This window comes from Psychrobacter sp. PSi21, from assembly GCF_054960615.1.
In genome coordinates this window covers 115,343-173,013 of record NZ_JBHNYR010000006.1, presented here as the reverse complement: position 1 = coordinate 173,013, position 57,671 = coordinate 115,343, and the positions used below count along the sequence as shown (strand labels likewise).

The following is a 57,671-nucleotide window of genomic DNA, read 5'->3' as shown; positions in this document are numbered from 1 at the left end:
GTATAACTTTATGTCAGCATGATTAGGGCTAGTCATGCGTGGACGACAATCTAGTATGGATAACAAGGCAGATTCTACGTGATATCAGCACCGCTTATTGAATATTTGAAAAAAGGGATTTTTACCGTCCTTGGGGTAATACTGGCAGTTTATCTGTTTGTCATTTTGCTGACCTATACGGGTAATGATCCCAGCTGGTCACACATCAGCAGTGATATGACTACCATCAACAATATGGGCGGAGCCATGGGTGCGTGGCTGTCTGATTTGCTGTATCGCTTTTTTGGCTTTGGCGCGTGGTGGCTTTTGGTTTACTTGGTTTATGAGTCGGTACTGATTTGGTGGGAGACCAAGCCGACTTTTTGGCTGCTGCGACTCATTGCTTATGTGTTTTTGATATTAAGCGCTAGTGCGCTGTTTGCGCAGCTGACTGCGTTATGGCAGCACATCGCTGACCCTGCGACCACGCCACTTGAAGGGGTTGCAGGCGGTATTATTGGCCTTGAGCTACAGGTTCGGTTGGCGCAGTTGTTGACCCAGTGGGGCAGTGTGCTGTTTTTAACGTTTTTTGTGATCATTACCGCCACCTTTGCCTTTAATATTCATTGGCTGGCGCTTTATGACCGCATCACTGATTTGTCATGGCTGGGTTCAGGGCTACAATCTAATGATGATATCGATGAAGGCGATACCCCAGCCGCGAAGGAGGTAAGCAGTAAAGCTGCCACCAAGAAGAAAAAAGGCAGCAAAGCACCATCAAATCAACCTGATAGCGACCAACAACAGTTGCCATTAGCGCTACAGCCTGCTGGTGAAACAGCCGCGACTGTGGACACCAGTGCTCGTTTTGGTAATGCCTTGACCGATTTTTTAAGTAAATCAGGCTTGAAAGCGAGCACCAAGTCAACCGTTGCCGCTGAGGAAGAGGCCACTGCAGCGGCCAGTTATTCCGCTGAAAGTATGGCAGCGTCAGAACCTGTTACCCCTCAAAAAACCACCAGCACGGTAGCCAAGCCTGCCCCAGTGCCTGTCCAAAAAGTAGAGCCAAGCTTTGCATGGAATGATGCGAGTACTGTTGATGATTTGCTGGCCAGCGAGCACCATCCTGATACGCATAGCCCAGCCCCAGTCATACCTGCTGCAAGCAAGGCGGCCAATACCGACTTTATCAATGAAGTGCTTCGTCATAATGATGCCAATGATACGCCTGTCTACGATACAGAAAGTCAAGACAAGGTAGCTCAAAACAAGGCAGCTCAGGACGTCGCAGGTAGTGCTGATATCAACGAGCTGGCTGACGCATGGCTGGCAGAAAATCACAGTGTGGCCGAAGCGCATGCCGCTGACAGTATCCTGCCTGTATCTACCGCATCAGATGAAGCGATAATTGACACCGACGACACCGAACGTCAGTCACCGGTTGCAAAGAAATCACGTGTCAACATAGAAGCGTACGACACTAAAGTGTCTGATGCTGCGCCTGTTGATGCAACCGAGGGAGCAGAGACACCAGTCGCCAGTACCCGCCCAGCACGGCGCATTACTTTGCCACCTGAGATACCTGAAGTAGCTGAGTCACCTACAGATGACATGCCCAGTATGACGCCGACCAATACGCCGCCGACCGATCCAAAGGCCGTACCAAGGGCAGCAGCCAATAGCCATCAGGTAGAGAGTATCAAACCTGAGCACGGCGACACGGCGACTGACACGCGTAAAAAACCAACCATGAGTTTTGCAGTGCCAGAAGGTGATGCCAGCAATCATATTGCCGATATGATGCCAGAAGATGATGCACCGATCATGCCTGATATCCATGATGATGCGGCCTTTAGCAGTCGCTCACGGTCCATGCAAACCGCCGCCTATCGTGCCAAGTTAACCCCCATTCCTGAGCTGTCTATTTTGGACACGCCTGATCCTGATCGTAAACCAAGCTATACCGTTGCTGAGCTTGAGCAGTTGTCTGACCTGCTTGAGATTAAATTACAAGAGTTCAATGTCAAAGCACAGGTGGTCAATGCCATCCCCGGCCCTGTGGTTACCCGCTTTGAGGTAGAGCTGGCAGCAGGCGTGAAGGCCAGCAAAGTCACGGGCATCTCGCGAGATTTGGCGCGCTCTTTATCCATGGCCTCATTGCGCGTGGTCGAGGTCATCCCCGGCAAGCCTTATATTGGTATCGAAGTTCCCAATAAAAAGCGCGAAATGGTGCGCTTGATTGAGCTGTTAAACACGGATACCTACAAAGATCCCAAAGCCCAAATCAGCATGGCGATGGGCAAAGATATCGGCGGCAAACCTATCATCACCGACCTTGCGCGTGCGCCGCACATGTTGGTTGCAGGGACGACAGGGTCAGGTAAATCCGTACTGGTGAACGCCATGCTGCTGTCAATGCTGCTCAAATATACGCCCAATGAGCTGCGTTTGATCCTGATTGATCCAAAACAATTGGAGCTGGCCAATTACAATGATATTCCGCATCTATTGACCCCAGTGGTGACTGACATGACCGAAGCCGCCAGCAGCTTGTCATGGTGTGTGGCAGAGATGGAGCGCCGTTATCAGTTGATGAGCTTGCTTAAAGTGCGTAAGCTCAATGAGTTTAATAAAAAAGTGCGCGCCGCTGAAAAAGCAGGCAAGCCAATGATAGATCCGCTGTGGCGACCCAATGACAGCGTCAGTATCGACCAAGCACCAAAGCTAAAAACCTTACCCATGATCGTCATTGTCGCCGACGAGTTTGCCGATATGATCATGCAGGTCGGTAAGCAGGCCGAGGAATTAATCACCCGTTTGGCGCAAAAATCGCGTGCAGCAGGTATTCATTTGATGCTCGCCACTCAGCGTCCGTCTGTTGATGTGATTACGGGTTTGATCAAAGCCAATATTCCAGTGCGTGCGGCGTTACGGGTTAACTCAAAAGTAGACTCGCGCACCATCTTGGATAGCGGCGGTGCTGAGGACATGCTGGGTAACGGCGATATGTTGTTCTTAGGGCCGGGTCAAATCGAGCCTGACCGCGTCCACGGCGCGTATGTCAGTGATGAAGAGGTGAACCGCGTCTGTGATGCGTGGCGTGAGCGCGGCGCGCCTGATTATATTGATAACATGGCGGGCAATTTTGAGCTGACCAGCCCTGGCGGTAGTACAGCCAATGCGTCTGGTGAAGATGACGATCTATATAATGATGCGGTCGCCTTTATCATGGAGACGCGCAAAGTATCGGCTTCTAGTATCCAGCGCAAGTTTAGCATTGGTTACAACCGTGCTGCGCGTATCGTCGATTCGATGGAAGAGGCGGGACTGGTCAGTTCAATGGGTAAAAGCGGCAAGCGTGAATTGCTGGTATAGCAGAATGTAATCTCAAAAAAAGCGAGCGCAAATGGTGTCTCGCTTTTTTTATGCCTGTCGTTTGTATATCGTCATGTTGTCATGCTGATTTTATACACTGCACAGCATGATGCCGCGTCACAAAAATAGTGCAAAACAAACGCAGTACCGCTTGATCATTTATGGAAAAATAATAACAGTGATAACCACAATAAACACGATTCGCTCAGGCGCTGATATGGCGTCTAGGGTCAAAAATACGTTACTGCCCTGATACCAACCCTCTGGGTTCGCCCAACCGCTGTGGATACGCAACTATGTTTAAAGAATATACCCAATACGATGCGCTTGGCTTGGCGGCGCTGGTCAACGCCAAAGCAGTCAGTGCCAAAGAATTGCTTGATGCTGCCATTGCTACTGCTAATCGCGTCAATCCAAAACTCAACGCCATCATCCACCGTTTTGATGAGCGTGCTTATGCAGCAGCGCAAGCAGAGCTGCCCCATGCTGCATTCACTGGCGTGCCGTATTTGCTCAAAGACTTGTCTTTTAGCTTTGCTGGCGAGCCACTGACCATGGGTAGCCGCAGTATTCATATCATCAGCGAGTTTGACAGTGAGATCGTCAAACGGATGAAAGCCACTGGCGTCAATACCTTTGGCAAAACCAATACCCCTGAGCTGGGCTTGATCATTACCACCGAGCCAAAAGCCTATGGCGCGGCGCACAATCCTTTTAAGCATGGTTACAGCACTGGTGGCTCATCAGGGGGCAGCGCGGCGGCAGTGACCAGTGGTATCGTACCGATGGCGGGCTCTGGCGATGGCGGCGGCTCCATTCGTTTTCCTGCGGCATGGTGCGGCGTGTTTGGCCTCAAACCCAGTCGCGGCCGCAATCCATTAGGGCCACTGATGGGCGAAGGGTGGGATGGAGCAGTGGCTGACCATGTGATCACGCGCAGCGTGCGTGATAGTGCGGCGATGCTCGATGCCACCAGCGGTGCTGAACTGGGCGCGCCTTATGTGATTGCGCCACCTAAAGGCACGTTTTTGGAAGCGGCGCTGCGTGCGCCGAGACCACTGACCATCGCGCTACACAAGCAGCCATTGGTTGCCAATACGGTAGTAGATAAAGAGGTACTGGCGGTCTTAGAGCAGACCGCCAAACGGTTGGAATCGATGGGGCATCGAGTGGTTCTGGCGGAGCCTGTGATTGATATTGAGCGTTTTTGGCGAGACTTTTTGACCATCGTGTGCGCGCATACCGCCTTTACCATCAAAAATATTGAGGAGTGTTATGGGGCGGCGCATGTCAAAAACCTTGAACCGCAAACTTATAATATGGCGATGCTGGGACGTTCATTGTCAGCGCCTGATTTGATCAAGGCCAAACAGGGCTGGCATGAGAGTCAGTATCAGACAGGTAAGCTGCTTTGCGATTACGATATGATTTTGTGCCCAACCGTGCCCACGCCTGCCGTCAAGCATGGCGTGCTGCCGCCAAATGTATTTGAAGAAAGTGCCATGTACGGTGTGGGCTTGTTAAACAAAGGCATCAATGTCGGTAAGCATATCTTTGGTTCAGGTATGATTGAAAAGCTCAGCCACCCTGTGTTTAGCAAAATGGCATTTACCATGCTGGGCAATGTCACGGGTTTGCCTGCGATGTCAGTGCCCATGGGCATTAGCAAAAAGGGTTTGCCTATCGGTATGCAACTGATCGGGCGTATGAATGATGAGGAGACACTGTTTAGCCTCGCAGGCGAGATCGAGCGCGCGGGATGGTTTACCCCGCCTGCTTTTTTGGTTGACGCGTAGGCTCAAACAGAAAATGTTATAAAAACAACGTTACCTTGATAAAACGGCGCGGATAAAACGGCGCGATCAATCAAAGCGGTAAATATCCATCCCTAAGCTGTGGTGTGCCATGCTTTCATGCACCACAGAGACGCGCTGACCTGTGCCAAGCGCAAAAAACAGCGGCAAGAGGTGCTCGTCGCTGGGATGAACGTCACGAAATTTGGGATACTGCTGCCAGTCTAACGCGGCAGGAACATCGGTTTTGAGGTGTTGTAGCAGCCAGTGTTTAAAGTCTCGGGCGACCGCATCGATACTTTCTGCTTGCCAACGTAATGCCCGTAGGTTGTGGGTGATGCTGCCTGAGCCAATGACTAAGATTTGCTCATGACGCAGCGCCGCCAGCTGCGCGCCCAACTGATAGCAGGCGTTGCTGTCATAATGACGTGGCAAGGACACTTGCACGATCGGAATGTCAGCTTGCGGGTACATGTGAGTGAGCGGTGCCCATACGCCGTGGTCGCTGGCGCGTAAGGGATTGATACTACAGGTAATATCGCGCGCAGTCAGCTGCTGTGCTAAGGATTCTGCAAGCGGGGTATGTCCTGCGGCAGGGTATTGCAACCGATACAGCTCAGGGTCAAAACCTGAAAAATCATGCCACGTTTTGGGCTTGGGGTTACTACTGATTTCCAGCTTGGCTGATAGCCAGTGCGCCGACATGATGACGATCGCGCGCGGTGTTGGCAGGTTGTGCCCAATACGCGACAGGGCGCTGGTGGTGGCCGACTGTTCGGTCGCCAGTGTGGGTGCGCCGTGCGAGATAAACAGTGCAGGCAAAGTCGCGGCATTTTTTAAGGCGGCAGGCGACTCGCTCCATGCCGCTGCCCCTGTTATCGGTGCAGCAGTACGGGTGCGCGCAGGCGGGCGCGTCGAGGGAGTATCGCTATGAGCGTGATTTGAGTAGGTCATCTGTCGTTTATTAGGGCGCGCGCGGGTTTTTCAATCCATTCGTGATGAATTGCCAAGCGACAAATTGTTAAGCATAAAATAAGCGTGCCAATACGTTGTCATGATATTTTTATGATGATGCGGTAGATAGTAATAGAGCAATGACGCTTAATTACCCCGATGATAAGGGTGGTTATTGTTAATACTCATCGCGCGATACAGTTGCTCCATCAGTACCACGCGCACCAACGGATGTGGCAGGGTCAAGGCGGACAGTGACCACTTGACATCGGCTTTGGCCAGCACTTCTTGTGATACGCCATCCGCACCGCCAATCACCAAGGCAATGTCATCGCCTTGCTGCATGGCGTCTGCCAGTTTGTCTGCGAGGGATTCGGTAGACATCATTTTGCCTTTGACATCCAGCACCCACAGCTGCTCACGCGCGGCAGTCGCATGTGCGGCCAATATGGTTTGGCCTTCTTGCTCACGGTACTGTGCCAGATTGGCATCTGAGGGATTTTTGGCACGTTTGGCTGCTGCCAGCTCCACCAGCTCGGTACTGAGCATGGGTTGGATGCGTTTATAATACTCTTTAAATCCACTCTCTACCCAGCTGGGCATCTTGTTACCAACGGTCAATAGCCGTGCTTTCATACCATATGTCCTCTATATTGCGCTTGTCTGTACCAGAGACCAAACGTACGCAGACGCTACAAATGGGCGTATTTTACTTGATTTTGCGATGGCTGTTTTGAGATTTTACGGTTTCAGTTGTCATTTGATAACGGTACCAGTGTGTCACACAGCTCATCGCTACGGCTGGTATTGTCCTGTTTTTTCATAATGGTCAGCTTGGCATCGGATTCAAAAATAATGGCTTCGACCTCATCCAAGTTGTGAACGCCATCAGCACGCATGGCACACTCCATTTCTTGACGGGTCAGGCGCTCAGCACGCATGGCATCGGGTAAAAATTGCCCTTGATAAAATACAATACGCGGATCAGATAAGATCACGGTACTAAACTGCGGTGAAATTGAGGCGTATTTGGTGACCAAAAACTGCAGCACATACAAGGTAACAATCGAAGCACCACCTTCGATAAAAGGAATGTTTTTGAGTAAGATGGTACTGGCACCCAGCGAGCCGATCATTACCGTGACCACCCAGTCAAAGTTGTTCAGCTGAGAGGTAGAGCGTTTGCCTGATATTTTGGTGATGCTGACGATGAGCACATAGACCATAAATGTCGTGAGTACAATGCGTCCAAGCTTATCGATGTTGTCAAAAAAGATGGTGTCCATAGTTATTCCTTGCGCTCGTCGCGATAAAAAGTAATCAACATCTGTCATCGTAACGGATTATCAGCGGCAGCGTCGCAACAGTTTGTAATATCTTGACCAAGACAAACACAGTGGTCATGACAAACAGGCTTGGGCCACAGGTTACTTGGGGGTGAGTAATCGGTTCATCGCCCAAATTGCCACGCGCGCACTGATGGCGCTGAGCAGTAACATCATGACCAGCGCCGCAACCAGCGGTAAGGGCTGCTGCATGGTCATTTCAAATAAGACCTCGCGACTGGCAGCATCAAACAGCCAGAGCCATAATCCCAAAAAGTATAGAAGCGTTAGTAGCCAAACGGCAATGGTGCCGCCAATACTGACACGGTTGATTTCAGTACTGCTCAGCGCTCGCTGATGATGTTTTACAAATTTGTGTACCGCGATATACGCGCCAACCACGACAGACAAGACAGTGACCAGTTGCGGGTTTAAGGGCAACTGAGCCTGTACCAGCATAAACAGCACACTGGCAAGCACGTAGCCGATCGCAAAAAAGCCCGCATAGCGTGTGAGGGACTTTTGCTTATGCAGTGTCGTAGCAGATGCTGGGCTGGCTTGGGGTTTGAAAGAATAACGAGACATAACAACCTTAGGTAAAAATACAGAAGATAAAAGAGCGGCGAGATAGAGGGTGCTGTTTGGGTGGTCTACTGGTAATCTTGCCGCAAGCCACATGTTATTGCTGCGCGGTCCAATCCAGCATCGCATCCAGCACTGGCCGTGCTGTATAGGGGTTCAACGCCTGATCGGTATTGATCATACCGACGACTGTATAGTCCTGACCTGATTGTCCTTTGACGTAGCCTGCCATCGAGGTCACGTTACTCAGTGTGCCTGTTTTTATCCACGCGCGGCCAATGGCTGCTGACTCAGGTAATCTCTGGCTATGGGTAGCAATGGTTCCACTCACGCCTGCCACCCCAAGCGAGTCTACATACGCCTCAAAGTCTGGCTGGCTATAGGCATAACCGAGTAGCTCGCTGAGGTTGGCGGCACTAATGGTGCAGTCGCGGCACAGCCCTGAGCCATTGGTTAGGTGCGGCGGCGGAGTGGTCAAATGTGTCTGCCACCATTGGTTGATGCGCTGTAGTGCCGCAGGGTAGTCGGTATGCAGCGGCTGATAGTGATATAAGCTGGTGGCGTTTTGCGCGGCATATTTAGCAGGCATAGTGACGGCCTCGCTGCTGTCATAAGCACCGATGGATAATGCCACTTGCTCCGTCATGACGTTATTGGAAAAATGATTGATATCATAAATCTGCTGGGTCAGGTTATGCGATGGATAGCTGGCAATGGGTAGCGCTGATATCGGTAGCGCATTCAGGCCTTGTTTGTTGGGTTTGGCAGTCACCTGATATGGCGTCTCTTGAGTGATAACCGTGCCGCTTAACGTGTTGCCCAGTTGTTGCCATTTATCGGCCAATACGCGTGCGGCAAAATCTTTGGCATCAGGATAGGCGACATAAAAGAGATGCTCGCCGCAACTGGCTGGCAGGTTGGCACCAAGGGTCAGCTTATTCGACTGCCACTGGGGTGCAATACTGTAACGCGCTGAGCTGCATCTGGCATCGCGCGTGCCAATCTTGCTGGGCAGCTCATAATCGGCCAAATTGGGCGCATAGGTCAGCGCCGCGGTTTGGTTTTGTACAGGCCAGCTATGAATGGCCATGCTGCTAAAATTAACCAAAAACCCATCGGGACTGGCGTTGTAAGGCCGCAGCGGTGCGTTGTCAAAGGCGGCAGGATCTTTGCTCACCGACTCAAAAATACTACTATCTACGATGATGTCACCATCAATATGGCGAATGCCCGCTTGCTGCACTTGGTACAGCAGTTGCTGTAAGCGATTGTGCGTCATCTTTGGGTCACCGCTGCCTTGAATGATCAAATCGCCATGCAGCTGATCGCCAATAATCATACCTGTATGATACGCGCGCGTGTGCCATACAAAATCTGCACCCAAGGTATCTAATGCAATAAAGGTCGGTACCAGCTTCATGGTACTGGCAGGCGTGCGCGCTATATCAGGATGATGGCTGAGTAAGGGCGCGGCTTTGTGCGTGCTAGTAGCGTGGGGATCAGCAGTGGGGTCTGCTGGCGGCTGAGTAGCAGCCGTTTGCGGTTGCGCGACAGATAACTCATCAGGCGCGCCCTCAAGACTTTGGTAAGTATAAGCGTCATCGGTAAGCCGATGCAGCTCGCGCTCTTGTTCGGCCACTTCTTGTTTGATGACAGGGGCGACGCTCGCCGTATCTGTATCAGTATTGCTTGGGACACTATCATCAGTGGTTACTGCCTCACTGCGATCCAATACAGGCACGGACGCTGGCAAACGGCTGATGTGCTGATCACCGACAGGCGTCACCAAAATACTGATATCTGCTGGGGTTAAGTTTGCGCGGGTAAGGGCGCTTTGTATGCTATCAGGTAGGGCAGCATGCGCGCTAGGGGCGACCATTGGCAGCATCATCACACTGCTGGCGAGCAATAATGAGGTCAATCGTGACAGACGGTGTGAGGCGTGGGCAGAAGCGAAAAGAGGCATACTGGGTCTAATATGAGAGAATAAAAACCGCCTATCATACCATGACTCCATACAGGTGCGCAGTGACCATGGTGTACTTATCAGGCTCAAGTGGCGGTGTTTAGCGCATGTGCAAAAATGCCATGGCCGTCGTCAAGGCGTCTTGATACGCATCGTGCGCGCCCAGATCAGGGATGCCATAGTGCGCTAAAATATGAGTCAGCTGCTGCGACTGACTGAGTACGCCCTCGGTGCGGTTACCCATGCGCCGACTATACAGCGCGCGGATGTCGATCGCCGTGTTGGGCAGTGGAGTACCCATATAGCGCTTAACCAAAGGGTTTAAAAATGCCGTATCAATTTGCGGGCAGAATCCAACGATTGGTCGATTGTTTATAAACGGTAGCAACAATGCCAGCATATCATCATAATGCATACCGTGTTCGACATCCGCCGTACGCAGGCCATGGATGACGATGGTGTCACGATCAGGCATCACAGGTGGCTTGCAAATCAAATGCAGACCGCTACGGGTATCAATATGATTGCCATTAATATGAATGGCCGCGACCGAGAGCAAGTGATGCTGCTTGGGATTGAGGCCTGTCATTTCACAATCAATGGCTACCCAGCGCTCAGCATCAGGCGGCACAAACATCGATGCCAGTGCTGGACGCGTCAGTTTGCGCTGTTGCCACTGCGCCCACAGCTGGCGCGTCATACTCATGGTTGCATCCTCATCGGTTACGCTATCTCAAGCTGATAATGCTGGCGCAGCTGCGCCTTAAAGCTTTTGACCACTGCCAGACACTCTTTGAGCACATCGCGCTCAAGCGCCGATAAGGTGGTGGGATCCACTTGCCGTGCATGCTTGTCTTCGGTAATAAGCGCGACTGCCAAACGCTGCGCCATAAAAAAGGCCAAGGCTTCATAGAGGGTTTCAGCGCGCTCTGCGGTTAATGCCTGTACTTGTACCAATGCTTTGAGTCGGCCTTTGGTGCTGGACACATGCAGGATATCGTGCTCTAGTGCTAGAGCGCGGATACCATGTACCAGCGGAAAAATCCCTGCCTTTTTTAAGTCAATATCAGGATGGCTGGATTTGCCCAGTAGCGGCGCGAACTTTTGCCACCATTGATTGATCTCGCCAAACTGTAGTGCGGCGCGCGCAAACTGGCGTACAAACATGGGGTCGGCTTGGCGATGCGCGTACTGCAAATGCTCGCGTAACTGTGTCAGCAGCGTCTCGTCACCGCACACGTATTCACCATCGAGTAGCGCGGACAAATAGATGCTGTGCATCGGATCGGTATTGCGAAACCACATACTGATTTGCGTCTTAAAGTCACTAATGGACAGCCGCCATAGGGGATTGCTCATCATGATATTGCCATCGCAAAGGGGATAGCCGAGCGTCGCCAAATGCTGGTTAAAGGTATGGGCGTACTGCGCCAGCTCAGGATGTGAAAAGCCATCTTGGATAATCAAGGCGTTATCTTGATCGGTGCGCATGATCTGCTCGCCGCGCCCCTCCGAGCCCATGACGATGACGCAGGTGTGCGCCAGTACCGTGTCGGGGACGATCAGTTGCCAAAGCTTGGTAAATACTTGCACGTTGAGCGTTTGTACCATACGGCTAACGATGCTGATTTTGACCCCGTTTTGCTGCTGAGTACGGATATAGCGACCGATCAGATCTACCGCCTTATGCAAGCTGCCGATATCGACCGCCTGCTCAATCTCGGTACTGATCAGCTGTGAGTGATGACCAATGTGCGCAAGCAAGTTGCTTTGACCCAAAATCCCCATCACTTGCCCTTGACGATCCAAAACAGGCAGCCGGTGGACGCGGTAGCGAGTCATGGCAAGGAGTGCATCACCAATGTCATGCTCAGCATCGATAGTGCGCAACGTAAAACAGGTATAGGCATGGCACGGGGTGGTATGTGGGTCTTGTGCCTCACTGATGGCGCGGCAAATGTCCGTATCAGTCAAAATGCCCAGTAAACTGTTGCCTCGATGTGATGGGCGCGTGTGGTTGGTGGCGGCAGTATTGTTAACGGGGTCGATAGGCGCTGCGATTGTGGCAGCTTGGCGTACCAATACATGTTTGATGCCTGCCTCGGTCATGATTTTGGCCGCTTGATACAGCGTGCTGTCGGCATCGATGGTTTGGACGGGCAGCAACTGAATATCTGTCACAGGTTGCAGCATGATTTGCTGTACTTCTTGCTGCGCGGCATCATTGGCGGCCGCAGTCGTGCGGCCTCTATGATGTCGATTGCGCCGCAGCGCTTTGAGACGCTCGGGCAGCTTATCAGACAGCAGCTCACGTACCAGATGGTTTTGTGCGCTGAGCCGATCGATCGCTGTACCTTCTACTTGCAACAGCAAGGTGTCTTCACGGGCGATATAGTGATAAGTGGGCGGGATGTCTGTTTTTTTATCTACCCCTTCAGGCTGGCGACGACTGTCAAACCAATCGTTGCCATTAGATGATTCTGCATGACTGCTACCAGTATAGGCGGCGACAAACTCAGTATCCAAAGCGGTGTCTGCGTCAGTATCTGTAGCCAATGTAGTGGTAGCTACTCGCTGCTCGATACGGCCTTTGATCACCACAAAAAAATCGCACAACTCAGCGGCAGGCAAGGATTCGCCTGTAGCGAGATAGCGCACTTGGGTATGTTTTCTAAGGCTCAGGCGTTCGGCTACGCTAAGAACATCAAACGGGGGCTGGGTAAAATCAAGCTGGGGCATGGCATCATCCTTGATGGCCTATTTTGCAGTAGAAACGTTACTATAGCACTATTGATGCAAAAAACCTCTAATAACCATTATATTAATGTGGTTATTAGAGGTTTGGATATTGTATAGGTATTAGGACTATTAGCAGCTGCTTATGCCGCTAATAGTTTGCGGATACGATTGATGGCCTCGCGGCTTTCCTCAACACTGGCGACCAGCGCAATACGCACATAGCCTGCGCCTGGATTGTACCCATCGACCTCACGTGACAAGTAACGGCCTGCAAGTGCGTGAATATTGGCCTGTTCATAGAGCGCTTTGACAAACTGCTCATCATCATGATCGAACTGAGCAGGTGCTTTTATCCAAAAATAAAACCCAGCATCAGGCATGCGCAGCTCAAGCAGCTCGCCCAGCTCCGCCATCCATAAGGCGAACTTTTCTTTATACAGAGCGCGGTTGACTGCCACATGTGCTTCATCTTGCCAAGCGGCAATCGAGGCCAACTGATGCGGTATCGGCATGGCGCAGCCTTGATAAGTGCGATACTGCAAATACGGCTTGAGTAAGGCGGCGTCACCTGCGATAAAGCCTGAGCGCAATCCTGGTAAGTTTGAGCGTTTGGATAGCGAGTGGAACACCACACAATTTTTAAAATGGTTGCGACCAAGGGCGGCGCAGGCTTGTAGTAGCCCGATAGGCGCTTCATCAAAATACAGCTCGCTGTAGCACTCATCGCTGGCAATCACAAAACCGTATCGATCAGAGAGACGAATCAGCTGCTCCCAGTCTTCCATGGTCATTACTGATCCTGTCGGGTTGTTTGGGCTACAAACGAAGAGCAGCTGAGTGTTTTCCCAGACCTTGGCAGGTACAGTGCTATAGTCTCCTTTAAACCCGTTGTCGGCGCTGCAGGGCACAAAATACGGTGTCGCCTCTGCCAAGATGGCCGCGCCTTCATAAATTTGGTAAAACGGATTGGGCATGACGACCACTGGCTGCGCCTGCTCATCACCATGATCGACGACCGCTTGTACGAAGCTAAAGATCGCCTCACGCGTGCCCATCACTGGCAATACTTCACGTTCAGCACTGACGTGCTGCAAAAAAAAGCGCCGCTCAAGCCAATGGGCAATGGCTTGACGCAGCTCAAAGGTGCCATTAGTGGTGGGATAACGACTTATTTTGTCCAAGTTTTCGTGTATTACGTCCAGTACAAAAGCAGGCGGCGTGTGTTTTGGTTCGCCAATACCCAGCTTAATTGTAGAGTATTCGGGGGCTGGCGTGCTGTTGGCAAGCAGTGCTGACATCTTTGCAAAGGGGTAGGGATGCAGTTGATCCAAGTTGTGATTCATAAGTGTGGTAACTATAATAAGTAGATGATAATAAAGTGATAACGAAAAAATACAAACCAGAAGTGTAGCATTTCTCTTATTTTTTGTCTTTTCTTCTCATACCTGACAGTACCCTCTTTCTCAGTTTCTAAGCCATGATGTGATTGGCACTTTCCGATACAAGTCTGCCTTTTCTCATGTGACACATGACCGTTATTAACCATACTAAGAGCTGTCTGCTACTGCTTGTGCGCTTGCCTTGAGGTGACGTCAAAGAAGTCGTTTGCTTTATCAATCATAGCGTTTAAACCATAATAATAACAGTAATAACTGCCATGTTGATACTAGCACGTTATTGCAGGGATATTAGAGATGCCTATTTTTTCTGATGATAATGACAAGCGCACTGCATTTTATGAGCAGCTGCAGCACCGTGAGGAATACTGGTGGCAAGCACGACAACAGTTGACCACGCTTGAAGAGCAGTCTTTGTTTTGGTTTGGTGATAATAGCTTTATCATGTGGCTGCTGTGGCAGTTGGTCAGCTATGTCATTGTCGCTATTGTTCTGATGCTGATTGATCGTTTTTTGGGTGTCCAGTTGTCACTGTGGCACTATTTGGTAATCTTTGGGGCACAAACCTTGATCTTTATCGGTTTGCTGTTTAATAAGGGCCGCTTTGCCAACCGCATTCAACAAAAAATCGATGATGCGATTGTGGCTAGTGAAGAGGCGCTGCAGGAGATGTATATTTTGGCAGCGGACAGTATTTTTCCAGATGTTCATGCCCATGCGCCTATCTCGTTACAAGACATTTATCACCGCTATCACGCACAGCTGCGCCTCTCCAGTTTGCAGTGTTTGTTGCAAAAAGAAGTTGATGCAGGGCGGCTACTACTTGGTCAAAACCAAGTTGAGGTACAAGCCCTACCACCCGAGTTGGCAGATGATGATCTGGTTCCATATGCCAACCATATGATTTATAAAAGCGCGGTGTTCTAGCCGCGCCCGTTACTTCTCTCATACTTTTAGGTATAGTTGCCCTCATTACGCGCTTGCAAACTGGCAGTCAGTGCCGTTTTTAGCGTTTCAAGTTTGGCCTCAGAGAGTGGCTGATCATGTTGGTCACTGATATAAAACATATCTTCTGCACGCTCGCCAAGCGTGGTGATGCGCGCCGCATGCACCTCGATACTTTGCTGCAAAAATATCTGTCCCACCCGTGCCAGTAGTCCCGGCTGATCAAGCGTTTGCAGATTTAGAATGTGCTGGTTTGAGGCATCATTAAACTCAAAGCTGATTTGGGTTGGTACATCAAAATGTCTGAGCTGACGCGGAATGCGTTTGTACGTCACTTTGGGTGATGCTGGGTTTTTGAAAGCATCAATCAAGCGCGCTTTGAGCTCTTCTTGAGAGTCTGTGTCCTCAAGCAGCGTGCCGCTGCGATCGAGCAAGACATAAGAGTCTAACGCAAAGTCGCGGGTCGCGGTGATGATACGCGCATCCAGTACATCCAAATTCATCTGGTCAAACACGGCCATGGTAACGGCAAACAGATTGGCCTGATCTTGGGTATAGACGAAAACCTGCACCGCATCCAGCGCCAGCTCGCGATGCTCACGCAGCACCACCAGCGGCGGGCTGTCGGCGTTTGAGGCACGGCCAATCGGTGGATGGTTCAAAATCGCTTCGGTATGCCATAAGATATCTTCAGTAATCTCGCGTAAAAAATACTCATCGCCCAAGTCGTCCCACAGCATCAGTACCTCTTCGCGGTTCATGTGCTGGTTGTCGACGTTATCAAGCATCTCAAGCGCTTGTTTGCGGGTGGCACTGATCATATCTTGGCGGTTGGTGGGCGCGTCGATATCGGCGCGCAAGATGCGCCGCGTTTGTGAATACAGCTGTTTCATCAAGGTGGCGCGCCAACTGTTCCATAGCTGCGGGTTGGTCGCGTTCATATCGGCCACTGTCAGTACATACAGATGATTTAGGTGGGTGACGTTGCCCACCAAGTCAGCAAAATAGGTCACCACCTCAGGGTCTGAGATGTCTTTCTTCTGCGCCGTCATCGACATCAGCAAGTGATAGCGTGTCAGCCAGCCGACCAAGTTGGCATCCGCGCGGCTCATACCATGGGTCAAACAAAACTCGATGGCCTCAGTTTCGCCAAGCTCGCTGTGATTGCCGCCGCGGCCTTTGGCAATATCATGGAACATCGCAGCCAATACCAAAATCTCTTTGCGCTCAATACGCTGAAAAATGGCGCTGACCAGCGGAAAATCTTGATAAAAACGATGATCGGTAAAACGGTGCAAAATCCGAATCAAAAACAGCGTATGCGCATCGACCGTATAACGGTGAAACAAATCATACTGCATCAGCCCAGTGACCTGTGCAAACGCAGGAATATAGTTACCGAGCACGCCATAGCGGTTCATCGCACGTAGGCGGTGGAACAAGTAGTTTTGTTCTTTGAGGTTGGCCAAAAACAGCGCTTGATGCTCAGGGTTGTCACGATAGGTCTGATCGATACCGCGAGCAGCAATCTTCAGCGCGCGTAAGGTGCGTGTGCGAATGTTTTTGATGCCATGCTGACCCATCAGCAAGAACATCTCTAAGATGGCATCAGGATGCTGCGCAAAGACGCGGTGATGCGCCATGGCAATTTGATCGCCAATTTGATTAAAATGCGCGTTTAGCGTGTGTTTTTTGGGCTTTTCGCCATCGGGCAGTTGCGGCTCAATGATGGTCTCATAGTAGTGATTGATGAGCATCTCAGAGAGGGTCGATATTTTCATTGCGCAGCGATAATAGTCACACATAAAGCGCTCGACCGCTGCATTTGGCTCGTCATCAGGTTGAGGCTCATAGCCCATACGCTGAGCAATCTCGCGTTGGTAGTCAAACAGTAGTTTATTTTCATTGCGCCCTGTCAGTTCATGCAAGTAATGGCGAATCTGCCACAAATACGCTTCGGCAAAGTTGAGCTCATCAAACTCTTTTTCGGTCAAAAAGTCTTGTTGTACCAAGTCATAGAGCTTACCCACGCGAAAATAGCGCTTGGTGACCCAGCCGATGATATGAATGTCACGTAGGCCACCAGGGGCAGTTTTGATGTTTGGCTCAAGATTGTACTCGGTCGCATTGTGTTGTAGATAGCGCGCCCGTGCTTCTTCGATTTTGACATCATAAAACGAGCGCTGTGACCATAACTGATTGACCACATCGCAAGGGGTGTCTGTCAGCGCTTCATTACCCGTCAAGAGCCGCGCCTCTAATAGTGCACTGGCGACCGTATGATCCTGCGCCGCCTCTAAGCAGTCATCAATACTGCGTACCGATAGCGCAGGCTCAAGACCCACATCCCACAGCATCGCCACCAGCTTATCAATCTTATCGCTGGCATCGGCATCAATCTCATCAGGAGACAGTAGCAAAATATCAACATCAGAATACAGCGACAGCTCACCGCGTCCATAGCCGCCAGTGGCAAACAAAGCAAGCTCAGTCTGATCAAGCTCAAACCAGTTAAACAGCGCCGTCAGCAAACCATCAATAGCGCAGGCACGTGCCGTGACCAGCTGGCGGATACTGACCCCGCGATCAAGCGCACGGCTGATGTCGTCGTTGATCTGCGCCAGCCACTCAGGGATGCCCAGCAGCAGTTGATCAGTGGACTCGCTATCAGAGGTCGCCGTACCGACCAACTCTCGAGACAGCGTTTTGGCAAACAGCGGTAGCGGCGTGATATAGATAGAGGCGACATCGCAAGTGAACATGAGGGGTATCCAATATAAAAGAAAAAAGTGGGAGGCGCAGCGCCAGCATACCAGCTTATGGCCCCGTTATAACATCATAAAATCAATCAGGTCACTGGCGCAAGTGCCAGCACCCAAAAGTCAACGGCCAGTAAAAAAACCGCAAAAAAAAGACCGCCTAGGCGATCTCTTTATCAGACTATTGTGTCAAAAAACTCAAGTCTTCTTCAGGGCGCGTGGTAAAGACTTCACAGCCATTGTCCGTGACCACCATCGTATGCTCCCACTGTGCCGAAAGCTTGCGGTCTTTAGTAATGGCGGTCCACTCATCAGGCAAGATTTTGGTCTGCCATGTGCCTTGGTTGATCATCGGCTCAATGGTAAAGGTCATGCCCGTTTTTAGCTCAAAGCCAGTGCCTTTTTTGCCATAATGCATCACCTGCGGCTCATGATGGAACTCATCGCTGATACCGTGACCGCAAAACTCGCGCACGATACTAAAGCGCTCAGGCTCGACCACTTCTTGAATGGCGGCACCGATATCACCAAGACGCGCACCATCTTTGACCACACGCATACCAGCATAGAGCGCATCTTGTGCCACTTTGCAGATGCGCTGCGCCATGATAGAGCCGTTGCCGACGATCCACATTTTTGAGGTATCGCCATAGTAGCCATCTTTGATCACGGTCACATCAATATTGATGATGTCGCCATCTTTGAGTAGCTTGCTGTCGGTTGGGATACCGTGGCAGACCACATGGTTGACTGAGGTACAAATAGACTTGGGAAAGCCATTGTAGTTGAGCGGAGCGGGGATGGCTTGTTGCTCATTGACGATATAGTCGTGGGCAATTTGGTTCAGCGCTTCGGTGCTGACGCCAACTTTGACGTATTCATCAAGCATCACCAACACGTCGCTGGCAAGTTTGCCTGCAATACGCATTTTTTCTATGGCTTCTGGAGACTGGACTAGGGATTTTTTTTTCATCATCATCGTACTTATCGTTATGGTGTTAATGTGCGCCAATTATAGCATAAATGTGCGCCACGCGGTTTGGCTGTGCTTATCAGTGACATTGAAACCGTTGATGTTACTATGCCATTTGGCGCACGACGAAAGACAGAGACAAAATAACGCTACAAACCACGCCCAATCAACCTACCTCACGCCGTTATAATAAATAACTTATAACCACATACAGTGGGCAAGCGGCGGCTGCGTTCATGTAAATGACTACCTTGTGCATTGAAGACATGCCCTAAATCGTAGCAGGCACCCACCGCGCCCTGATTTTGTTTCACTGCACCAGTGTATGACATCACAATATAGGAGCTTATATGAAAACCACCACCACATTACTGCTGGCAACCAGCTTGAGTGCAGGCATTTTGATGACAGGCTGCCAGACCACACATCGTATCAGTGCCCCTACGAATCACTCTGTCAGGGCTGCTGCTCTACAGGCATACAACTGGCAACTGGTGGACGCCAAATACCAAAGCGGCGAGCAGATTGCGCCGCTGTTCTTTGATGCTACCAAACCACTGATACTAAATTTTATGACCGATCGCGTTGTCCTAAGAAATGTCTGTAATAACATCAACGCCAGCTATCAAGTAAAAGATAGCAAGGTGCAGCTTGGCAATATCACCAGCACCGAAATGGCATGCCCAACGCCGCAAGCAAAATTTGACACTGCCGCCGCGGCCACGATAGATGGGATGTATAGCGTCAGTACCAATGCCAACAAAGTACCGATTTTGACCATTACAGGTACCGACCGCATTGCTCACTTTAAGGCAGTGGCCAAATAAAATGTCTTAAAATACACCGTAAATTGCTGCACTATAAAAACGCTTCACAATATGTTGTGAAGCGTTTTTTATGCCTCGGCGCATATCAGCTATTGGGGCGATGGTCTGTTTATCACAGATAGGGCAGCAAAGCGGTTGCTATCCTTTAATTTTATATCACTATATAAGTATGGTTAGACTACACTGTAGGCAGTTGATAAATAAGTATTTGCACGGTCAGTTGCTTTTTTACGCGTCGCCGTTTCTTTTTATGATCACGATAAGCTGAGTCCACATGACAAATCTCTCCCCTAGCGCAGTCGTAAGCCCTTCATTCGCCCACCACAGACAACCGCGCTATCTTCAAGCTCGCGTGCTGACCTTGCTGGCGGCGCTGAGTCTGTTGTCGGCCTGTAGCACTTTATCTGGTACAACTGGCAAAAGCAGCAGCACTGTCAGTATGAACCCGCTAACAGCGGCCATGCCAGCCGTCGATCGTGGTGGCCGTATCGCTTATGTAGAAGAACAGGGCATGGGCACTGATAAAATCTCTACCTTGTACACCATTCGTCCAGACGGCCGCGAGCGTCAAAAGATCGTCCAGCTAAACGGCTATATCTATTCGCCAGCATGGTCAGCGGATGGTCAATACTTGGCTTATAGCAAACAAGTGCTGCGTGAGTCGCCCAAGATATATATATACGACCGTCAGCATCAAAGCCATCGTTTGTTGGTTGATGTTCAAGGCAGCAGTCTGTCGGCGACGTTTGCACCAGATGGGCAGACCGTGCTTTATAGCTCGACAGTTGGCGGTAATGCCGATATTTATCAAGTGCGATTAAATGATGGCCATATCACGCCGCTGATTACCTTGCCCAGCACCGAAGTGCAGCCCAGTTATGCGTCTGATGGACAGAGCTTTGTTTATGTTAGTGATCAAGTGCGTACAGGGCGCCCGCGCATTTATCGCTATGACCTTGCCTCCAAACGCACGCAGCAAATCGCCACCAGCGGTTATGCAGCAAGTCCGCAGCTGAGTATGGATGGCACACGCATGGCCTATCTTAACGGTCGCCAAGCGGCGGTCATGACCTTGGCTGACGGTGCGGTGCTCAACTTGGCGCAGACAGGTCTTGATGAGCCTGCGCGCTTATCACCTAGCGGTAGCTATGCCATCTATCCACAGCAATATCCACCAAATAGCCCCCAAAAAGGCAGCTATCTCGTGGTACGATCGCTAACTGGTAATGGCAGTTATATGATTGGTGGCCAAGATGGTGGGGTGGTCAGATCGCCCATATGGGGACGCTAAAAACGAACCGGTTTGATTCATCAGTATCACTAAAGAAAAAAATTATTATCTATTTCTAATTCGGCGCTAAGCACGCCAAGCCTTGGTAACGGTAGCCTGATGATAAACCAGACAAATTTTAGAAAAATAAGGGATACCAAAACCTGTATTATGTAACCGATTGTATATATAATAATTTATGATAGAACATAAGTTCACCAGAGACAAACGATAGGCGCGATGCACAGCAGCGCCATCAGTGTGAGTGAATCAAAGGACTAAGAGGAGCGCATAGTTGATGCAAGAGGCTTTTGCAATATACATCACCCAGATCAGTTCGTACCCCACTGTCGTCTTTACGACGTTGGTCATGTTTGTCACCTTGTATTGGATCATATCGCTGCTGGGTATGGCAGATATGGATAGTGTGGATATGGGCGACGTTGGTGGCGATGGTGCCGACTTGGCATCGACAGGTGTTTTTACCGGTTTGATGCTTAAGTTTGGCTTGTACGGTGTGCCACTGATTATCATATTGACGCTCATCAGCTTCATTGGCTGGACATTGAGCTACTTCTATACCAGTTTCTTATATGACTGGCTGGATACGGGTTTTTTATATTACCTATTCGGTACAGGTGCGCTTATTTTGGTGCTGGTGGTGTCTATGTGGCTCACGGGTTTGATTATCTCGCCTATTCGCAAAAATATTGCCAATATCCCTAAGCGTAACGCGGCAAGCAACATTGGTAAAACGGCGATAGTGCGTACGTTAAGCGTGACCGATATGCATGGTGAAGCCGAACTTAATGATGGCGGCGCGGGACTGATACTCAAAGTTCGTATAGATGATGAGTGGCACAACGCACCATTACAATATGGCGATAAGGTGGTATTAATCGAATACATGCCTGAAGTTAATGCTTATCGCATACAGCCAATCGAGCAGGATCAATCATCTGTGTCGATCGATAAAGATCTTCTCAGTCACTAATTGAAATTTTAATAATTCCCTTTTTAGCTCAATCGTTTTTAACAGTACATTGAATACCAAACGGGCAGCCCGCAGCGCCTAAGACTATAGTCATGACCATCACAACCGTGGCAACGCTTATTTTGGTGTTCAATTTAAAGGAATAGATATGCAAACACTTATTTTCATTGTTGTGGGGTTGATAGCGTTAGTGATCGCTGTCATGGCAGCGCTGCTGATGCTCAAAGCCTTTTATATCAAGGTTGAGCAGGGTACAGCGCTGATTATTAACGGCGTGAACAAAATCGCCGTACGCTTTGATGGTGGTTTTGTCTGGCCGGTCATCAACAAAAAAGAGCTGATGAAAATCTCGCTGATCACCCTAGAGGTGGACAGACGCGGCAAAGAAGGCTTGATTTGTGCTGATAACATGCGTGCTGACATCACCGTTGCATTCTACCTACGGGTGAATGAAACCGAAGAAGACGTACTCAAAGTCGCCAAGTCGGTTGGTGTCGATCGCGCCTCAGACAAGGTGGCGGTCAATGAGCTGTTTAATGCCAAGTTCTCAGAAGCGCTCAAAACCGTTGGTAAGCAGATTGACTTTGTCAAACTGTTTGAAAACCGCAGTCAGTTCCGTGACAGCATCGTCCAAGAAATTGGCAATGACTTAAACGGTTATGTGCTAGAAGATGTGGCGATTGACTACTTGGAGCAAACGCCCAAGTCATCGCTCGATTCTAGCAACATCTTGGATTCTGAGGGTATCAAAAAGATCACTCAGCTGACTGCGACCCAAAACGTCATCACCAATGAGCTTGAGCGTGACGAAGAGTTGGCCGTTAAGAAAAAGAACGTCGAGACCGTCGAGGCCATGCTGGAGCTAGAGCGTCAAGAAGCCGATGCCAATGCCAAGCAGAAACGCGAAATCTCAACCGTTATCGCTCGCGAAACGGCAGAAACGCGCAAAATTGAAGAAGAAGAGCGCAAAAAGTCTGAAACAGCGATCATTATTGTGGAGCAGGACTTAGCCATTCAGCGTGAAAACCAGCAGCGCGAAATCGAAGTGGCAGAGCAAAACCGCTTGCGTGCGGTCATCATCGAGCAAGAAAAAGTCACCCGCGCCCGCGACTTAGAGGTCGTCTCGCGTGAGCGTGAAGTAGACTTGCAGCGTATCGAAGCTGAGCGCTCGATTGAGCTTGAGAAAAAAGAAATCGCCAATGTCATTCGCGAGCGTATCGCCGTTGACAAAACCGTGGCGCAAGAAGAAGAGCGTATCAAAGAGGTACGCGAGGTTAGCGAAGCGGATCGTTCTAAGCAAACCCGCGTCCTCGCTGCCGAAGCCGATGCTGAAGAGCTCAAAGTACGTCAAGTCAAAAAAGCTGAGGCCGAAGAGCTATCAGCCAAGCACAAAGCGGTCGAAATCACCACGCTTGCCAATGCCAATCTAGAAGCCAGCGCTAAAGATGCCGAAGCCAAAATCAAAATGGCAGAGGGTATCAAAGCAGAAGAATCAGCGCACGGCTTTGCTGAAGCGGCAATTCAAGAAGCCAAAGCCGCCTCATCTGAAAAAGAAGGCATCTCTAAAGCCAACGTCGTCAAAGCCACCGGTCAAGCGCGCGCGCAGTCTGATCGTGATATTGGTATGGCTGATGCTGAGGTTATCGTCGCTCGTGGTGAGTCCAAAGCCAAAGCGGAACGCGAAATCGGCATGGCTGATGCTGCCATCATCGCAGCACGCGGCGAATCTAAAGCAAAAGCCGATCGTGACATTGGTCTGGCAGATGCAGAAATCATCGCAGCACGCGGTCATTCAAATGCACAAGCTGAGCGTGAAGTGGGCTTGGCTAAAGCCGAAGTTACCCGCGAGCACTTCAAAGCCGAAGCCGATGGCTTGGTCGAGAAGTTCAATGCCATGGGTAGCATGAGCAAAGAGGCACGTGAGCATGAAGAGTTCCGTATGAGCCTCGAAACAGCCTTGCAAGAAGCCTTGGCATCAATTGATGCAGGTAAAGAAATCGCCAAAGAAAACGCCGAAGTCTTGTCTGTGGCGCTACAAAAAGCCAAAATCGATATTGTTGGCGGTGAAGCGCACTTCTTTGATAACTTTGCCAAATCTTTGTCAATCGGCAAAGCCATTGATGGTCTTGCAGGCAAGTCTGATACGCTAAGCGGTATCATGAACACCGTCATGGCCAGTCAAGCGATGAGAGCCAACAAACCAGCTGACAGCAATACCAACCATGATGGTAATGCGTAAGCCAAGCAGTAACCCAGATGACTGTCCTCATCATTGATCAGTCATCTAGCATCATTGATCAACTGCAATCATCAGACCGTGCGCCAGCTGTCCTCAGCTGGCTCATCTAAATGTACGTTATGCTGTATGCATCATCGCCGCCTAACGTGTCTTTAGATGAGCCAATATTCGCCGTTAACCTATATGGGTTATCAGCGCTTTGGCGGTGACTGATATTTCTGATTGCCTAAAAACATAAGTGGACAACGACCAATGGCAGATACACAAAACCAAAACTCGACAGACAGCCAAGACCTTGCAGGACAAGCCGATCAAGCAGTCGCAGCAGGCAATGCTTATGAGCTGATCAAAAAACGTCTCACTGAGCAAGGCGGACGGCTTGAGCAGCAGACAGCGACGCTCAACCAGGCGCGTTTGACGGAGTTTGGTAGTACCCAAATGCAGGTGATTGCTCGTACGCGCATTCGCACCGAGCACAACTGCGTGGCGCAAGATATGGTGCAAGTGGGTCACTATATGCTGTTTGGCTACAATGTCTTTATGGGCTTAAAGCGCGCTAGCAGTATCAAAGACGTGTTGTCGCTGTATCGCTTGAGCGAACCTGCAGACGGTGAAGAAGAGTATGGACTCGAAGAAGTTGACTTACACGGCACCTTTTTGGATCAGCCTGCCTTTGTCCAAGATTTTAATGAGCTATACCGCTATTACAAGCAAACGCGCCTGATCCAGCTGAGGGTCAAAGACAGCAAGCTGCTCATGGCCTTTCAAATCGGTGAGCGCATCACTGATATTCGTGTGTTTCGCTTTGCTCTAGACTTTAGCGAGGGCACGCCAGAGGCGGCGCAGGTCGCGTATGTGGACAATCGCGGCGAGCGTGATATTGAGCTGCCGCCAGCCTATGATTTTGATTGGATACAGACCACCCGCGATCAGATGATCAACGGCAAATATCCACATATGAATATCTTAGATACGATATTCGTCGAAACCGTAGGTGGCAGTTTGACCATCAAGATTGAGGACAATACTCAATCAGGACTGGGTATCTATAGCGAACCCGTCAATGACCGCACCCAGTCCCTGACCGATGCGCAAATTGACTATGCCAAAGTGGGTAGCCTCATTCTGCTCAAGATTTTGCCGTATCGTGAGGAGCAGTACCGCTATTTTGTCTACAACACCTTAACCGAGGCGGTACTGAGGCTTGATGCCATCGGGCAATCTTGCGTGCAGCTGCCTGAGGATCACGGTATTATCTTCCCTGGTGGCTATTATTTGCAGACAGGGGAGCACAAGCTGTTTGGCGACCAGCAGCAAGAGGATATGGACTTACGTTTCAAACGTAAAATTGTCTCGCCAAATGGCGAAGACGTTTTGTTTTTATTCTATGACGTGGCGCTTGGTGTCACTGGTTTGTTTCCATATAACATCATTAAAAAACAGCTGGCCAACCCCATTTATTGTAATGGTATGGCGCTTGCCGATAGTGGTCGTTTGGTGCTGTTTAGTGCCCAAAGCGAGCCTTCACGCATTCATCCAATGCAGATATGGCACACGCCTTATGCGTCGCATGAGTATGTCAGCGAGTTGCCTGAAAGCACCAGCTTTTATGGCAAAATCGGCAACAAAGAGCTGGTGCGCGGTATTTCTGACCTCTACAGTATCACTCGCCTGATCAACAACCAAAGCGTGTCACAAAAGCTCTATGAAGAGCTGGCCAATACCAGCAGTCGTCTGTTTGACAGCTATTACTGGTTGTCTGAGCCTGAGTTGAACGACGTGGCGAGCAGTATTAAAGACGTGACCGCCACTGCTGAGCTGGTCATTGATGAGTTTGCCAAAGTCCAAAGCATCCAAAAACAAACCCAAACCGCACTTGCTGATGCCGAAACCAAGCAAAAAGCCATTCTGCGACAAATCAAAATCACCACCTTTGACTCTGCCAGCGACTATGTCGATCAACTGGCGGCGCTAAGACGACAAAAAGGGCATCTGGTCAGCTTAGAGGATCTGCGCTACCTCGACACGAACGCGCTATCTACGATGCACAAAGAGCTGGACACCGCCGAGCAAGAGCTTGCCGAGCAAACCGTACAGTATCTGAGCGGCGAGGGCGCACTGGCAGGATATGAAGACATCTTAGCGGACGTCAGCGAGCGCATAGAGACGGCTGACACCAGTGCCGAGCTGCAACCTGTGCTCGATAACATTGATAATACCGCAGAAGGTCTGGATCTACTCACCGAGATGCTGGGCACGCTCGATGTCGCCGATGCCACGGTACGCACCCAAATCATCGATGATATCTCAGGCATCTATGCCCGCTTAAACCAAAGTAAAGCCAAGCTCGGTCACAAGCGCAAAAGCTTCGGCTCTGCCGAGGCCGTCGCGCAGTTTGGCGCGCAGTTTCGCCTATTTGGGCAGTCGATTGCCAATGCGTTGTCGATTGCCACCACGCCCGAAAAATCTGATGAGCAAATGGCCAAGCTCCTCGTACAGCTGGAGGAGCTTGAGAGCCAATTTGCCGATCCTGAAACCAACAGCGGCGATCAGTTTTTATCTGACATCATCAGTAAACGTGAAGAGATTTACGACACTTTTGAAAACCACAAGCAGCAGCTGCTAGATGCGCGCAACCGTAAAGCGCAAAACTTAGGCGACGCGGCAACCCGAATGCTAGAGAGCATCAAAAAGCGCACGCAAAGTACAGGGGTGACTGGTTTTAGTGATGATGAAGCGCTCAATACTTACTTTGCCTCAGATGGTCTGGTACAAAAAGTACGCCGCATCGCCAAAGACTTGCAAGAGATGGGCTTTAGCGTCAAAGCTGACGATATCGACGCGCGCCTCAAAGCCATCCAAATTGAAAGCTATAAGAGCCTAAAAGACAAATCAGACCTCTTTGAATCGGGCGGTCAGGTCATCAAACTTGGCAAACATCGCTTTTCGGTTAACACCCAGCCGCTAGATTTGACCTTGCTGAGCCGTCAGCAATCTGATGGCAAGCGCGTGCTGAATCTGCATTTAACAGGCACCGACTACTATGAAACGCTGGACGATCCTGAGTTAAACGCGCTACGTCCTTATTGGGACATGAACATGGCGTCTGAGTCTGATACCGTCTACCGCGCCGAGTATCTGGCCTATAGCATCATCGAAAGCGCCAAAAATAACCAAGACGGCCTCACTGAGGCGCGCTTATATCAAGCCTATGATGACAGTATCGTCATGCATGGCACCAATGCCGAGCAAAGCACGCTGGCCAGTAACAGTCCGCTGGCAAGTCTGGTCAAGGCCTACGCTGCGCCGCGCTATCAGCTGGGCTTTGAAAAAGGCATCCACGACCATGATGCCACGCTGTTGCTACTGCACATCTTGCCGACACTGCGCGGTGCAGGTTTATTGATCTATACGCCGCCAGTACGGGCACTGGCGCAGCTGTTTTATTGGCAGCTGACTCTGGTACAGACGCTTGGTCTGCCAGCACTGTTGCCGTTTGGTTATGACAGCTGGCTTGATGCCCAAACGCTAACGGCTATCGGTAACTGGCGTGATCGCGCCATCACCGCTGAGCAGCTGCGCCGCAGTTTGGGCAGTGATACCGCCAAAACCTTGCTCGTTGATGATATGCGCCGCGTCATGCGCGATTTTGTGAGCGCCTATGCGGACACGTCAAATAACGCTGCTCAGCCTAGTGACCATAACGCGACCGCGCCTAGCGATATTTTTGAGACCAGCCACGTTGACCTTGCCAGTGAATACTTGGTTACGGTCATGGGTCAAATCGCGGTACAAACGCCTGCCAGCAGCAATGCAATAGGCAGCAGTCTGAGCAGCTATCGCGGTAATGACGATGATCAACAGCATGCCACCTGGCAAACCAGTCAGCAAGCGCAAAAGCTGTGCGACATGCTGGTCAATACCTTAAATAATGGTCAAAATAATGCCAGCCTTGAGCAATTACAAAGCGCGATTGGCAAGCTGAGCTTTGAGCCAAAAGCTGCCTATGCCTTGCTTTCTACATGGTTCTTTGCCTTGCTCGATCAAAAGTATGGCAGTCACCATGATGCCAATCATCATACTGATGATGCCGCGACCGAAGAGTCGATGAATGAAGCAGCCCGCGCCGCACTTGCAGAAAAACAAGCCGAGCGTGCCCAAAAGCTGGCTGTCGGGCAGCATTATGTGCCTGAAGCGATTGCTATTTTGCTCACGCAACTGAACGATACCCAGCGCGCAGCACTACATACGCGCTTACAGGCGCAGCAAGCATCACCAGCAGATCCCGAAACAGGTACGGCATCGGCTACCAGCAGCTTTAGTCGCTCAATAAGCGCGCAGCCAACAGCAGCCATTCACAGCTTTAATCGTGATACCGCCAGTGTGTCGCTACAAATCCAAGTACCTCATTTGCTTGGTGAGCATGAGCGTATTCATCAGCAGACGTTAAGCTTTGCCGTCGATGACTTTTTAAGCCGCCTGCATTATCATCAAAGCCGCATCATCCCTGCCTACAAGCGCTATCTGACCATGCGCTCTGAGATGCTACATGACGCGCGCGAGACGCTCAGGCTCGACGAGTTTATGCCGCGTCCGCTGTCGTCTTTTGTGCGTAACCGCCTGATTAACGAGAGCTATCTGCCGCTGATTGGTGACAACCTCGCCAAACAGATGGGTACGGTCGGTGATGACAAGCGTACCGATTTGATGGGCATCTTAATGATGATCTCCCCACCAGGTTATGGTAAGACCACCTTAATGGAGTATGTCGCCAATCGCTTGGGTTTGATTTTTATGAAGATCAACTGCCCATCGCTTGGTCATGATGTCACCTCTTTAGACCCAGAAAAAGCGCCTAATGCCACGGCAAGAGAAGAGCTCAATAAGATCAACCTCGCTTTTGAGATGGGCAGCAACGTCATGCTGTATCTCGATGATATTCAGCATACCCATGCCGAATTTTTACAAAAATTCATCTCGCTCGGCGATGGTACGCGCCGTATCGATGGCGTCTGGCAGGGTAAAACCAAGACTTATGACATGCGTGGCAAAAAGTTTTGTGTGGTCATGGCGGGTAACCCGTATACCGAAAGCGGCGAAGCCTTTAAAGTGCCAGACATGCTCGCCAACCGAGCTGACATCTACAACCTCGGCGACATCATGAGCGGCATGGAAGATATCTTTGCCTTAAGTTATATCGAAAACGCCTTAACCTCTAACGCCATCTTAGCGCCGCTGGCCAACCGTGACCTGACCGACGTGCACCGCTTTATCAAAATGGCGAAAGCCATTGATGCTGACACTGCCAACAGTGCCGCGCTACTACAAGCGCAAAGCAGTGAGCTGAGCCATCCTTATAGCACCTCAGAGATCAATGAAATCCTTGCCGTCTTGCGTCATATGTTTAGCGTGCAGCAAGTGGTACTGGACGTCAATCAGGCCTATATCGCCTCAGCCTCGCAAGATGACAAATACCGCGTCGAGCCAGTATTTAAACTCCAAGGCAGCTATCGCAACATGAATAAAATGACCGAGAAGCTATCGGCCGTCATGAATGATACAGAGCTGGATCAACTGATCGACGATCACTATCTGGGCGAGTCGCAGCTGCTCACCACGGGCGCGGAGAGCAACCTACTCAAGCTGGGTGAGATGCGTGATACGCTAGACGCTGATGAAGCCGAGCGCTGGGCGCAAATCAAAGCCGATTTCTTGCGTAACAAGGCCATGGGCGGTGACGATGGCGACACTGGCGCGCGTATCGTCGCTCAGCTGGCGGATATGGCGATTGGCTTTAAAACCATCGGTCAGCAGGTCGAAAGCTATCTTAGCCAGCCGCCAAGCCAAGCACCGCAAACCGAGGATACGGCTCAAGCCGCATTTATCGCCCAACTCGACGCCCAAAAAGAGTCGCAACTGGCGGCGCAGCAACTGCTGGCGGATAGCCTAATCAATAACGCCAAAGTGGTCAGTCAAAGTATCGATAATGGCTTCGTGCAGAGCATGAATAAACTGAGCGAGCTGTATCAGCATGAGCAGCAGCAGGGTAGCCAGCAAGTGGAGCAAAACCGCAATATACAAAAGCAGTTGATGCTCAAACTGGTCAGCGCCATCGAGCAGTTGGCGACGCAGCAAACGCGTGACGCCTCGGTAGACGTCAATCCATCTGCCAATGAGACAGCCGCTATGGATACCAACCAGCAAACCGCCATCATCGCCAGCGCTTTGGAGCAAGCGCTCGCGCCGCTGACCACACGTATGGATGAAAAGCTGATACTCGATAGCAATACTGAACAAACGGGCAAGCTAATCGTCAGCTGTCTCAATCGCCTTAATAAAATATTTGAAGAAGATTAAGGTGTGTATGAGCGACCGTGGAGCGTAGATTATCGTGAATATTATCAAGCGAACGTTTCATTCAGACCCACACATTCGCTACGCGCGTGAGATAAAAAAAGGCACCATCCACGTCAAAAAAAGAGCAGAGATGGATAAATGGCGTTATTACTGCTGGTGTCTGTGTGTGAGCCTAAGGGGTATAAAGAACTTTTGGCTAATTCTTGTGATGGTGAGTATTCTTGCTCTGAAAGCGTGGATATATTGGCTAACCTCTCAGGAAGGCTGGATTTATTTCGAGGGTATGTCAAGAGAAAGGCGGATTCATTTACTGCTTATACTACCGTTCACCTTGTCTTTGTGGGCTACGCTGATAGCGTGCATTTTTATGGGGAAAAACGAATTAAAAAGGTTAAAGGCATGGCATATTCAAGTGGCATTTTCCAATCGCAAGTATATTGTTGCCAAACGTCGTGACCCAAAGCTGGTTAAATATCGAAGATTGACGGTTCAGTTTTTTATAGTGGTATCTGTGCTTGCCTGTATATATACGCTGGTGTCTTTTGATTGGATGCTGATATTTTCAGATACCTAGCACACCGCAATGGATATGGATTCACGCTACTGAACACGCCAACAATCGATAGAAAAAAGGTATCACCGTGGCACATAAAAAAGTAAACTTACCGCAAAAAACCTACCCCGTCTGCCAGCGCCCATTTACGTGGCGTAAGAAGTGGGAAAAGGATTGGGAGCAGGTGGTGTACTGTTCTGAGCGGTGTCGGCGGACGAAAAACCGCGATTAGTTTTGCAAGGTATAAGTATTTGATTTAAGCGTATCTAATAATAAGGATACGCAACTGCATCTTAGCTTTGTAAAGCTTGTTATTAGCTCATAAAGGAATTTTGATGAAACGACTATCTGTAATCGTATGTAGCGCTATACTTACTCTTTCTGGCTGCACTGCATACAAAGGACTTAGCGAAAAAAATAGACAAAAAGTCATAAGTAAAAGTCTGGTGTCTGTGGAAGAGCGTGATGCTATTTTGGCAAAAGTCGAAACCCTACCTAAAGTAGAGAGTAATCAACCAAAATGGTTGCTGGTTAAAGAGTACGATAATATTTTACTTTCAGGTCACGAAATGACCCAAAGTTATTTGGATGTCAATAGTGTGTTGCAATTTAAAAATGTCGCATTCGGTAAGGTTAAAACAATCAGTCCTACCAAAAATTACTCAGTAACTACTTATCGCGTATTTTGCCAAGACGGATATATTAGAAAGTATGAAGTCACTCACTATAATGAAAATGGTGAAAAAAGATCTGATTTTTTATCATCGCTATCTAAAGATGCCTATGATGAGCATATAGCACCTAAAGACGAAAACATGGCAAAAAGCATATGTGCCTTGGCAGGATTTTATAAGGGAATGGACCCAAACCTGCCATCGATATCAGCACCGTTTAAATAGCAAAAGTCATCTTCAATGGCTTACAGAGTTAACGGTTATAAATGCGATTGAAGATGAAAATTATAATGATGACCTTTCGGAAATAAATCTACCCCAAAAAACCTGCACCGTCTGCCAGCGTCCGTTTACGTGGCGGAAGAAGTGGAAGAAAGATTGGGAGCAGGTGATTTATTGTTCGGAGAAGTGTCGGCGTAAGGGCAGAAAAGATTAAAAGCTAGTAAGTATAAATGATAAAAATCTAAATTTATTTGAAAAATAGAAATAATATAATAATTGATATTGTTAAAATTAAGTTAAATACTTGGTAGGCTATTATTATGTTTTTCATATTACCAATGTTTTTAGTCAAGCAACGCTTAGGCTTAGATATTTTTTTATCTGTAACTCCGGATTCTACTTCAATAAGAGCGATTTTGTTTCTTATCTCAGTTTCTAAATTATTAACATTGGAGTATGTTTTTGAGGTCACAAAGTAGTTAAATGTTGACCACACAATAAGAGTCAATACTACAAAAATAAGAGAAATATATTCACTTTGAAATTTTGATAGCAAATATATATATACACCAAACTGTAATGGTATAGCCATTACCTTGCTATGAAAACTGGATGTTAGATTTTGTAATTTTTCAATGTAGTCAAGGAGGTCTTTATCAAATTTTCTTTCAAACTCTTCAAAAGAAAAATTATGTTGATAAAGACTTAAAGCATTTTTTGCATTTGATATCAAAAAATCAAAATTATTAAGAATTGTATATAAGTCTCTTTTAGGCTTATCAGATAGAAATTTAGCTATAGAGTCCTTAAAAAAGTTTGGAAAGTTCTCTGTGTCCATTAGTTGTTCTAGGGTCTCAAAATCTAAATCACGACTAAGACTATAGTAGTTACTTCTTCTAGAGTCAGGTAAGTAATTTATATCTATTTTTCCATAAGTTGTTGAAAGTAAGAATAGGTTTTTATCTAATTTGTCGTCAAAATCTATTATTTCGCTAGATAACAATATCTTTTTTATATGTAAAAAATACTGGATATTTTTCAACATATAATTTTGAGTTATATTTTCATTCAATATAATATATTGGAGAGAAGCGTGTATAGTTTTAATATGCTTTAAAGCATCATTGAGGCTTTTAAAAATTACAACTCTATTGTTTTCTAGCTTTATTTTTGTTGCGTTTCCTTCCGTATTATAATTTATGCCAAAGGAGTCCAGAAGATTTTTATCTATTGGATATTTATTACTGATTAAGATTTCTCTAGAGATGTTAGAAGTATCATTGTTTAGACATCTTTCTAAAAAATCTATGAGATTTTCGATATCAGTCATCGTAATCATCGCTCCTATTCTTCTGCTCATCGATAATTCTAACTAATTCTTGTGACTTGATAATGATAGTTTCATCATCTAAAACCTGAATATCAGTTTCATTGAATTTATCGTAATTTGCTTGTAACAAAATGCCATCAGCTTGAGCAGTGATTTTGTAGAATTTCCTTAGAGACTTGCCTTTAACTTTGAATTCATGACTAATTTCTATACCTTGAGCATCACAATAGTTTATGATTTTTTCTGGATCTTCAAAAAGGTAATCGCTTAAGCTTCTGATATTAATTAGACGATTGGTTTGATTTTTAGCATAATTGTAGACCTGTCTTTTTATTTCATCCCTATCTAAACCTTCCTCTATATCAATATTATTTATAATTCCAAACAAATTCTCTGCATCAATGCTTTCTGAAATAGGATTAGAAATACCTATCCAATTTATAAAGTAACTTGAAACTTCGGTGTTGCCTTTGACTAATTGTAAATGTCTAGAATCTGGAATATTCAATAAGTTATCTATGTTAATTCTCACGCCCATAGCAAAGTGATTGACATCAAGATAATGAACAAGCTCTACTTCCCAACTATTATCAGGGTTCTGAAACTCTATATTAGAACCTGTTGTTTTGCGGACGAAAAAAACACCAAGATATCGATAGTTACCTGACTGATAGAGAGTAAATACTAAGTATCCCCCCTTAGCATTCGGCACATTAAAAATTTGTTGACGTAGAATTCTACATAATAATTGTGATTTATCTAATAAATCGATATTATTAAAGTCGTTAATTGTTAGTCTAAAACCTGAAGTTGTATCCGACAATGTTGCTCTATTTATAGTTCTTTTCGTAAAAGCATTATTAAGTGTCTCTACTATCTTAACAATTTGCTCATTTGAAACGTCCAAATAACTGTCACTTTCAATCAAAGAGGTACTTTGCTCATCGTTAGTACCTTCTTCCTTTTCTATTTTATGAACTACTACACTTAATATATCCATACTTAAGCCTTTATTAGGAATGTCAGGAAAGACTTATAGTTTATATTAACTTAGTATAATTTTGGATATAAAATTGAATATTGTTGACTAAGGTGTCAAGTACCTTATTAGAGTTATCGACAGTAAATCGACTTCCTGAGAATCAAATAGACTGTTGACTATCTATACAATGTTACGGTAAATATGGGGGTAAGTACACGTAAAAAAGTGGCATTCACGACAGCAGATGTCGTCGCGATTTTACTCTAAATAATAAGAAATACTAAGCTAAGTAAAGCATATGTTATGCATGACTATAAATGTAGTTGTGAATGATAGGATATTTAACAACTATCCTCACAAATTCGTATTCCACCACTTTTCATTCTTTACTCTTAGTTCAAGCCTCTAAATATTTACGACTGATTCCATAAAAGTCAAAGCATTTACAATAAAGACACAACCAATAAAATCCCTACCTAGCATCTCTCTTAGCAAAAATATTCGCAACCAGCGCACCGCTAAAGTTATGCCACACACTAAATATCGCACTCGGTAAGGCAGCGACAGGGTTAAAGTAAGTCGCCGCAAGAGCAGCCCCCAGACCAGAGTTTTGCATGCCCACTTCTACCATAATGGCGCGGCGCTGTTTCTCCGTAAATCCAGACAAGCGCGCGATCCCATATCCCAAGGTATAACCCAGCATATTGTGTAGAGCCACGACGACAAAGACGATCGCGCCACTATCTAAGATAGTCGCTTTAGACACCGCGACTACGGCCGCGATGATAATTGAGATACCCAATACCGATACCATCGGCAATACCTCGGTGACGAATGCGATCTTTTTACCCAAAAACTTATGAAAGACAACGCCTAGTAATATGGGCAAGATGACGATTTTGGTGATGGTTATCATCATACTGGCTAGGTCAATATCGATCAGCTGACCGGCAAACACATTTAATAGAATAGGGGTCAAAAAGGGCGCAAGTAGGGTAGAGATGGAGGTAATGGCGACACTTAGTGCCACATCGCCTTTTGCCAAAAACGTAATCACATTACTTGACGTACCGCCAGGGCAACAGCCTACCAAGATGACACCGATCGCGATTAGAGGGTCAAGGTTAAAGATGACCGTCAATAGGTAAGCAATCAGAGGCATGAGCGTGAACTGTGCCAACAATCCGACCAGTACAGGCTTGGGGCGTTTGACAATCTCTAGGAAATCTTCGGTTTTGAGCGTCATACCCATGCCAAACATAATGATGCCAAGTATCGGCACGATCAAAAAAGCCAATGAAGCAAAGAAGGTAGGAAATAAAAAGCCCAGCACGGCACTGACCAATGCCCAGATTGCAAAGGTTTTGCCAATCCAACTAGAGAGTAATGCAATCTGATTCATAGTCTGTCTCAAAATAACGAAAAATGAAGTAGACAATAATCTAGCACGGTTATTGCTATTAAATGATAAAAGTATTTTGCTATGACCGTAGCGATAAGTTTGCTGACAGCCAATAGAGAGCGCCATAAAAAATGGCTTACTCATATTAAATGAATAAGCCAAAAAATAGCGATAAATGATTTAAGTGTTAACTGAGTTTTGAAAATCTACAAATTCGGATTGAGCCATTTCTCCGCCGTCTTGATATCCCAGCCTTTACGCTTGGCATAGCTCTCTAACTGATCACGACTGATCTTACCGACGTTGAAATACTCACTATCAGGATGCGAATAATAAAACCCGCTGACTGAGGACGCAGGCCACATCGCATAGCTTTCGGTGAGTGTCGTACCGATAGCCTCTACCGTACCGAGCCAGTTAAACAGCTTGCCTTTTTCGGTATGCTCAGGGCAAGCAGGGTAGCCAGGGGCAGGGCGGATGCCGACGTATTTTTCTTTGATCAGCTCATCATTACTGAGCGATTCATCGGCCTGATAGCCCCAGTAGTCCTTACGGATCAGCTCATGCAGATGCTCGGCAAAGGCTTCAGCAAGACGGTCGCATAGCGCCTGCACCATAATGGCATTATAGTCATCGCCCGCCGCTTTATAGTTCTCTGCCAGCGCTTCTGCCCCAACGATAGAGACGGTAAAGCCGCCCAGATAGTCGGTATGCGTCTCTGATGGCGAGATAAAGTCGGCGAGGCTGAAGTTTGGTTTGCCGCTGGCTTTGTCGCTTTGCTGGCGCAAGTGCTCAAACTGATACGTTGGGTTGCCACCATTTTGTGGGTCATTATCATATACAGTAACGGTGTCCGCGCCCGTACGGCGGGCAGGCATGAGCGTAAAGACGCCTTTGGCCACGATTGATTTTTCCTCAATCATTTTTTGTAGTAGTGCTTTTGCATTATTCAAGAGGTCTTGCGCTTCTTCACCGACGATTTCATCTTGTAGTATTTTGGGGTATTTGCCTGCCAAGCCCCACGAGATAAAGAATGGTGTCCAGTCGATGTAGGGCAGCAGGTTGTCCAGTGGATAGTCATCAAGTACGGTTTGCCCAAGCTTATTGGGCACAGGCGGGGTGTAATCGTCCCAATCGTCTGTAAAACCCTGATCGATAGAGTCGGCGTAGTTGAGCTTGGCCGCCTTAGGCTGACGCTTGGCGAGACGTTCGCGTACTTTGATGTATTCTGCGCGTGTCTCAGCAATCAGTGCTTTGCGGTTTTCTTTTGAGAGCAGTTTGGTCACCACGCCGACCGAGCGCGAGGCGTCGGCGACATAGAGTACGGCATCATTGTGGTATTGCGGCTCGATTTTAACGGCAGTATGAGCTTTTGAAGTGGTTGCGCCGCCGATCATCAAGGGTAGGCTCATACCGCGTTCTTGCATTTGTTTGGCGACATAGACCATCTCGTCAAGGCTAGGGGTGATGAGCCCTGACAGGCCGATGATGTCGACTTTTTCCTTGATGGCGGTATCAAGGATTTTGTCGCACGGTACCATGACGCCCAGATCAATGATGTCGTAGCCATTACAGCCAAGCACCACGCCAACGATGTTTTTACCAATATCATGGACGTCACCTTTGACGGTTGCCATCAGGATTTTACCTTTGGTTTCGCCCTCAACTTTTTCTGCTTCGATATAGGGGTTGAGCCATGCGACGGACTGTTTCATCACGCGCGCAGACTTGACGACCTGCGGCAAAAACATTTTGCCCGCACCGAACAAGTCACCGACGATGTTCATGCCATCCATGAGTGGCCCTTCGATGACCTCCAGCGGGCGGTCATATTTGAGGCGTGCCTCTTCGGTATCGGCGTCGATATAGGTGGTGATGCCTTTGATGAGGGCGTGGGCGATACGTTTTTCGACTGTGTCTTCACGCCATGACAGATCGACGGTGCTGTCTTTTTTCTTACCACCAGAGTGATAGTTTTCGGCAACGGTCATCAGGCGTTCGGTGGCATCTTGACCACTCTCGCCTTGGTTGCGGTTGAGCATCACATCTTCGATCGCATCACGAGCCTCGGTCGGGATATCGTCGTACAGCTCAAGCATGGCGGGGTTGACGATACCCATGGTTAGGCCGTTTTTGATGGCATGGTATAAGAAGACGGCATTGATGGCTTCACGAATAGGATTACCGCGAAAGCTAAAGGAAACGTTAGAGACGCCGCCTGAGACCATCGCATTTGGTAGGTTTTCGGTGATCCAGCGTGTGGCGTTGATAAAGTCGGCGCCATAGTTGTTGTGCTCGGTGATGCCTGTCGCCACGGCAAAAATGTTAGGGTCAAAGATGATGTCCTCAGAAGGAAATCCCACCTCATCGACCAGCACATCATAGCTGCGCTGTGATATCTCGATTTTGCGCTCGTAGGTATCTGCTTGTCCGTCTTCATCGAATGCCATCACAATGACTGCCGCGCCATAGCGCATACACAGGCGCGCTTTTGCGACAAACTCATCGTAGCCTTCTTTTAAAGAGATGGAGTTGACTACCGCTTTGCCTTGGGTACGCTTGAGGCCTTCTTCGATGATGTCCCATTTTGAGGAGTCAATCATCAGTGGTACGCGGCTGATATCTGGCTCACCTGAGACAAGGTTGACAAAGTGAATCATCGCCTGCTTGGAGTCGAGCATGCCCTCATCCATGTTGATATCGACGATTTGCGCGCCGCCCTCAACCTGATCGCGCGCTACATCGAGCGCCTCGGTATAGGCTTCGGTTTTGATCAGGCGCAAAAACTTCTTAGAGCCTGTGACATTGGTACGCTCACCAACATTGACAAACAGACTGTCTGGCGTGATGTTAAATGGCTCAAGTCCTGATAAGCGGCAGGCGGGGGCAATGGTCGGAATCTGACGCGGCGGAAAACCTGCCACCATATCAGCGATATGGCGGATATGATCAGGCCTCGTCCCGCAGCAGCCGCCGACGATGTTCAGTATCTCCGCCTTGGCAAAGCCTTCGAGCAGCGCGGCCGTCTCTTCGGGCGTTTCGTCATACTCGCCAAACTCATTGGGCAAACCGGCATTGGGATGCGCGGACACGTAGCAGTCGGCGATATCCGATAGCGTCTGAATGTGTGGTCTGAGCGCATCTGCCCCCAAGGCGCAGTTAAAGCCAACAGACAATGGCTTGGCGTGGCGAATGGCATTATAAAAGGCCTCTGCCGTTTGGCCTGATAAGGTGCGCCCAGACGCATCGGTAATCGTGCCCGAAATCATAATCGGCAGCTCAAAACCAATGTCATCAAACACCCCCAGCACCGCAAAAATAGCGGCTTTGGCATTGAGCGTATCAAAAATGGTTTCAATTAAAATCAGATCCACACCGCCTTCGATCAATGCCAGCGTCGCTTCACGGTAGTTGCGCACCAATTCATCAAAGGTCACGTTACGGTAGGCAGGATCATTGACATCAGGAGAGATGGAGCAAGTGCGCGAGGTAGGGCCGAGCACGCCTGCGACAAAGCGCGGCTTGTCTGGGTTTTTAGTGCTGTACTCATCCGCCGCTTCACGCGCCAGTTTGGCAGCAGCCTTGTTGATTTCTGGCACCAGATATTCCATATCATAATCCGCCATCGACAGCCGCGTGCCATTAAAGCTATTGGTCTCGATGATGTCCGCACCTGCTGCCAGATGATCACCATGAATCTTTTTGATCATCTGCGGCTGAGTAAGCACGAGTAGGTCGTTATTACCTTTGACGTCTTGCTCAATATCAGCAAAACGCGCGCCGCGATAGTCCGACTCTTCTAATTTATAAGTCTGAATCTGCGTACCCATTGCCCCATCGAGCATCAAGATGCGCGCCGCCAGCTGCTCGGTGATACGCGTGCGTACCGTCAACTGCTGCGCTTTAAACGGGAAGTCATCAGGCGGTGTTAATACAAAATCATCGGCTGCCATATCGAGGATAGGCGTCAGGGCGGTATCGGTCTGCGAAGTGGTCATTAAAGTCATAAAAACGCTGCTTATAGAGTCAAAATTACGATGAGGAAAAAAGAACAAGGATAAATTATCTTAGCACGAAACCTCTCTGACGTTTGCGCTGTCTGTGACTGCGCCTTTATGCCAAATGAATAAAGCTTGGTGTAAAAAATATCCATAAACTATTGTCAGATAACTAAGTCATGTTTCTGTTTTAAAAATAGTAATAAAAATGAGATAAATCGTAGGCAAACGGCATTAAAGATTGCGCCATTTTTAGCCCATGTAGTGATAAACGATTGAATAAGGGACACGGCTTCATCAGTTAACCAAAAATGCCATCTTTACACCAAACTGATACGCACGGCTCAAAAAACCAGTAACGCTTACATGTGCATTACAAAAAGTAGCGCAATGTTAAATGTTATCTGGCGCTTATATGCTAGTTTGAGTTCATAAGGTTGGATGCTTATTAAAGACAGCTTAAAGATATCGTTCATTATTTTGCCGTTTTAATAAAAAAGGTCAGTGAGAGGCGTTAGTTGCTTCTATTGGCTGCCTTAGAAGCAACAATGATTACCATCAATAAGACAACAACTATTAAGGATGATCCTATGAAACTGACCAAACTTGCTGCTATTGGTACACTTGCCCTATCAGTTGCAGGCCTAAGCGCATGTAACAACATGATGGCCCACGACAAGATGCCCATGAGCACCTCAATGCACGACAACGCTATGAGCAAGATGAACGTGGTTCAAGTGGCACAAAGCAACTCTGATTTTTCAGTACTGGTCGAAGCCGTGCAGGCGGCGGGTCTCGGTAGCATGCTGTCAGACCCCAACGCCCATTACACCATCTTTGCCCCGACCAATGATGCGTTTATGAAATTGATGAAAGAAACAGGCATGACCAAAGCGCAGCTACTTGGCGATAAAGCAATGCTAAGAAAAGTACTGGGTTATCACGTGATTAACGGCAATATGGCGGTCTATGCCAAAGACGTTAAGCCAGGTAAGGTGACGATGGCCAGCAATGACATGCTTATGGTCACCCCGCAAGGCATGCTGATGGATGAAAACGGCCGTACTACTAACATTATCAAGACCGATATCAAGGCAAACAATGGCGTGGTACACGTGATTGATCGCGTTTTATTACCAAAATAAATCACGTCTAACTCTGTTTACCAGCACGATTTTGATTGCCAATACTGGATAAGTCGGTATTGGCAATTTTAGACTAAAGCGGCAGTGTTGCGCCGTTTACTATAACCACGACAACAGCGCAACAGAATGACCAGCAACCATGTCAAATCAGATGGTAACGCTTTGCCTTTTTTACTGACGATAACGAAACAAGGATATACCATGTTAAATTTAAAAACGACGCTATTGCCATTGGCTGTAGCCATGACTGTATTGCCACTCGCGGCTTGTAGTAACAATGATACTGCAGAAGTCGAGACGCCCGCAGAGGTTGAAGCACCAATGACGGCCGATCAAGACATGACGCCTGAAGCTGACGTGGTGGTGGCTGAGCCTATGCCTGAAACCGAGACTATGGTTGAGGTTGATCCAGTGGCCGAAACCGACACGATGGCGACGCAAAGCATTGCTGAAATGGCGGCGGCCAATGACAATCTGACCGTACTGACTGCTGCACTTAAAGCGGCTGGCCTAGATACCATGTTGATGGAAGGCGGCAACTACACTGTATTTGCCCCAACTGATGACGCTTTTAATGCCTTACTCACCAAAATGGATATGACCAAAGAAGAGCTACTGGCCGATACCGACACGCTGAAAAAGGTATTGCCATACCATGTGGTACCTATGGTCGTTAAAGCCGCTGACATTCCTTATGGTGATGATATTGAAACCGCTAATGGTGGCACCATCTCCATCAGTGATGCCAACGTCATCACTGATGCGAAAGGCAACACAGCCAATATTGTTGGTACAGACATGATGGCGACCAATGGTGTGGTGCATACCATTGATATGGTATTGATGCCCGAATAAGTCGAGTAGCGCTACTGGCTATGAGCACCAGCCATAGCAATGATAATAAATTATCGATTCAACTAAAAAGCCCAGCAATCATGCTGGGCTTTTTAATACTAAGACTTTATTCAGGCTTCAAACGTTTTATTTTGGCTCTTTATGCAATGGGTTCTTTTGCGCTTCTAAGTGACGAGCTTCCCAGTAAGGCGCGTTTTTGATACCGAATTTGGCAGGATCAAAGGTGTAAGTCTTAACGCCTGCTTTACGCTGGGCTTCATAGTCTTTAAGGATATCCATGGCTGGACGAGCGATAAAGAAGATGATAAGAATACCAATGATGTTGAGCCATGCCATAAGGCCAACACCGATATCACCGATACCCCAGATGTAACCTGCTGAGTTTAGACCACCATAAGCAACCATCGCCATGATCAAAATCTTCACAAGCACCAAGCCGATCTTGTTCGCACCGCGACTAAAGAAGCGGGTGAGGTAAGCGACGTTAACTTCAGCGATGTAGTAGTAGGCCAAGATGGTGGTAAAGGCGAAGAAGAATACCGCGACGGCGATAAAGGTATCACCAAAGGCACCATAGACCGACTCCATCGCCATCTGCGTAAAGGCAGGCGCGTTGATCTCTGTTGATGCAGGGACGTTCTGTACGATAAACTCACCATCAGGTAACGTGCCTTGAATGTTGTACGTGCCCATGGTCAAAATCATAAAGGCAGTCGCAGAACAAACGAGAAGTGTATCGACATATACTGAGAACGCTTGTACCAAACCTTGCTGTGCAGGGTGCTCAACTTCAGCAGCAGCTGCAGCGTGAGGGCCTGTACCTTGACCCGCTTCGTTAGAGTAAACCCCACGTTTCACACCCCAACCGATCGCCGCACCAAAACCTGCTTGGGCAGTAAACGCATCCCCAACAATCATGCCAAATACTTGAGGAATCATATCAAAGTTAGCAAACATGATGATCAAGGCAAGGATGATGTAACCAAGCGCCATGAAAGGAACGGCAAACTCAGTAAAGGTTGCGATACGTTTGATACCGCCAAAGATGATGATACCAAGTACCACAAGGATGATACCCAAGGCCAATAGACGCATAGAACCAACATCAGCACCCATGAAGTTCATGGCCGTTCCTTCACCCATGACCTGAGTGAACGCGTTGATAACGCCGTTTGCTTGTACGCCGGGTAAGAACATACCACAGGCTAAGATAGAAGAGATAGCGAAGACGACACCGTACCACTTTTGCCCTAGAGCACGTTCAAAGTAATACGCTGGGCCACCACGGTATTGACCAGTGATGGCATCTTTTTCTTTATAAATCTGAGCAAGCGTGGATTCGACATAAGCGGTAGATGCCCCCAAAAAGGCCACCACCCACATCCAAAATACCGCACCTGGACCACCGAAACCGATTGCCGCAGCCACACCTGCAATGTTACCCATACCCACACGACCAGCGAGTGAGACGGCAAGTGCCTGAAACGATGAAATACCATCATTACTAGATTTACCACTAAAGAGTAGGCGAACCATCTCGCCGAATAAACGCACTTGCACAAAGCGCGTCAGTATGGAATAGAACAAGCCTGCGCCCAAGCAAAGATAAATCAATGCTGGGCTCCAAATAATTCCATTTACTATGTTGACTAAACTTTCCATATATATGTTCCTCGAACTGTCTCAAAGTGGCAGTATTAAGCGTCGATAATCTTAATCAATTGCCTATCAACGGACTTAACCACTGAGGATGGATCTAAGTTGTCTGTCTCTATCCGCTGGGCTTATTGTTTGCACTAGAACCAAGAGGTTGGTGCTGATCTTAGCTGCGGTCGCAATTCCCTATGCTGGTTTTGTATCTGCGGTCCCTCTGTCACCCCAATAAGAATGGGCAAGCAGTAAATAGACCAGCGGATAAAACAGGTGCCTATATCATGAGATAACGGTCTCAATGACAATCGTATCTGACTTAATTTAAATTGAATATGATTGATATGCACTTGGTGTTAGACTTCTATAAAGTATTTGAGATAGCAAATATGTTATAAATCTACTACCAAATGTATGCAAACCATACGGTTTCGTAACTGCAATTTGCCACAATTTGATATTAATTACTAGGGATTTTTTTCACCCAATCAGGTTTTAGTTTTCTAAAAACCGTATCAAATATCATTAATAAACTAAAGTATTCCACTAATGATCGGTATTGGCTTTTTCTAAAACGAAGAGCTCAAAAGTGATAGCGGCAATGGTTCTTGATATCGATATTTTGCCTTCATTTGTCATCATCACCATTCATAAGCACAAACTGGCGGTTATAAATTGTTGATACAAGATGTGTCAACGGGTCAATAGCGCGCTATGCTTAGGTATCGTGAGCACTTGCGGTTGTGTTTTGGTAACGATGAATTGTAAAAACCAAGGTATGTCGCCATCATTAACAGCATACCAGCATCAAAAAATTTGTCTATACCTATATTTCTATTATTAGTAGTGATTGTGATGACCAATGATTGACCACCTTAACGTCAGTACCGTCATCGTATAAAAGGTATAACAGGCAAATGCGATGCGCATGGCCTTTTGCGACTTTATCTTTTTAGGAGACACCTTCATGGCACGACAGTCTATTCTCAAACCCATATTACTGGCATCGGTACTCGCGACCTCAAGTGTTGGTCTGACAGGCTGTGGTTACAACAACTTGCAAGAGCAAGACGAGCAAGTGACGGCCTCATGGTCTGAGGTGGTCAACCAATACCAGCGCCGTAGCGACTTGGTGCCAAATCTGGTCAAAGTGGTGCAACAGTACGCTGACCAAGAGCAGGAAGTATTCACGCAAGTGGCTGAGGCGCGCTCACGGGCAGGCAGTATCAACATCACCCCAGAGGTGTTAAACGATCCGCAAGCGATGGAGCGCTATGCAGAAGCCCAAGCGCAGATGGGCGGCGCGTTGTCACGCTTGATGGCGGTATCAGAGCGTTACCCTGAGCTAAAATCAGATGCGCTGTTTCAAGATTTGCAAGCGCAGCTAGAGGGGACAGAAAACCGTATTGCTGTGGCGCGCAACCGCTATATCCAAGAAGTACAAGGCTATAATACGACCGTGCGTCAGTTCCCAACCAACATCACCGCCAAAGTGTTTGGCATGGATACCAAGCCAAACTTTAGCGTGGCTAACGAAGATGAGATTTCGACCGCGCCGACCGTTGATTTTGGCAATGACGCGGCAGCGCAATAATACAGCCGATGCGCTTGATCGTATGTTGCTGTGATCAGCGGCTATTTATTGGTCATAAGATACCCAAGCGAGTAGGCTCAGGCCACTCGTTTGATGTTTTAAGGCAGTAGGCTTCAGTCATAGCAGCGGCAACACACATTCCGTCATGGTTTAACCCTATCCCATAACGTTGGCACTTGAGGTGGAATACATCAGATGACTCATTTAAAAGCACTCGTATCAGTAAGTCTACTCACCCTCAGTGTTGGCAGTACCACGGCGCTTTATGCCGCGCCCAATGATACGGCGGTTGCGACAGCAGACAGCGTGGCCAATAACAGCAGTCCTACCAATACGCTAGAAAATCGCAGCGTCGATGATTTGGTGGCTATTGCTGAGGCAGGCGAGAACAACGACGCCATCAATGACGCGGTATTGGGCAACGACGCCATCAACCCCGCCGCTGACCGCGAGGAGAGCAGTGCGACGTCCTCAGCGCCGACACCGATGACGTCAAACGCACCCAGTATCGACGCGGATAAGCTGATTTTAAATGAGCCGGTGATCGATCAGGCCAATATTTTAAGCAGCGCCCAAAAGCGGCAACTGACCAACCAGCTACAAAGCATCTATCGCCAAGGCCTTGCGCAGGCAGCGCTGGTCATCGTGCCGACCACCAATGGCCTGCCGATATTTGACTACGCGCTACAAGTGGCAGAAAAATGGCAGTTGGGGGACGAAGATATTGATGACGGTCTGCTGATCGTGGTCGCGGTAAATGACCGCGATATCTATATTTTGACAGGGTATGGACTCGAAGGGGTGATGCCAGATGCTGCGATCAGTCGTATCATTCGTGAAGACATTACCCCCGCGTTCAAACAAAACAATTATGCAGCAGGGTTGTCTGCGGGTATCAATAGCCTAGAGTCACGCTTAACCGCTGACCCTGAGGTGCTGGCACGTGCTGACGAGCAAGCCGCCGCACGCGCAGAGGAGCAAAGCGCAGAGGAGAGTCCGTCTTCTATTGCGCTATTTATCATGGCGATGATCTTCGGCACTTTTATCACCAGTATCTTTGGTCGCGTTTTTGGCTCACTGTTGACCGCAGGTGGGTTTTTTGCAGGCTCGCTGGCGGTCGGTGGCAGCTTCTTTATGACCTTAATTATGGCCATCTTTTTGTGGATGTTCTTGATCTCGCGCGGCGGTGGTGGCGGCAAAGGCGGTAAAGGTGGTCGCGGCGGCGGTGGCGGAATAGTCTTTGTGCCCGGTTTTGGCGGCGGTGGTAGTAGTGGCGGCGGTTTTGGGGGCGGTGGCTTTGGCGGCGGCGGTGGCGGCTTTGGCGGCGGCGGCGCAGGCGGGTCATGGTGACAGGTAGCAGCGAGCTGCAATGATGATGATAACAATGCTGCGTATGGCAGCAAACAAGCAATAGTGGCGTATTTGAGGAAACAATCATGGCAAAAAATCAGGCCCCCACGGTACAGCCAAGCGTTGCGCGTTGGTGGCGACAAGTCGTCTTTGTCCCTATGCTGAACAGCCGCTGGCTGACGCCAGCGGTCAAGGCGCGCTTGACCGAAAAGGTCACCGCCGCTGAGCGTGGTCATCGCGGTGAGGTATTTTTAATCATTGAAAACCATCTGCCCGTTCCTGATGCGTACCATATTAACGCGCGCATGCGTGCCATCGACTTATTTAGTGAGTACCGCGTTTGGGATACCGAAGAAAATACAGGCGTGCTTATTTACGTCAATATCTGCGAGCACAGCCTTGATATCGTCGCGGATCGCGGCATCAGCAGTCATGTCAGCCCCACCGTATGGCGGGCGATGTGTGACAAGGCGCTATCGGGTATCGCCAATCAAAAGATGGAAGAGAGCTTGGGTGACTTGCTTGAGGAGGTCGGTCAACTGCTGCGCCAGTACTATCATTTGGAGGACAACCCATCAGGTAATGAGCTATCAGATACCGTGGTATTTTTAAAATAGCCGTACTTTTTTGCTGTGTCCGCTACAGTTTTTATCGTCCTATCCATAGGATATACGGGGATAAACTGTCATAATGCGCCCCATTATTCAATTGACAGCCAAGCGCACGGTGATGCGTTATGTATTGTCATTATCATCCCTATGAAGTAAAGGTACTTATCTCGCCCATGATCGACTTAATCAAACGCCTACCCAAAGCCGAACTGCACCTCCATATCGAAGGCTCATTAGAGCCTGAGCTGATGTTTCGGTTAGCAAAAAAGAACCATGTCACCATCCCTTATGACAGCGTAGAAGATGTGCGCCGCGCTTATAATTTTACCAATTTGCAGAGCTTTTTAGATATTTATTATGCGGGTGCAAATGTCCTGCTGACCCAAGATGATTTTTACGACTTGACGTGGGCGTATATTTTGAAGTGTGTTGAAGACAATGTTATTCACACTGAGATATTTTTTGACCCGCAAACGCATACCGAGCGCGGCGTGCCTTTTGCAGCCGTGATCACTGGTATTAAAGACGCGCTTGCCGATGCTAAAGAAAAATATGGCATCACCTCTTGTATCATCATGTGTTTCTTACGCCATTTATCGCAAGAAGACGCCTTTGAGACATTAGCGCAAGCGATGGCTTATCAAGACGACATCATCGGTGTTGGGCTTGATTCATCGGAGCTTGGCAACCCGCCATCGAAGTTTAAAGACGTCTTCAAAAAAGCCAAAGACGCAGGTTTTAAGCTGGTCGCCCATGCAGGTGAAGAGGCGGATTTTTCGTACATTTACGAAGCGCTTGATCTGCTGAATATTAATAGAATCGATCATGGGGTGCAATCGATCAAAAGCCCGGAGCTGATGCAACGACTCAAAGACGAGCAGATGCCGCTAACCGTGTGCCCGAACTCAAATATCGAGCTGCGCGTCTTTGATAATTATAAAGAGCACAATATCAAAGAGCTTTTGGATTATGGCTTAAACATCAGCGTTAACTCAGATGACCCTGCGTACTTCAAGGGTTATGTGAATCAAGACTTCATCAACTTATATGAGAACCTACCGATCACGGAAGAAGACGTGATTACGTTGGTAAAAAATTCATTTAGATCGGCATTTATCAGTGATGAGTTAAAAGAGGCCTACTTAGCGAAAGTAGACGCGGCAGTGCAATAACGGTCGATTCGCTTGGTCTTAGAGACACGCCCTAGTAAAGGCTTAACGGTTGCTATTAATCGTTAAGCCTTTTTTATGCGGTAAAAGACAAACTGTCCAAATTTATAAATCCGTAATGTCCTGTATCAGTAGCGGCAAGACAACCCCCGCTTTTTCGGCCAAGGTGATATCCACAATCGTATTTGGCGTTGGCTCAGGGTTTATCTCAATGATTTGCGCGCCGTTTTGCTTGGCCAGCTGTGACAGGCCAGCGGCAGGGTAAACGAGGCTTGAGGTGCCAATACTGATAAATACCTCGCAATCAGCCGCCGCTTGTTCTGCCGTCTGCCATGCCTGCATGGGTAAGGCTTCGCCAAACCACACAATATCTGGTCTGATATAGCCGTCACAGTGCGGGCAAGTGATCAGCCCTGCATCGGTGCTAATAGTATCGCGGCTGTTATAAGCAGATTTGGTATGCTCTGGGTACGGCGCTTCACACTGATCGCAGCGGTTATGCCAAAGATGACCGTGCAAGTGCGTTACTGTGCTGCCTGCCTGCTCGTGTAAGTCATCGACATTTTGGGTGATTAGGGTAATGTGCTGATCGGAAGACTGGGCATGATACTGCCACTGAGCCAGCGCATGATGGGCTGGGTTCGGGGCTTTGTCTGTCACCAGCTGCCGCCGCCACTGATACCATGACCAGACCAGCTTGGGATCACGCTCGAACGCTTGGGGCGTGGCCAACTCTTCGACGCCGTAGTTTTCCCACAGGCCTGTCTGCTTGTCCCGAAAGGTAGGGATACCGCTTTCTGCTGAGATACCCGCACCTGTCAAAATACAAATACGCCGCTTTGAGGTCAATAGGATCGCCGCTCGTTTTACTTCTGCTATTACCGCTGGTGATAATTCTGCTAACATGAGCCAACCCTTATTAATAATGGATATTTTTGCTTATGATAGACGGAATTTGGTGGCTTGTCATATTGTGTGCGGTCATCGCCGTGTTGTGGCTGGTTGCAAAATCGCGTGGGACAAAGACAGGCACAAAGCAGGGCAGTGGCACGTCAAAAGACCCAGCTGCTAATGATGCGCTGCAAAAGACGGCTACGCTATTGGCCAAAAGCTTTTCGGCTTATCGCGTGACGCGCCGCGCCAATCATCTGCTTATCAGTCAGCAAGACAAAAAATTGGCCATGATTACCATAGACAAAAAACTGCCTATCGGTCAGCGCCGCTTGGGTGATGTGCCTGTGATTAACTATCACCGTGTGCCGAGTCAAGAAGCGCTTGAAAAAATATTACCACCAACCTAACATCAACAACCTAGCACCACCCACACCCAACCATCACTCACTGCCCATGCGCTGCTGACACGATGCCCGCATCCCAATAGGGCGGCGTGCCATAATAATCTTCGATAAAGTTAATAAAGCAGCGCACCTTATGTGGCAACAGCTTTTTGTGGGCATATACCGCATAGAGGTGTATGGGCTTAGGCTCATATTGTGGCAATATCATCACCAGCTGACCTGTCTGCAGCGCCTTACTGGCAATAAAGGTCGGCTGTAATACAAAGCCTGCACCAGCCACAGCCGCCTCGACCAGCACGTCGCCATTATTACTATAAAAAGTGCTGTCTTGCTGCATATATTTGGCCTTTAAGCAGCCATAAATCGCACCTGTAGCGGCGGTATTCATATAGCTGTAGTGCAAATAGCGATGCGTGTCTAAGTCTTCTAACGTAGTCGGCGTGCCATATTGCTGCAGATACGCTGGCGATGCGCACAAGACCACCCGAATGGGGGCAATGGGCTTGGCAATCAGTGAGGAGCTTTTTAGCTCGCCGATACGCAAGGCCACATCGAACCCTTCCTCGACAATATCCACCTTCCTATCATTGAGCTGTAAATCAATGGTGACATTGGGATACTGCTGCTGAAAGTCAGTGGTCAGCCTCGCCATGTGCTTGAGCGCAAACGACACAGGCGCACTGATACGCAGCGTGCCTTTGGGGTTTTGTTGTAGGCCGTTTAGTTGTGCTGCCATCTCATCGACACTGAGCAGTACTTGTTGGGCGTGCACAAAGTAGTGCGTGCCCGCTTCTGTGACACTGACCCGCCGTGTGGTACGTTGCAGCAAGCGTGTGCCCAGCTTTTCTTCTAACTTAGAGATGTATTTGCTGACCAGCTGCGGCGAGAGCTGCAAGGTGTGTGCTGCTTTGCTAAAGCTGCCTTCGGTCACCACCGCGACAAACGCGCGCATGGCGTCTATGCTGTCCATAAGTTGTCCTACCTTTATGACGTTCCTAAATCACTATTATCAATGATATGTTGTTAATCATGCAATGACTGCCTACTTATTCTTTTAAAACGTTGATAGTAAAATGGCGTCACTATCAAAAGCAATCGTGCTTTTATCAATGACTTTGGAGCTATGACCATGCAGACCTCTTTTATGAACAAACTACTGACCTCGCGTGCTGGCTATGCGGCGCTTATCTTACGTGTGCCTGTGGGTATTATCTTGGCCGCGCATGGCGCACAAAAGCTGTTCGGCTGGTTTGGCGGTAATGGGCTGGCAGGGACAGCGGGCTGGCTGAGCAGTATCGGTATTGAGCCTAGTTATTTGATGGCTATATTGGCGGGGGGCGCTGAGTTTTTTGGGGGGTTGGCGCTCATCATTGGGTTACTGACCCGCCCTGCGGCGATCGTGGCGGCATTCACCATGCTGGTGGCGATGTTGTCGGTACATATCAGTAATGGCCTATTCGTCAGTAACGGCGGCTACGAATACGCATTGACACTCATGGTGGCGCTGCTGGCCTTGGTGATACAAGGTGCGGGTCGGTTTAGCATCGATAACACCTTAAGCCAAAGAGTCGGGCACGTGTCATAAGCGCACGTATACGCTACATCGGTAAACAACAAGGACAACCGCAATGACTGAGACATCACACGCAACCACCCAGCCTGTCTTTTTTATTCCGCATGGCGCTGGGCCTTGTTTTTTTATGGACTGGCAACCTGCTGATACGTGGACAAATATGGCTGCATTTTTGACCGCGCTGCCAAAGCGTTTGCCTGAGCGCCCAAAGGCGCTGCTCGTGATCAGTGCGCACTGGCAGACGTCTGATTTTTGTATGACCAGTGGTGTGCAGCCTAAGCTGATTTATGATTATTATGGCTTTCCTGAGCATACCTATCGCTTGACGTATCCTGCCAAAGGCGCGCCCAGTCTAGCCGCGCGCATCAGCGATCGGCTAAGCCGTGCAGGCTTGGACAACAGCACGCATCCCACCAGAGGGTTTGACCACGGTGTGTTTATACCGCTCAAGGTGATGTTTCCTAATGCGGATATTCCGATTGTCCAACTGTCTTTGCGGCACGATTTGGACCCTGCGGCACATATTTTGGCAGGTCAGGCGCTATCTGATTTGCGCCAAGAGGGGGTGTTGATTGTCGCCAGTGGTATGAGTTTTCATAACATGCGCGGCTATGGCGATGCCCGCTTTACGCATCCATCCGTGCAGTTTGACACATGGCTGACAGCGGCGGCGGCGCAAACGGGTAACGCACGCGAGTCCGCGTTGATAGACTGGGCACGTGCCCCGCACGCGCTAGACTCGCACCCGTTGGGCGCTGAGGAGCATTTATTACCACTGATGGTTGCTGTCGGGGCGGCGGGTCGTGATCAGGGTCAAAAGATCTACTCTGAGCAAGTGCTGAAAACGCAGCTGTCAGCGTGGCAGTTTGGGTAGGGCTAATGACAGTGAATCATCTGATTTCGGTAATCAATATCCGATAAGCTGACTCAATCCATGCTTGCTCACTAGCATAACCATTTAATACTGGGTCGAAGTCAAAACCATTATTTTCAAAAAATCGTTTTGGCTAGGGCGTGTCATCATTTAGATAGCGAGGCTTAAAATAAGCTATTTAAAATCTCTCTATTCTCTTTACTCGCAAAACGCATGAGTACGTCCTTATCATTCGCTTGATGATCAGAATACTCCGCCCGCCACGCTTGATAAAAATAAGCATCCATCAAATATATAAAGGTATCGGTCATAAAATGTCCTAGAGTGTGTCTTTAGTGTATGCATTACTATAAGTAAAAAGCCATAAAGACATGGTGAGTGGCTATGACTATGAATACGAAAGCGTGTAGAACAACCCGTCGTTAATGTTTCCCACCATTCCTGCCACGCACCCATAGACCTGATATAATTCTTAGTATTTTGCCAAAACATATTGCTTGGCTTTCACGACTACTAAGACATTCTCATGACCAAAAATTTTTCCCACACAGCGGCTTTCATCTGGTCTGTCGCTGACCTATTGCGCGGCGACTTTAAGCAATCTCAATACGGCCGCATCATCCTACCATTCACCCTACTGCGCCGCCTAGAGTGCGTCTTGGCAGAGACCAAAGCCGCCGTCGTCGCTGAAAGCCAGCGTATCGCTGATAGGGGTCTACCAGAGGAAGCGCAAGAGAGATTCCTCATTCGTGCCAGCAAGCGACCATTTTACAATACCTCGCCGATGGACTTGAGCAAGATGGGTCAAAGCGATATCAAAGACAACCTCAATACTTACGTGCAATCGTTCTCCAAGGATGCGCGTGAGATATTTGAGCATTTTAAGTTTGAAGAGTTTGTCGGGCAGCTCGCCGAAGCCAATTTGCTCTATAAAGTGGTGCAGAAGTTCGCCACCACCGACCTCAGTCCTGACGCGATCTCGAACCACGAGATGGGCTTTGTCTTTGAAGAGCTGATCCGCCGCTTTGCCGAAAGCTCCAACGAGACTGCAGGCGAGCACTTTACCCCGCGTGATATCGTGCGCCTGACCACCTCCTTAGTATTTATGGAAGATGATGACGCGCTGACCAAAGACGGCATCATTCGCACCATTTATGACCCCACAGCGGGTACGGGCGGCTTCCTATCCTCGGGTATGGAATACGTGCTAGAGCTAAACCCTGATGCGGTGATGCGTACCTATGGGCAAGAGCTCAACCCTGAGTCTTACGCCATCTGTAAAGCCGACATGCTCATCAAAGGGCAAGAGGTCAATAACATCAAGCTGGGCAATACCTTATCGAGCGACCAGCTGGCAGGTGAGCAGTTCGACTACATGCTGTCCAATCCACCGTTTGGGGTCGACTGGAAAAAAATCTCAGGTGAGATCAAAGACGAACACGAGCAAAAAGGCTTTGATGGTCGCTTTGGCGCAGGCTTGCCGCGCGTGTCTGATGGCTCGCTATTGTTCCTCATGCACTTGCTGAGCAAAATGCGTCCGATCACTGACCACACTAAAGAGGCAGAGAGCAGCACGCAAAACCGCGCAAACAGCCACCAGAATAACAATCAGGGCAGCCGCATCGGTATCATCTTAAACGGCTCACCGCTATTCACAGGCGGCGCAGGCAGCGGCGAGAGTGAGATTCGCCGTTATATCTTAGAGGCCGATTTGCTTGAGGCCATCATCGCCCTGCCGACCGATATGTTTTATAACACGGGCATCGCCACCTATGTCTGGGTACTGAGCAATAAAAAAGCACGCGCGCGTAAAGGTCATGTGCAGTTGATAGACGGCAGTCACCTATATAGCAAGATGCGTAAATCGCTCGGCTCAAAGCGTAACGAGATGTCTGATGACGATATCAAGACCATCATCCGCAGTTTTGGTGACTTTGAAGTGGTCGATGCGCGCGTGCTCGATAAGCCAGACGAGATGAAATCAAACCGTGGTCGTCAGTCTGCCAACCCAAAAGCCGAGCCTGCCAAGACCTTTGCCAGTAAGATATTTGCCACGCATGAGTTTGGCTATCGCCGTATCACCATTGAGCGTCCGCTGCGTCTGTCTGCCCAGCTGTCTGACGCCGCTATCGAAACGCTACGCTATGCCCCTAAACCGTTTGATATGGTCATGCCCGCGCTGTATGACGCCTTTGGTAGTGAGTGGACAACCGAAAACTACGGCGACTTATCAGCGGTCACGACTGAAGTACGCGCCATGATTAAGGCCGACTTTTCCGAGCTAAAAGAAAAGCAAATCAAAGACGTGCTTGATGCCAAGCTTTGGCAAGATCAGCTAACGATCATGACTAAAGCCAAAGCCTTGCAAACGGCTATTGGTAGCGAGCAGTTTGATGATTTTAATGTGTTTGAAAAGGTGTTTAAACAAGCGTTAAAAGACGCTGAGGTGAATTTGGACGCCAAAGAGAAAAAGCAGCTGATGGATGCCATCACGTGGAAAAACCCTGACGCAGAACCTGTCATCAAAAAAATGCTCAAGGTTGCCAATCCGCTTTATGGTGCGTTTAGCTATAAGCCTGCCGCTAGCAATGAAAACGCAGACAAACCCGCCAAAATCGTCGAGTTCCAAACCGACAGCGACCTACGTGATTATGAAAACGTACCGCTCAATCCTAAGCTGACCACTACGGAACTGATCGAAAGTTACTTCGCCCGTGAAGTACAACCGCATGTGCCTGATGCGTGGATCAATAGCGATAAGACTGACGCCATTGATGAAGAGGTTGGCATCGTGGGTTTTGAGATACCGTTTAACCGTCACTTTTATGTGTATGAGCCACCGCGTCCGCTTGCCGAGATTGATGCCGACTTGGATGCGGTCAGTCGGGAGATTATGCAGTTATTGGGTGAGGTGCATTCGTAATGGCTGAATTGGTAAAGAAGTATCAGCAATATGCAGAATATAAGGATTCTGGGGTTGAGTGGTTGGGGGAGATTCCTAGTCATTGGGAAATGTGGAAAATAGCACATGCGTATTTAGAGATAGGTTCTGGCACTACGCCACCTTCCAATAATGAAGCGTGGTATGTTGGTGATATTCCATGGGTAACAACGGGAGAGCTAAGAGAAAAGATAATCCTAGACACTAAAAAGAAAGTCTCTCAAAATACACTCAAAGCCTTTCCAACTTTAAGAGTATATCCAGTTGGCTCAATCGCTATCGCAATGTACGGCGCTACTATTGGTAGGCTAGGAATACTAGGAGTTGAAGCAACAACAAATCAAGCTTGCTGTGTTATGTCACAGTCAAATGTAATATTTAATAAATTCTTATACTATTGGCTCCAAGCTTTTAAAGATGACATCGTGCGTCTATCTTCTGGTGGTGGGCAACCCAATATTAATCAAGAAACTGTAGCTTCTTTGAAAGTGTCCACGCCTATATATAAAGACCAAACCCAAATCGCCAAATTCCTCGATCACGAAACCGCCCAAATCGATACCTTAACCGAAAAGCAGCAAACCCTTATCCAACTGTTAAAAGAGAAGCGCCAAGCGGTGATCAGTCATGCCGTCACCAAAGGCTTAAACCCTGACGCGCCGATGAAAGAGTCGGGCGTTGAATGGTTGGGGGATGTGCCTGAGCATTGGGAATTGACAAAAATAAAATATATCGCTGAGCTAACGCCAAGTAAATCTAAGATTTTACCAAGTTTAGAAAAGCGCTGTAGCTTCGTTCCTATGGAGAAATTAAAGCTTGATGCGCTTATACTTGATGAGACACGAAACATTAAAGATGTTTATGAGGGTTATACCTATTTTGAAAATGGTGATGTGCTAATTGCTAAAGTAACTCCATGCTTTGAAAATCAAAATATGGCTATTGCAGCTAATCTAGTTAATGGTATAGGTTTTGGCTCTTCAGAAATATATGTCTTACGTACTGAAGCAGAAAGATTAAACCAATTTTTATTCTATCGCTTACAAGAAAGTGTGTTTATGCAACTTGGGATAGGAGAGATGACAGGTGCAGGTGGCTTAAGAAGAGTACCGTCAGACTTCCTCAATAATTTCCAGTTTGGTTTACCGCCTATAAGCGAGCAGAAGCAAATAGTTGAACACATTGAAAAATTGAAAAGTAAGTTCAATGATCTAATCAAAAAAGCAGAACAAGCCATCCAACTCATGCAAGAACGCCGCACCGCTTTAATTTCCGCCGCCGTCACGGGCAAGATTGATGTGCGGGGCTGGGGTGCGCCTGATGGTAACGCTGAGTAAGGCACGACCACAATAACGCGCGGTAAGTATATTTTATAAACATTGACCAATATAGGCATAAGAGCGATGAAAAAAGTACTGTTGATATTATTAGGCATGGGGATAGCCCAAATGGGTATGGCTGCCGAAACGACTTTTAACTCGAATAATACGTTGAGCCACACGATAACGAATATCTCCAATGCTGCTAACTATGGATCTGCTCGTAGCATCTATAGCGCCAGCAGCAATGCTCGTATACATAACAATGAAGAGCTTTCCAATGCGATTGATAGTTTAAGTGCTCGACCAAAACCAAAATCCGATCACCACTCCTCACAGGCTGCACCACAGGTTACATCTGAGCGTTTGGATGATATGAAAAAATGGGCAGAACAAGGCAATGCAGAGTATCAGGTAAAAGTCGGCTGGAGGTATTACGCAGGTAAAGGCGTCCGCCAAGATGTTGTACCAGCAAGGCAAATGTTCCAAAAAGCTGCGAGTCAGTGAGATAGACAAGGCCAAGGTATGCTTGGACTTTTTTATGAAAAAGGCTTAGGTGGCCTGCGTCAAAACCGAACGACAGCAAAGGAGTGGTATGGCAAGGTTTGCGATCAAGGCTCTCAGAAGGGCTGCGATAACTATAGACGGTTAAATGAACAAGGTTACTGATGAGCGGACAGTGTGTATGACTGCGTCGATCCGCGCTGCATCAACTCGGTTAATAAAAGCCATGTGATGACTCAGAACCGCATTAAAGCTAGTAAGTACAAGAATAAAAATAGTACAATCGTTGAGTTTTTTACTCAAGATGAGCCCAGCTAAAAGGATATGTACGCATGAAAGTAGTGACCGCCGCAGTGCTGCTGGCCTCAACGGCAATGACCACCATCGCTCAAGCACAAACCTACGAGTGGGAAGAGGCATTGTGTCGCTATAAAGGTGAGTTTAACAGCAAAAAATATACCGCCAAGCAGGTTGATAACTCATATCAGTTGCTGGATCATTTAAGTCGTCCAAACTTAGATGGTTTACGTACGCCGCAGAGTAGCGCCCAACTGCATCAGATGTCTTACAGAGATGTTGCGGCCTTAGATACAGAGTACCTCCAAGTCAGTAATACGGTCGAAAATCTTCATATTGTTCCCCAAGCGCAACCATACAAACAAGCTTTGCTCAAGACCATTGAGGGAGAATACACCGCAAGCAGACTGACGCTGTTGGCTTATGTTGACCCAGCAGAAGCGATCAAACAAAGCCCAGCCATGTGTACGACCTATATCGAGCCGCTGTTGCACAGTGAAAGCGCGATACAAAACAGGTGGCGTCAGGCGGTTGACGACGAGATTAAGGAGCAGGTGACGGATTATGCAGACCATCCAGACCTGATCGTCTCTGAGCGAGATAGGGTTATGCAACGTTATGAAGAAGAAAAAGCCGAAAATGCGTATCTGAACGCTAGAAGCAATCTGATTTCATACCGCTTTTATAACTGTGTCAATAGCACGGTTTATTATCCTAGCGTAGATGAGATGTCGGTGTACCCACACAAACTCAGCGCCAGTTTGTTTGGCAGCAATTATGAACAAGATTGTGACTCGGACTAAGGGTCGTTTAGAACGATATATAAAAGCCTCAGAAAACAGTGAAATACCCCGCG

The 57,671-nt window shown here is 48.3% G+C and carries 43 protein-coding genes; 25 read left to right on the top strand and 18 right to left on the bottom strand.

Annotated features, from left to right (window positions below; genetic code table 11):
* Positions 1 to 78 precede the first annotated feature (78 nt).
* Entirely contained in the window at positions 79 to 3,354 is a 3,276-nt protein-coding gene (locus ACFI32_RS06150) for a DNA translocase FtsK (RefSeq protein WP_462625630.1), read from the top strand.
* 296 nt (positions 3,355 to 3,650) lie between these two features.
* Entirely contained in the window at positions 3,651 to 5,150 is a 1,500-nt protein-coding gene (locus tag ACFI32_RS06145) for an amidase (RefSeq protein WP_462625629.1), read from the top strand.
* Positions 5,151 to 5,216: 66 nt separating this feature from the next.
* Here the strand turns inward: ACFI32_RS06145 and ACFI32_RS06140 are convergent, their stop codons facing one another.
* The 8 genes from ACFI32_RS06140 to dapC all read right to left on the bottom strand — a co-directional run bounded on the left by ACFI32_RS06140 (position 5,217) and on the right by dapC (position 14,056).
* Positions 5,217 to 6,101: a DODA-type extradiol aromatic ring-opening family dioxygenase gene (locus ACFI32_RS06140; protein WP_462625628.1), complete on the bottom strand. Its 885-nt coding sequence runs from the start codon at positions 6,099 to 6,101 to the stop codon at positions 5,217 to 5,219.
* A 147-nt stretch (positions 6,102 to 6,248) separates the two neighbouring features.
* Positions 6,249 to 6,737, bottom strand: coding sequence for a 23S rRNA (pseudouridine(1915)-N(3))-methyltransferase RlmH (gene rlmH, locus ACFI32_RS06135; RefSeq protein ID WP_462625627.1), 489 nt, complete (start codon positions 6,735 to 6,737; stop codon positions 6,249 to 6,251).
* Between the two features lie 113 nt (positions 6,738 to 6,850).
* Positions 6,851 to 7,387 carry a DUF421 domain-containing protein gene (locus ACFI32_RS06130; RefSeq protein ID WP_462625626.1) on the bottom strand — a complete coding sequence of 179 codons (537 nt, stop codon included), beginning with the start codon at positions 7,385 to 7,387 and terminating at the stop codon, positions 6,851 to 6,853.
* Positions 7,388 to 7,528: 141 nt separating this feature from the next.
* Complete coding sequence (locus ACFI32_RS06125; protein WP_462625625.1) at positions 7,529 to 8,011, bottom strand: ABZJ_00895 family protein; 483 nt, start codon at positions 8,009 to 8,011, stop codon at positions 7,529 to 7,531.
* Between the two features lie 94 nt (positions 8,012 to 8,105).
* Positions 8,106 to 9,974: a D-alanyl-D-alanine carboxypeptidase/D-alanyl-D-alanine-endopeptidase gene (locus ACFI32_RS06120; protein ID WP_462625624.1), complete on the bottom strand. Its 1,869-nt coding sequence runs from the start codon at positions 9,972 to 9,974 to the stop codon at positions 8,106 to 8,108.
* Positions 9,975 to 10,074: 100 nt separating this feature from the next.
* Positions 10,075 to 10,680, bottom strand: coding sequence for a 3'-5' exonuclease (locus tag ACFI32_RS06115; RefSeq protein ID WP_462625623.1), 606 nt, complete (start codon positions 10,678 to 10,680; stop codon positions 10,075 to 10,077).
* 17 nt (positions 10,681 to 10,697) lie between these two features.
* On the bottom strand, positions 10,698 to 12,713 hold the full coding sequence (locus tag ACFI32_RS06110) for a DUF294 nucleotidyltransferase-like domain-containing protein (RefSeq protein ID WP_462625622.1): 2,016 nt from the start codon (positions 12,711 to 12,713) through the stop codon (positions 10,698 to 10,700).
* A 140-nt stretch (positions 12,714 to 12,853) separates the two neighbouring features.
* Positions 12,854 to 14,056, bottom strand: coding sequence for a succinyldiaminopimelate transaminase (dapC, locus tag ACFI32_RS06105; RefSeq protein ID WP_462625621.1), 1,203 nt, complete (start codon positions 14,054 to 14,056; stop codon positions 12,854 to 12,856).
* A 351-nt stretch (positions 14,057 to 14,407) separates the two neighbouring features.
* Here dapC and ACFI32_RS06100 point away from each other — a divergent pair, with 351 nt between their 5' ends.
* On the top strand, positions 14,408 to 15,037 hold the full coding sequence (locus ACFI32_RS06100) for a hypothetical protein (protein ID WP_462625620.1): 630 nt from the start codon (positions 14,408 to 14,410) through the stop codon (positions 15,035 to 15,037).
* A 26-nt stretch (positions 15,038 to 15,063) separates the two neighbouring features.
* On the opposite strand, the gene glnD is transcribed toward ACFI32_RS06100, so the two are convergent.
* On the bottom strand, positions 15,064 to 17,817 hold the full coding sequence (glnD, locus tag ACFI32_RS06095; RefSeq protein ID WP_462625619.1) for a [protein-PII] uridylyltransferase: 2,754 nt from the start codon (positions 17,815 to 17,817) through the stop codon (positions 15,064 to 15,066).
* Positions 17,818 to 17,995: 178 nt separating this feature from the next.
* Positions 17,996 to 18,790, bottom strand: a complete 795-nt coding sequence (gene map / locus ACFI32_RS06090; RefSeq protein ID WP_462625643.1) for a type I methionyl aminopeptidase — start codon at positions 18,788 to 18,790, stop codon at positions 17,996 to 17,998.
* Between the two features lie 347 nt (positions 18,791 to 19,137).
* Here map and ACFI32_RS06085 point away from each other — a divergent pair, with 347 nt between their 5' ends.
* The 9 genes from ACFI32_RS06085 (at position 19,138) to ACFI32_RS06045 (ending at position 32,137) form a co-directional block, all read left to right on the top strand.
* Positions 19,138 to 19,614, top strand: a complete 477-nt coding sequence (locus ACFI32_RS06085; RefSeq protein WP_462625618.1) for an META domain-containing protein — start codon at positions 19,138 to 19,140, stop codon at positions 19,612 to 19,614.
* Positions 19,615 to 19,888: 274 nt separating this feature from the next.
* A complete protein-coding gene (locus ACFI32_RS06080; RefSeq protein WP_462625617.1) occupies positions 19,889 to 20,905 on the top strand; it encodes a Xaa-Pro aminopeptidase in 1,017 nt (338 codons plus the stop codon).
* Between the two features lie 277 nt (positions 20,906 to 21,182).
* Positions 21,183 to 21,878 (top strand): Asp23/Gls24 family envelope stress response protein, encoded by a 696-nt coding sequence (locus ACFI32_RS06075; protein WP_462625616.1) that lies wholly within the window; start codon positions 21,183 to 21,185, stop codon positions 21,876 to 21,878.
* Between the two features lie 148 nt (positions 21,879 to 22,026).
* The gene (locus ACFI32_RS06070; protein ID WP_462625615.1) at positions 22,027 to 24,117 is read left to right on the top strand and encodes a flotillin family protein; all 2,091 of its coding nucleotides are present in this window, start codon (positions 22,027 to 22,029) and stop codon (positions 24,115 to 24,117) included.
* Positions 24,118 to 24,369: 252 nt separating this feature from the next.
* Positions 24,370 to 30,474: a DNA repair ATPase gene (locus tag ACFI32_RS06065; RefSeq protein ID WP_462625614.1), complete on the top strand. Its 6,105-nt coding sequence runs from the start codon at positions 24,370 to 24,372 to the stop codon at positions 30,472 to 30,474.
* Positions 30,475 to 30,508: 34 nt separating this feature from the next.
* Positions 30,509 to 31,048 (top strand): hypothetical protein, encoded by a 540-nt coding sequence (locus ACFI32_RS06060; RefSeq protein WP_462625613.1) that lies wholly within the window; start codon positions 30,509 to 30,511, stop codon positions 31,046 to 31,048.
* 67 nt (positions 31,049 to 31,115) lie between these two features.
* Positions 31,116 to 31,259 carry a DUF2256 domain-containing protein gene (locus tag ACFI32_RS06055; protein ID WP_462625612.1) on the top strand — a complete coding sequence of 48 codons (144 nt, stop codon included), beginning with the start codon at positions 31,116 to 31,118 and terminating at the stop codon, positions 31,257 to 31,259.
* A 103-nt stretch (positions 31,260 to 31,362) separates the two neighbouring features.
* Entirely contained in the window at positions 31,363 to 31,926 is a 564-nt protein-coding gene (locus tag ACFI32_RS06050; RefSeq protein ID WP_462625611.1) for a hypothetical protein, read from the top strand.
* The gene (locus ACFI32_RS06045; RefSeq protein ID WP_462625610.1) at positions 31,859 to 32,137 is read left to right on the top strand and encodes a DUF2256 domain-containing protein; all 279 of its coding nucleotides are present in this window, start codon (positions 31,859 to 31,861) and stop codon (positions 32,135 to 32,137) included. Before ACFI32_RS06050 ends, ACFI32_RS06045 begins: the two co-directional genes overlap by 68 nt.
* Positions 32,138 to 32,170: 33 nt before the next feature.
* Here the strand turns inward: ACFI32_RS06045 and ACFI32_RS06040 are convergent, their stop codons facing one another.
* The 4 genes from ACFI32_RS06040 to metH form a co-directional block, all read right to left on the bottom strand.
* The gene (locus ACFI32_RS06040) at positions 32,171 to 33,253 is read right to left on the bottom strand and encodes a hypothetical protein (protein ID WP_462625608.1); all 1,083 of its coding nucleotides are present in this window, start codon (positions 33,251 to 33,253) and stop codon (positions 32,171 to 32,173) included.
* The gene (locus tag ACFI32_RS06035; RefSeq protein WP_462625607.1) at positions 33,246 to 34,253 is read right to left on the bottom strand and encodes a nucleoid-associated protein; all 1,008 of its coding nucleotides are present in this window, start codon (positions 34,251 to 34,253) and stop codon (positions 33,246 to 33,248) included. Before ACFI32_RS06035 ends, ACFI32_RS06040 begins: the two co-directional genes overlap by 8 nt.
* 454 nt (positions 34,254 to 34,707) lie before the next feature.
* A complete protein-coding gene (locus ACFI32_RS06030) occupies positions 34,708 to 35,637 on the bottom strand; it encodes a bile acid:sodium symporter family protein (protein ID WP_462625606.1) in 930 nt (309 codons plus the stop codon).
* Positions 35,638 to 35,843: 206 nt separating this feature from the next.
* Complete coding sequence (gene metH / locus ACFI32_RS06025) at positions 35,844 to 39,635, bottom strand: methionine synthase (protein ID WP_462625642.1); 3,792 nt, start codon at positions 39,633 to 39,635, stop codon at positions 35,844 to 35,846.
* A 590-nt stretch (positions 39,636 to 40,225) separates the two neighbouring features.
* Between metH and ACFI32_RS06020 the strand changes: the two genes are divergently transcribed.
* Complete coding sequence (locus tag ACFI32_RS06020) at positions 40,226 to 40,780, top strand: fasciclin domain-containing protein (RefSeq protein WP_462625605.1); 555 nt, start codon at positions 40,226 to 40,228, stop codon at positions 40,778 to 40,780.
* A 201-nt stretch (positions 40,781 to 40,981) separates the two neighbouring features.
* Positions 40,982 to 41,635, top strand: a complete 654-nt coding sequence (locus ACFI32_RS06015; RefSeq protein WP_462625604.1) for a fasciclin domain-containing protein — start codon at positions 40,982 to 40,984, stop codon at positions 41,633 to 41,635.
* A 126-nt stretch (positions 41,636 to 41,761) separates the two neighbouring features.
* On the opposite strand, the gene ACFI32_RS06010 is transcribed toward ACFI32_RS06015, so the two are convergent.
* Complete coding sequence (locus tag ACFI32_RS06010) at positions 41,762 to 43,297, bottom strand: alanine/glycine:cation symporter family protein (protein WP_462625603.1); 1,536 nt, start codon at positions 43,295 to 43,297, stop codon at positions 41,762 to 41,764.
* Between the two features lie 955 nt (positions 43,298 to 44,252).
* Between ACFI32_RS06010 and ACFI32_RS06005 the strand changes: the two genes are divergently transcribed.
* The 4 genes from ACFI32_RS06005 (at position 44,253) to ACFI32_RS05990 (ending at position 48,012) form a co-directional block, all read left to right on the top strand.
* Positions 44,253 to 44,879: a LemA family protein gene (locus ACFI32_RS06005; protein ID WP_462625602.1), complete on the top strand. Its 627-nt coding sequence runs from the start codon at positions 44,253 to 44,255 to the stop codon at positions 44,877 to 44,879.
* A gap of 195 nt (positions 44,880 to 45,074) precedes the next feature.
* Complete coding sequence (locus ACFI32_RS06000) at positions 45,075 to 46,229, top strand: TPM domain-containing protein (RefSeq protein WP_462625601.1); 1,155 nt, start codon at positions 45,075 to 45,077, stop codon at positions 46,227 to 46,229.
* An 86-nt stretch (positions 46,230 to 46,315) separates the two neighbouring features.
* The gene (locus tag ACFI32_RS05995) at positions 46,316 to 46,846 is read left to right on the top strand and encodes a TPM domain-containing protein (protein WP_462625600.1); all 531 of its coding nucleotides are present in this window, start codon (positions 46,316 to 46,318) and stop codon (positions 46,844 to 46,846) included.
* Between the two features lie 167 nt (positions 46,847 to 47,013).
* Complete coding sequence (locus ACFI32_RS05990; protein ID WP_462625599.1) at positions 47,014 to 48,012, top strand: adenosine deaminase; 999 nt, start codon at positions 47,014 to 47,016, stop codon at positions 48,010 to 48,012.
* Between the two features lie 102 nt (positions 48,013 to 48,114).
* Here ACFI32_RS05990 and ACFI32_RS05985 read toward each other — a convergent pair whose 3' ends face one another.
* Positions 48,115 to 48,915, bottom strand: a complete 801-nt coding sequence (locus ACFI32_RS05985) for an SIR2 family NAD-dependent protein deacylase (RefSeq protein WP_462625597.1) — start codon at positions 48,913 to 48,915, stop codon at positions 48,115 to 48,117.
* Positions 48,916 to 48,950: 35 nt separating this feature from the next.
* On the opposite strand from ACFI32_RS05985, the gene ACFI32_RS05980 reads away from it, so the two are divergent.
* Positions 48,951 to 49,310, top strand: a complete 360-nt coding sequence (locus ACFI32_RS05980; RefSeq protein ID WP_462625596.1) for a hypothetical protein — start codon at positions 48,951 to 48,953, stop codon at positions 49,308 to 49,310.
* Positions 49,311 to 49,347: 37 nt separating this feature from the next.
* Here the strand turns inward: ACFI32_RS05980 and ACFI32_RS05975 are convergent, their stop codons facing one another.
* Positions 49,348 to 50,277, bottom strand: a complete 930-nt coding sequence (locus ACFI32_RS05975; RefSeq protein WP_462625595.1) for a LysR family transcriptional regulator — start codon at positions 50,275 to 50,277, stop codon at positions 49,348 to 49,350.
* 159 nt (positions 50,278 to 50,436) lie between these two features.
* On the opposite strand from ACFI32_RS05975, the gene ACFI32_RS05970 reads away from it, so the two are divergent.
* Both ACFI32_RS05970 and ACFI32_RS05965 read left to right on the top strand, forming a co-directional pair.
* Positions 50,437 to 50,892, top strand: coding sequence for a DoxX family protein (locus tag ACFI32_RS05970; protein ID WP_462625594.1), 456 nt, complete (start codon positions 50,437 to 50,439; stop codon positions 50,890 to 50,892).
* A gap of 43 nt (positions 50,893 to 50,935) precedes the next feature.
* The gene (locus ACFI32_RS05965) at positions 50,936 to 51,754 is read left to right on the top strand and encodes a DODA-type extradiol aromatic ring-opening family dioxygenase (protein WP_462625593.1); all 819 of its coding nucleotides are present in this window, start codon (positions 50,936 to 50,938) and stop codon (positions 51,752 to 51,754) included.
* A 164-nt stretch (positions 51,755 to 51,918) separates the two neighbouring features.
* Here ACFI32_RS05965 and ACFI32_RS05960 read toward each other — a convergent pair whose 3' ends face one another.
* Positions 51,919 to 52,065 (bottom strand): hypothetical protein, encoded by a 147-nt coding sequence (locus ACFI32_RS05960; RefSeq protein WP_462625592.1) that lies wholly within the window; start codon positions 52,063 to 52,065, stop codon positions 51,919 to 51,921.
* A gap of 215 nt (positions 52,066 to 52,280) precedes the next feature.
* On the opposite strand from ACFI32_RS05960, the gene ACFI32_RS05955 reads away from it, so the two are divergent.
* The 4 genes from ACFI32_RS05955 (at position 52,281) to ACFI32_RS05940 (ending at position 57,618) form a co-directional block, all read left to right on the top strand.
* The gene (locus ACFI32_RS05955) at positions 52,281 to 54,677 is read left to right on the top strand and encodes a type I restriction-modification system subunit M (RefSeq protein ID WP_462625591.1); all 2,397 of its coding nucleotides are present in this window, start codon (positions 52,281 to 52,283) and stop codon (positions 54,675 to 54,677) included.
* Positions 54,677 to 56,032: a restriction endonuclease subunit S gene (locus ACFI32_RS05950; RefSeq protein ID WP_462625590.1), complete on the top strand. Its 1,356-nt coding sequence runs from the start codon at positions 54,677 to 54,679 to the stop codon at positions 56,030 to 56,032. The genes ACFI32_RS05955 and ACFI32_RS05950 overlap by 1 nt, the downstream gene beginning before the upstream one ends.
* Positions 56,033 to 56,098: 66 nt before the next feature.
* Positions 56,099 to 56,521 (top strand): hypothetical protein, encoded by a 423-nt coding sequence (locus ACFI32_RS05945; protein WP_462625589.1) that lies wholly within the window; start codon positions 56,099 to 56,101, stop codon positions 56,519 to 56,521.
* Between the two features lie 329 nt (positions 56,522 to 56,850).
* A complete protein-coding gene (locus ACFI32_RS05940; protein ID WP_462625588.1) occupies positions 56,851 to 57,618 on the top strand; it encodes a hypothetical protein in 768 nt (255 codons plus the stop codon).
* Positions 57,619 to 57,671 lie beyond the last annotated feature (53 nt).

Bases quoted from the DNA above. Each gene is read 5' to 3' on its own strand.
- ACFI32_RS06145 (WP_462625629.1), top strand. From the start codon at position 3,651: ATGTTTAAAGAATATACCCAATACGATGCGCTTGGCTTGGCGGCGCTG.
- ACFI32_RS06140 (WP_462625628.1), bottom strand. From the start codon at position 6,101: ATGACCTACTCAAATCACGCTCATAGCGATACTCCCTCGACGCGCCCG.
- rlmH (WP_462625627.1), bottom strand. From the start codon at position 6,737: ATGAAAGCACGGCTATTGACCGTTGGTAACAAGATGCCCAGCTGGGTA.
- ACFI32_RS06130 (WP_462625626.1), bottom strand. From the start codon at position 7,387: ATGGACACCATCTTTTTTGACAACATCGATAAGCTTGGACGCATTGTA.
- ACFI32_RS06125 (WP_462625625.1), bottom strand. From the start codon at position 8,011: ATGTCTCGTTATTCTTTCAAACCCCAAGCCAGCCCAGCATCTGCTACG.
- ACFI32_RS06120 (WP_462625624.1), bottom strand. From the start codon at position 9,974: ATGCCTCTTTTCGCTTCTGCCCACGCCTCACACCGTCTGTCACGATTG.
- ACFI32_RS06115 (WP_462625623.1), bottom strand. From the start codon at position 10,680: ATGAGTATGACGCGCCAGCTGTGGGCGCAGTGGCAACAGCGCAAACTG.
- ACFI32_RS06110 (WP_462625622.1), bottom strand. From the start codon at position 12,713: ATGCCCCAGCTTGATTTTACCCAGCCCCCGTTTGATGTTCTTAGCGTA.
- dapC (WP_462625621.1), bottom strand. From the start codon at position 14,056: ATGAATCACAACTTGGATCAACTGCATCCCTACCCCTTTGCAAAGATG.
- ACFI32_RS06100 (WP_462625620.1), top strand. From the start codon at position 14,408: ATGCCTATTTTTTCTGATGATAATGACAAGCGCACTGCATTTTATGAG.
- glnD (WP_462625619.1), bottom strand. From the start codon at position 17,817: ATGTTCACTTGCGATGTCGCCTCTATCTATATCACGCCGCTACCGCTG.
- map (WP_462625643.1), bottom strand. From the start codon at position 18,790: ATGATGAAAAAAAAATCCCTAGTCCAGTCTCCAGAAGCCATAGAAAAA.
- ACFI32_RS06085 (WP_462625618.1), top strand. From the start codon at position 19,138: ATGAAAACCACCACCACATTACTGCTGGCAACCAGCTTGAGTGCAGGC.
- ACFI32_RS06080 (WP_462625617.1), top strand. From the start codon at position 19,889: ATGACAAATCTCTCCCCTAGCGCAGTCGTAAGCCCTTCATTCGCCCAC.
- ACFI32_RS06075 (WP_462625616.1), top strand. From the start codon at position 21,183: ATGCAAGAGGCTTTTGCAATATACATCACCCAGATCAGTTCGTACCCC.
- ACFI32_RS06070 (WP_462625615.1), top strand. From the start codon at position 22,027: ATGCAAACACTTATTTTCATTGTTGTGGGGTTGATAGCGTTAGTGATC.
- ACFI32_RS06065 (WP_462625614.1), top strand. From the start codon at position 24,370: ATGGCAGATACACAAAACCAAAACTCGACAGACAGCCAAGACCTTGCA.
- ACFI32_RS06050 (WP_462625611.1), top strand. From the start codon at position 31,363: ATGAAACGACTATCTGTAATCGTATGTAGCGCTATACTTACTCTTTCT.
- ACFI32_RS06040 (WP_462625608.1), bottom strand. From the start codon at position 33,253: ATGACTGATATCGAAAATCTCATAGATTTTTTAGAAAGATGTCTAAAC.
- ACFI32_RS06035 (WP_462625607.1), bottom strand. From the start codon at position 34,253: ATGGATATATTAAGTGTAGTAGTTCATAAAATAGAAAAGGAAGAAGGT.
- ACFI32_RS06030 (WP_462625606.1), bottom strand. From the start codon at position 35,637: ATGAATCAGATTGCATTACTCTCTAGTTGGATTGGCAAAACCTTTGCA.
- metH (WP_462625642.1), bottom strand. From the start codon at position 39,635: ATGACCACTTCGCAGACCGATACCGCCCTGACGCCTATCCTCGATATG.
- ACFI32_RS06020 (WP_462625605.1), top strand. From the start codon at position 40,226: ATGAAACTGACCAAACTTGCTGCTATTGGTACACTTGCCCTATCAGTT.
- ACFI32_RS06015 (WP_462625604.1), top strand. From the start codon at position 40,982: ATGTTAAATTTAAAAACGACGCTATTGCCATTGGCTGTAGCCATGACT.
- ACFI32_RS06010 (WP_462625603.1), bottom strand. From the start codon at position 43,297: ATGGAAAGTTTAGTCAACATAGTAAATGGAATTATTTGGAGCCCAGCA.
- ACFI32_RS06005 (WP_462625602.1), top strand. From the start codon at position 44,253: ATGGCACGACAGTCTATTCTCAAACCCATATTACTGGCATCGGTACTC.
- ACFI32_RS06000 (WP_462625601.1), top strand. From the start codon at position 45,075: ATGACTCATTTAAAAGCACTCGTATCAGTAAGTCTACTCACCCTCAGT.
- ACFI32_RS05995 (WP_462625600.1), top strand. From the start codon at position 46,316: ATGGCAAAAAATCAGGCCCCCACGGTACAGCCAAGCGTTGCGCGTTGG.
- ACFI32_RS05990 (WP_462625599.1), top strand. From the start codon at position 47,014: ATGATCGACTTAATCAAACGCCTACCCAAAGCCGAACTGCACCTCCAT.
- ACFI32_RS05985 (WP_462625597.1), bottom strand. From the start codon at position 48,915: ATGTTAGCAGAATTATCACCAGCGGTAATAGCAGAAGTAAAACGAGCG.
- ACFI32_RS05980 (WP_462625596.1), top strand. From the start codon at position 48,951: ATGATAGACGGAATTTGGTGGCTTGTCATATTGTGTGCGGTCATCGCC.
- ACFI32_RS05975 (WP_462625595.1), bottom strand. From the start codon at position 50,277: ATGGACAGCATAGACGCCATGCGCGCGTTTGTCGCGGTGGTGACCGAA.
- ACFI32_RS05970 (WP_462625594.1), top strand. From the start codon at position 50,437: ATGCAGACCTCTTTTATGAACAAACTACTGACCTCGCGTGCTGGCTAT.
- ACFI32_RS05965 (WP_462625593.1), top strand. From the start codon at position 50,936: ATGACTGAGACATCACACGCAACCACCCAGCCTGTCTTTTTTATTCCG.
- ACFI32_RS05960 (WP_462625592.1), bottom strand. From the start codon at position 52,065: ATGACCGATACCTTTATATATTTGATGGATGCTTATTTTTATCAAGCG.
- ACFI32_RS05955 (WP_462625591.1), top strand. From the start codon at position 52,281: ATGACCAAAAATTTTTCCCACACAGCGGCTTTCATCTGGTCTGTCGCT.
- ACFI32_RS05950 (WP_462625590.1), top strand. From the start codon at position 54,677: ATGGCTGAATTGGTAAAGAAGTATCAGCAATATGCAGAATATAAGGAT.
- ACFI32_RS05945 (WP_462625589.1), top strand. From the start codon at position 56,099: ATGAAAAAAGTACTGTTGATATTATTAGGCATGGGGATAGCCCAAATG.
- ACFI32_RS05940 (WP_462625588.1), top strand. From the start codon at position 56,851: ATGAAAGTAGTGACCGCCGCAGTGCTGCTGGCCTCAACGGCAATGACC.